The organism is Inquilinus ginsengisoli (assembly GCF_050434925.1).
Classification (GTDB): Bacteria; Pseudomonadota; Alphaproteobacteria; order DSM-16000; family Inquilinaceae; genus Inquilinus; species Inquilinus ginsengisoli_B.
The window spans coordinates 2,501-56,883 of record NZ_JBNDJK010000001.1 but is presented as its reverse complement, the minus strand read 5'-3'; the positions used below and the strand labels follow the sequence as shown (position 1 = coordinate 56,883).

At 69.3% G+C, this 54,383-nt stretch carries 55 protein-coding genes, 2 tRNA genes, 2 rRNA genes and 1 pseudogene (1 of these 60 cut by a window edge); 42 read left to right on the top strand and 18 right to left on the bottom strand.

Annotation, left to right across the window (positions count from 1 at the left end; genetic code table 11):
* Positions 1-202: 202 nt before the first annotated feature.
* The 3 genes from QFZ27_RS00310 (at position 203) to sdhA (ending at position 4,219) form a co-directional block, all read left to right on the top strand.
* Positions 203-1,114 carry a LysR family transcriptional regulator gene (locus tag QFZ27_RS00310; RefSeq protein ID WP_429224085.1) on the top strand — a complete coding sequence of 304 codons (912 nt, stop codon included), beginning with the start codon at positions 203-205 and terminating at the stop codon, positions 1,112-1,114.
* A gap of 64 nt (positions 1,115-1,178) precedes the next feature.
* A complete protein-coding gene (locus QFZ27_RS00305) occupies positions 1,179-2,426 on the top strand; it encodes a YbfB/YjiJ family MFS transporter (RefSeq protein ID WP_429224084.1) in 1,248 nt (415 codons plus the stop codon).
* Positions 2,423-4,219 (top strand): succinate dehydrogenase flavoprotein subunit, encoded by a 1,797-nt coding sequence (sdhA, locus tag QFZ27_RS00300; RefSeq protein WP_429224083.1) that lies wholly within the window; start codon positions 2,423-2,425, stop codon positions 4,217-4,219. The genes QFZ27_RS00305 and sdhA overlap by 4 nt, the downstream gene beginning before the upstream one ends.
* 49 nt (positions 4,220-4,268) lie before the next feature.
* On the opposite strand, the gene choX is transcribed toward sdhA, so the two are convergent.
* From choX to QFZ27_RS00285, 3 genes are all read right to left on the bottom strand, one after another.
* Positions 4,269-5,213: a choline ABC transporter substrate-binding protein gene (gene choX / locus QFZ27_RS00295; RefSeq protein ID WP_429224082.1), complete on the bottom strand. Its 945-nt coding sequence runs from the start codon at positions 5,211-5,213 to the stop codon at positions 4,269-4,271.
* 40 nt (positions 5,214-5,253) lie between these two features.
* Positions 5,254-5,748 (bottom strand): thioesterase family protein, encoded by a 495-nt coding sequence (locus QFZ27_RS00290; protein ID WP_429224081.1) that lies wholly within the window; start codon positions 5,746-5,748, stop codon positions 5,254-5,256.
* A gap of 140 nt (positions 5,749-5,888) precedes the next feature.
* A complete protein-coding gene (locus tag QFZ27_RS00285) occupies positions 5,889-7,016 on the bottom strand; it encodes a D-alanyl-D-alanine carboxypeptidase family protein (protein WP_429224080.1) in 1,128 nt (375 codons plus the stop codon).
* 391 nt (positions 7,017-7,407) lie between these two features.
* Between QFZ27_RS00285 and QFZ27_RS00280 the strand changes: the two genes are divergently transcribed.
* The 6 genes from QFZ27_RS00280 to QFZ27_RS00255 all read left to right on the top strand — a co-directional run bounded on the left by QFZ27_RS00280 (position 7,408) and on the right by QFZ27_RS00255 (position 12,009).
* Positions 7,408-8,037, top strand: a complete 630-nt coding sequence (locus QFZ27_RS00280) for a S24 family peptidase (protein ID WP_429224079.1) — start codon at positions 7,408-7,410, stop codon at positions 8,035-8,037.
* Between the two features lie 109 nt (positions 8,038-8,146).
* Positions 8,147-8,989: a branched-chain amino acid aminotransferase gene (locus QFZ27_RS00275; RefSeq protein WP_429224078.1), complete on the top strand. Its 843-nt coding sequence runs from the start codon at positions 8,147-8,149 to the stop codon at positions 8,987-8,989.
* A 15-nt stretch (positions 8,990-9,004) separates the two neighbouring features.
* On the top strand, positions 9,005-9,688 hold the full coding sequence (locus QFZ27_RS00270; RefSeq protein ID WP_429224077.1) for an FkbM family methyltransferase: 684 nt from the start codon (positions 9,005-9,007) through the stop codon (positions 9,686-9,688).
* 10 nt (positions 9,689-9,698) lie between these two features.
* Positions 9,699-10,652, top strand: coding sequence for an acetyltransferase domain-containing protein (locus tag QFZ27_RS00265; protein WP_429224076.1), 954 nt, complete (start codon positions 9,699-9,701; stop codon positions 10,650-10,652).
* Between the two features lie 95 nt (positions 10,653-10,747).
* Positions 10,748-11,326 carry a sigma-70 family RNA polymerase sigma factor gene (locus QFZ27_RS00260; RefSeq protein WP_429224075.1) on the top strand — a complete coding sequence of 193 codons (579 nt, stop codon included), beginning with the start codon at positions 10,748-10,750 and terminating at the stop codon, positions 11,324-11,326.
* A complete protein-coding gene (locus tag QFZ27_RS00255) occupies positions 11,323-12,009 on the top strand; it encodes an NrsF family protein (RefSeq protein WP_429224074.1) in 687 nt (228 codons plus the stop codon). Before QFZ27_RS00260 ends, QFZ27_RS00255 begins: the two co-directional genes overlap by 4 nt.
* A 13-nt stretch (positions 12,010-12,022) precedes the next feature.
* On the opposite strand, the gene QFZ27_RS00250 is transcribed toward QFZ27_RS00255, so the two are convergent.
* The gene (locus QFZ27_RS00250) at positions 12,023-12,703 is read right to left on the bottom strand and encodes a DUF1223 domain-containing protein (protein WP_429224073.1); all 681 of its coding nucleotides are present in this window, start codon (positions 12,701-12,703) and stop codon (positions 12,023-12,025) included.
* A gap of 136 nt (positions 12,704-12,839) precedes the next feature.
* Here QFZ27_RS00250 and QFZ27_RS00245 point away from each other — a divergent pair, with 136 nt between their 5' ends.
* The 4 genes from QFZ27_RS00245 to QFZ27_RS00230 all read left to right on the top strand — a co-directional run bounded on the left by QFZ27_RS00245 (position 12,840) and on the right by QFZ27_RS00230 (position 14,806).
* Positions 12,840-13,337, top strand: a complete 498-nt coding sequence (locus QFZ27_RS00245) for a hypothetical protein (RefSeq protein ID WP_429224072.1) — start codon at positions 12,840-12,842, stop codon at positions 13,335-13,337.
* Positions 13,334-13,831: a hypothetical protein gene (locus tag QFZ27_RS00240; RefSeq protein WP_429224071.1), complete on the top strand. Its 498-nt coding sequence runs from the start codon at positions 13,334-13,336 to the stop codon at positions 13,829-13,831. The genes QFZ27_RS00245 and QFZ27_RS00240 overlap by 4 nt, the downstream gene beginning before the upstream one ends.
* Before the next feature lie 83 nt (positions 13,832-13,914).
* A complete protein-coding gene (locus tag QFZ27_RS00235; RefSeq protein ID WP_429224070.1) occupies positions 13,915-14,271 on the top strand; it encodes a response regulator in 357 nt (118 codons plus the stop codon).
* A gap of 97 nt (positions 14,272-14,368) precedes the next feature.
* Positions 14,369-14,806, top strand: coding sequence for a nuclear transport factor 2 family protein (locus tag QFZ27_RS00230; protein ID WP_429224069.1), 438 nt, complete (start codon positions 14,369-14,371; stop codon positions 14,804-14,806).
* A 12-nt stretch (positions 14,807-14,818) separates the two neighbouring features.
* On the opposite strand, the gene QFZ27_RS00225 is transcribed toward QFZ27_RS00230, so the two are convergent.
* A complete protein-coding gene (locus QFZ27_RS00225) occupies positions 14,819-15,346 on the bottom strand; it encodes an RNA methyltransferase (protein ID WP_429224068.1) in 528 nt (175 codons plus the stop codon).
* 116 nt (positions 15,347-15,462) lie between these two features.
* Between QFZ27_RS00225 and QFZ27_RS00220 the strand changes: the two genes are divergently transcribed.
* A complete protein-coding gene (locus QFZ27_RS00220; protein WP_429224067.1) occupies positions 15,463-16,542 on the top strand; it encodes an asparaginase in 1,080 nt (359 codons plus the stop codon).
* Here the strand turns inward: QFZ27_RS00220 and QFZ27_RS00215 are convergent.
* From QFZ27_RS00215 to QFZ27_RS00190, 6 genes are all read right to left on the bottom strand, one after another.
* A complete protein-coding gene (locus tag QFZ27_RS00215; RefSeq protein ID WP_429224066.1) occupies positions 16,539-17,165 on the bottom strand; it encodes a LysE family translocator in 627 nt (208 codons plus the stop codon). The two genes, QFZ27_RS00220 and QFZ27_RS00215, sit on opposite strands and share 4 nt — an antisense overlap.
* Before the next feature lie 183 nt (positions 17,166-17,348).
* Positions 17,349-17,711: a hypothetical protein gene (locus tag QFZ27_RS00210; protein ID WP_429224065.1), complete on the bottom strand. Its 363-nt coding sequence runs from the start codon at positions 17,709-17,711 to the stop codon at positions 17,349-17,351.
* Positions 17,708-18,475, bottom strand: coding sequence for a GNAT family N-acetyltransferase (locus QFZ27_RS00205; RefSeq protein WP_429224064.1), 768 nt, complete (start codon positions 18,473-18,475; stop codon positions 17,708-17,710). Before QFZ27_RS00205 ends, QFZ27_RS00210 begins: the two co-directional genes overlap by 4 nt.
* Before the next feature lie 361 nt (positions 18,476-18,836).
* Complete coding sequence (locus QFZ27_RS00200) at positions 18,837-20,015, bottom strand: pyridoxal phosphate-dependent aminotransferase (RefSeq protein WP_429224063.1); 1,179 nt, start codon at positions 20,013-20,015, stop codon at positions 18,837-18,839.
* A 335-nt stretch (positions 20,016-20,350) separates the two neighbouring features.
* Complete coding sequence (locus QFZ27_RS00195) at positions 20,351-20,614, bottom strand: usg protein (RefSeq protein WP_429224062.1); 264 nt, start codon at positions 20,612-20,614, stop codon at positions 20,351-20,353.
* A 151-nt stretch (positions 20,615-20,765) separates the two neighbouring features.
* Complete coding sequence (locus tag QFZ27_RS00190; protein WP_429224061.1) at positions 20,766-21,446, bottom strand: GntR family transcriptional regulator; 681 nt, start codon at positions 21,444-21,446, stop codon at positions 20,766-20,768.
* Between the two features lie 111 nt (positions 21,447-21,557).
* On the opposite strand from QFZ27_RS00190, the gene QFZ27_RS00185 reads away from it, so the two are divergent.
* From QFZ27_RS00185 to QFZ27_RS00160, 6 genes are all read left to right on the top strand, one after another.
* Complete coding sequence (locus QFZ27_RS00185; protein WP_429224060.1) at positions 21,558-22,526, top strand: TRAP transporter substrate-binding protein; 969 nt, start codon at positions 21,558-21,560, stop codon at positions 22,524-22,526.
* A gap of 64 nt (positions 22,527-22,590) precedes the next feature.
* The gene (locus QFZ27_RS00180; RefSeq protein ID WP_429224059.1) at positions 22,591-23,115 is read left to right on the top strand and encodes a TRAP transporter small permease; all 525 of its coding nucleotides are present in this window, start codon (positions 22,591-22,593) and stop codon (positions 23,113-23,115) included.
* The gene (locus QFZ27_RS00175) at positions 23,115-24,395 is read left to right on the top strand and encodes a TRAP transporter large permease (protein ID WP_429224058.1); all 1,281 of its coding nucleotides are present in this window, start codon (positions 23,115-23,117) and stop codon (positions 24,393-24,395) included. Before QFZ27_RS00180 ends, QFZ27_RS00175 begins: the two co-directional genes overlap by 1 nt.
* Before the next feature lie 133 nt (positions 24,396-24,528).
* Positions 24,529-24,840: a co-chaperone GroES gene (gene groES, locus QFZ27_RS00170; protein WP_034840379.1), complete on the top strand. Its 312-nt coding sequence runs from the start codon at positions 24,529-24,531 to the stop codon at positions 24,838-24,840.
* A 48-nt stretch (positions 24,841-24,888) separates the two neighbouring features.
* On the top strand, positions 24,889-26,541 hold the full coding sequence (gene groL, locus QFZ27_RS00165) for a chaperonin GroEL (protein ID WP_429224057.1): 1,653 nt from the start codon (positions 24,889-24,891) through the stop codon (positions 26,539-26,541).
* 200 nt (positions 26,542-26,741) lie between these two features.
* Complete coding sequence (locus QFZ27_RS00160; protein ID WP_429224056.1) at positions 26,742-27,926, top strand: L,D-transpeptidase family protein; 1,185 nt, start codon at positions 26,742-26,744, stop codon at positions 27,924-27,926.
* A gap of 43 nt (positions 27,927-27,969) precedes the next feature.
* Here the strand turns inward: QFZ27_RS00160 and QFZ27_RS00155 are convergent, their stop codons facing one another.
* Positions 27,970-28,620 carry a class I SAM-dependent methyltransferase gene (locus tag QFZ27_RS00155; RefSeq protein ID WP_429224055.1) on the bottom strand — a complete coding sequence of 217 codons (651 nt, stop codon included), beginning with the start codon at positions 28,618-28,620 and terminating at the stop codon, positions 27,970-27,972.
* Between the two features lie 124 nt (positions 28,621-28,744).
* On the opposite strand from QFZ27_RS00155, the gene QFZ27_RS00150 reads away from it, so the two are divergent.
* Both QFZ27_RS00150 and QFZ27_RS00145 read left to right on the top strand, forming a co-directional pair.
* Complete coding sequence (locus QFZ27_RS00150; RefSeq protein WP_429224054.1) at positions 28,745-28,936, top strand: hypothetical protein; 192 nt, start codon at positions 28,745-28,747, stop codon at positions 28,934-28,936.
* Positions 28,933-29,274: a DUF488 domain-containing protein gene (locus QFZ27_RS00145; protein WP_429224053.1), complete on the top strand. Its 342-nt coding sequence runs from the start codon at positions 28,933-28,935 to the stop codon at positions 29,272-29,274. The genes QFZ27_RS00150 and QFZ27_RS00145 overlap by 4 nt, the downstream gene beginning before the upstream one ends.
* On the opposite strand, the gene ubiA is transcribed toward QFZ27_RS00145, so the two are convergent.
* Entirely contained in the window at positions 29,275-30,198 is a 924-nt protein-coding gene (ubiA, locus tag QFZ27_RS00140) for a 4-hydroxybenzoate octaprenyltransferase (protein WP_429224052.1), read from the bottom strand.
* Positions 30,199-30,279: 81 nt separating this feature from the next.
* On the bottom strand, positions 30,280-31,245 hold the full coding sequence (locus QFZ27_RS00135) for a GlxA family transcriptional regulator (protein WP_429224051.1): 966 nt from the start codon (positions 31,243-31,245) through the stop codon (positions 30,280-30,282).
* A gap of 85 nt (positions 31,246-31,330) precedes the next feature.
* Here QFZ27_RS00135 and QFZ27_RS00130 point away from each other — a divergent pair, with 85 nt between their 5' ends.
* Positions 31,331-32,017 carry a DJ-1/PfpI family protein gene (locus tag QFZ27_RS00130; protein ID WP_429224050.1) on the top strand — a complete coding sequence of 229 codons (687 nt, stop codon included), beginning with the start codon at positions 31,331-31,333 and terminating at the stop codon, positions 32,015-32,017.
* Here the strand turns inward: QFZ27_RS00130 and QFZ27_RS00125 are convergent.
* Positions 32,014-32,355, bottom strand: a complete 342-nt coding sequence (locus QFZ27_RS00125) for a hypothetical protein (RefSeq protein ID WP_429224049.1) — start codon at positions 32,353-32,355, stop codon at positions 32,014-32,016. The two genes, QFZ27_RS00130 and QFZ27_RS00125, sit on opposite strands and share 4 nt — an antisense overlap.
* A gap of 147 nt (positions 32,356-32,502) precedes the next feature.
* Here QFZ27_RS00125 and QFZ27_RS00120 point away from each other — a divergent pair, with 147 nt between their 5' ends.
* The 10 genes and pseudogenes from QFZ27_RS00120 to QFZ27_RS00075 all read left to right on the top strand — a co-directional run bounded on the left by QFZ27_RS00120 (position 32,503) and on the right by QFZ27_RS00075 (position 42,015).
* Complete coding sequence (locus tag QFZ27_RS00120; RefSeq protein ID WP_429224048.1) at positions 32,503-33,261, top strand: 16S rRNA (uracil(1498)-N(3))-methyltransferase; 759 nt, start codon at positions 32,503-32,505, stop codon at positions 33,259-33,261.
* 33 nt (positions 33,262-33,294) lie between these two features.
* The gene (locus QFZ27_RS00115) at positions 33,295-34,659 is read left to right on the top strand and encodes a glutamate--cysteine ligase (RefSeq protein ID WP_429224047.1); all 1,365 of its coding nucleotides are present in this window, start codon (positions 33,295-33,297) and stop codon (positions 34,657-34,659) included.
* Positions 34,660-34,797: 138 nt separating this feature from the next.
* Positions 34,798-36,189 (top strand): circularly permuted type 2 ATP-grasp protein, encoded by a 1,392-nt coding sequence (locus tag QFZ27_RS00110; RefSeq protein ID WP_429232404.1) that lies wholly within the window; start codon positions 34,798-34,800, stop codon positions 36,187-36,189.
* Between the two features lie 31 nt (positions 36,190-36,220).
* Complete coding sequence (locus tag QFZ27_RS00105) at positions 36,221-37,159, top strand: alpha-E domain-containing protein (RefSeq protein ID WP_429224046.1); 939 nt, start codon at positions 36,221-36,223, stop codon at positions 37,157-37,159.
* Between the two features lie 12 nt (positions 37,160-37,171).
* Positions 37,172-37,999 carry a transglutaminase family protein gene (locus QFZ27_RS00100; protein WP_429224045.1) on the top strand — a complete coding sequence of 276 codons (828 nt, stop codon included), beginning with the start codon at positions 37,172-37,174 and terminating at the stop codon, positions 37,997-37,999.
* Between the two features lie 29 nt (positions 38,000-38,028).
* A complete protein-coding gene (locus tag QFZ27_RS00095) occupies positions 38,029-38,760 on the top strand; it encodes a proteasome-type protease (RefSeq protein WP_429224044.1) in 732 nt (243 codons plus the stop codon).
* 138 nt (positions 38,761-38,898) lie between these two features.
* A complete protein-coding gene (locus QFZ27_RS00090) occupies positions 38,899-39,168 on the top strand; it encodes a hypothetical protein (protein WP_429224043.1) in 270 nt (89 codons plus the stop codon).
* A 166-nt stretch (positions 39,169-39,334) separates the two neighbouring features.
* Positions 39,335-40,943 (top strand): annotated as a pseudogene (locus QFZ27_RS00085) (carboxyl transferase domain-containing protein).
* Between the two features lie 5 nt (positions 40,944-40,948).
* The gene (locus QFZ27_RS00080) at positions 40,949-41,242 is read left to right on the top strand and encodes a hypothetical protein (protein ID WP_429224042.1); all 294 of its coding nucleotides are present in this window, start codon (positions 40,949-40,951) and stop codon (positions 41,240-41,242) included.
* Positions 41,239-42,015 (top strand): enoyl-CoA hydratase-related protein, encoded by a 777-nt coding sequence (locus QFZ27_RS00075; RefSeq protein WP_429224041.1) that lies wholly within the window; start codon positions 41,239-41,241, stop codon positions 42,013-42,015. The genes QFZ27_RS00080 and QFZ27_RS00075 overlap by 4 nt, the downstream gene beginning before the upstream one ends.
* Here QFZ27_RS00075 and QFZ27_RS00070 read toward each other — a convergent pair whose 3' ends face one another.
* The 3 genes from QFZ27_RS00070 to QFZ27_RS00060 form a co-directional block, all read right to left on the bottom strand.
* A complete protein-coding gene (locus QFZ27_RS00070; protein WP_429224040.1) occupies positions 42,016-42,390 on the bottom strand; it encodes a hypothetical protein in 375 nt (124 codons plus the stop codon).
* 208 nt (positions 42,391-42,598) lie between these two features.
* Positions 42,599-43,342, bottom strand: a complete 744-nt coding sequence (locus QFZ27_RS00065) for an oxygen-binding di-iron domain-containing protein (protein WP_429224039.1) — start codon at positions 43,340-43,342, stop codon at positions 42,599-42,601.
* Positions 43,343-43,415: 73 nt separating this feature from the next.
* Entirely contained in the window at positions 43,416-45,452 is a 2,037-nt protein-coding gene (locus QFZ27_RS00060) for a beta-N-acetylhexosaminidase (protein ID WP_429224038.1), read from the bottom strand.
* A gap of 254 nt (positions 45,453-45,706) precedes the next feature.
* Here QFZ27_RS00060 and QFZ27_RS00055 point away from each other — a divergent pair, with 254 nt between their 5' ends.
* The 9 genes from QFZ27_RS00055 to QFZ27_RS00015 form a co-directional block, all read left to right on the top strand.
* A complete protein-coding gene (locus tag QFZ27_RS00055; RefSeq protein WP_429224037.1) occupies positions 45,707-46,948 on the top strand; it encodes an NAD(P)/FAD-dependent oxidoreductase in 1,242 nt (413 codons plus the stop codon).
* Positions 46,949-47,030: 82 nt separating this feature from the next.
* Complete coding sequence (locus QFZ27_RS00050; protein WP_429224036.1) at positions 47,031-47,666, top strand: LysE family translocator; 636 nt, start codon at positions 47,031-47,033, stop codon at positions 47,664-47,666.
* 78 nt (positions 47,667-47,744) lie between these two features.
* Complete coding sequence (locus QFZ27_RS00045) at positions 47,745-49,712, top strand: acetyl/propionyl/methylcrotonyl-CoA carboxylase subunit alpha (protein WP_429224035.1); 1,968 nt, start codon at positions 47,745-47,747, stop codon at positions 49,710-49,712.
* A gap of 1 nt (position 49,713) precedes the next feature.
* The gene (locus QFZ27_RS00040) at positions 49,714-50,616 is read left to right on the top strand and encodes a hydroxymethylglutaryl-CoA lyase (protein ID WP_429224034.1); all 903 of its coding nucleotides are present in this window, start codon (positions 49,714-49,716) and stop codon (positions 50,614-50,616) included.
* A 44-nt stretch (positions 50,617-50,660) separates the two neighbouring features.
* Positions 50,661-51,083, top strand: a complete 423-nt coding sequence (locus QFZ27_RS00035) for a DUF1489 family protein (protein WP_429224033.1) — start codon at positions 50,661-50,663, stop codon at positions 51,081-51,083.
* A gap of 516 nt (positions 51,084-51,599) precedes the next feature.
* Positions 51,600-53,085: ribosomal RNA gene (locus QFZ27_RS00030) — 16S ribosomal RNA — on the top strand.
* A gap of 183 nt (positions 53,086-53,268) precedes the next feature.
* Positions 53,269-53,345: transfer RNA gene (locus tag QFZ27_RS00025), tRNA-Ile, on the top strand.
* Positions 53,346-53,350: 5 nt separating this feature from the next.
* Positions 53,351-53,426, top strand: a tRNA-Ala gene (locus QFZ27_RS00020).
* Between the two features lie 335 nt (positions 53,427-53,761).
* Positions 53,762-54,383, top strand: a 23S ribosomal RNA gene (locus tag QFZ27_RS00015); it runs 2,118 nt beyond the window's last position.
* The 16S and 23S rRNA genes sit together here with 2 tRNA genes alongside, the layout of an rRNA operon.

Sequence of the window (54,383 nt, the reverse complement as noted above, 5' to 3'; positions counted from 1 at the left end):
GACCACGCCGAGAGAGCTTTGCTCCCGCCGGACCGTTGCACGCCGAGACGGTGCCGCGGGCGTTTGACCCGGCCGGGAGAGTAGGGGCAAGGCCGATGGCTGCGTACTTACGTTTTGGTAATTCCGAGTCCATGTCGCCGGATGGCGGCCTCCTCCGCTACAATCGCGGCGTTTTCTTCGGACGCGGCTCGCGGGGCGCATCGTGAACGATCGGGATCTCAGGGTGTTCGAGGCGGTGGCCCGCACCGGCGGCATCGGCCGGGCGGCGGCCGAGCTCAACACCGTCCAGTCCAACGTCACCGCCCGGATCCGGGCGCTGGAGGAGGAGCTGGGCCTGACGCTGTTCGAGCGGCACAGCCGCGGCGTCGTCCTGACCGCGGCCGGCCAGCGCCTGCGGCCCTTCGCGGTCCAGATCGCGGACCTGATCCGCCAGGCCAAGCGGGCGGCGCAGGACGACGGCACGCCGCGCGGGCCGCTCTCGATCGGCAGCATGGAGACCACGGCCGGGCTGCGGCTGCCGGACGTGCTGGCCGCCTTCACCCAGGCCCATCCCGATGTCGACCTGTCGCTGACCACCGGCACCACGCCCTGGCTGACCCGGGCGGTGATCGCGCGCGAGCTGGACGGTGCCTTCGTCGCGGGCCCGGTCGACCACCCCGAGCTGGAGGCCGAGATCATCTTCGCCGAGGAAATGGCGATCATCGCAGGGCCGACGGTGACGGGGCTCGACGATTTCGGGTCGCTCGCCGGGCTGAAGATCGTCGCCTTCCGCTCCGACTGCGCCTACCGGCAGCGGCTGGAAAGCGTCCTGGCGGCGCAGGGCATCGTCAAGGTCAGGGTGATCGAGATCGGCACGCTGGACGGCATCATCGGCTGCGTCGCCGCCGACATGGGGATCTCGCTGCTGCCGAAGGGCGTGGTCACCCAGGCCCTGCGAGACCGGCGGATCAAGGCCTTCCGCCCGCCGGCCTGGACCGAGCGGGTCGACACGGTGTTCGTCCGGCGCATCGATGCACATCCTTCCAGCGCGCTGTCCGCGTTCCTGCGGATCGCGCGGCCGTCTCCCACGGTGAGGACGGCGGAGCCGCTGGCGCTGGTACAAAGTCATCGCTGATCGTGATGGCTTCCATCTGAACTAATCGCTACTCCGGGTGGTCGCGCGCGCCTAACTCTCGCTCATGAGCGCGACGCCCCGAAGGTCCGGCTCCCGAGACCACGCCCACCATTCTCCAGGAGAGGCCGGGCAGGCCTGGCGCTTCGCCGTCGCGGGGCTCTGCGCCTCGCTGGTCGGGCTCGGCCTGGCCCGCTTCGCCTACACCCCGCTGATCCCGGCGTTGATCGCGGGGCAATGGTTCAGCCCGTCGGACGTGATCTATCTCGGCGCTGCCAACCTGGCCGGCTATCTGGCCGGCGCCCTGGCGGCACGGCCGCTGGCCGCCCGCACCGGCGCGATCCGGGCGCTGCGCGGCACCATGCTGCTGGCCACCCTGTCCTGCCTCGCGTGCTCCATGCCGGTCGCTTTCGCTTGGTTCTTCGCCTGGCGGTTCCTGGCCGGGCTCAGCGGCGGCGTCATCATGGTGCTCGCCGCCTCGGCCATCCTGCCGCACACGACGCCGGGCAAGCGCGGCCTCGTCGGCGGCGTGATCTTCGCCGGCGTCGGCCTCGGCATCGCCGCCTCGGGTACGCTGGTGCCGCTGCTGCTGCAGCAGGGCCTGCGCGAGAGCTGGCTCGGCCTGGCGGCTCTGTCCGGCGTGCTGACCCTGGTTGCATGGCCGAACTGGCCGAAGGGCGATCCCGCCGCTGCGTCCCACTCGGGAGCGGCCACCGCACGGCAGCGGCAGTCCGCCGCCGTTCCGGCGCTGATGCTGCAATACGGCCTCAATGCCGTGGCCCTGGTGCCGCACATGGTCTTCGTCGTCGATTTCGTGGCGCGCGGCCTGGGCCAGGGCATCGCTGCCGGGTCGCAATACTGGGTGCTGTACGGGCTGGGCGCGGTGGTCGGGCCGCTGCTGACCGGCCATCTGGCCGACCGGGCCGGCTTCGGGCCGGCGCTGCGCGTGGCCTTCCTGGTCCAGGCGGTGGCGGCGGTCCTGCCGGCCGTCAGCGCGGATCCGGCGGTGCTGATCGTTTCCTGCGTCGTCATCGGCGGCTTCACCCCCGGCATCGTGCCGCTGGTGCTGGGCCGCATCCACGAGCTGATCCCGCACGGCGCCGAGGTGCAGCGCGCCGCCTGGGGGCGGGCGACTACGATGTTCGCCTTGTTCCAGGCCGGGGCAGCCTATGGCATGGCCGCCCTGTTCGACCGTACCGGCGGCGACTATCGCATCCTGTTCGTCGTCGGCGGCACTGCCGCGGCCCTGGCGCTCGCCATCGACCTCGCTTTGGCGCTGACGGTCAGGGCCAGATCCTCCGGAGCATCGTCATGACCGAGTCCTACACCATCATCGACCACAGCTACGACGTGGTGATCGTCGGGGCCGGCGGCGCCGGGCTGCGCGCGGCGCTCGGCATGGCCGCGTCCGGGCTGAAGACGGCCTGCGTCACCAAGGTGTTCCCGACCCGCAGCCACACGGTGGCGGCCCAGGGCGGCATGGCGGCGTCGCTCGGCAATATGGGCGACGGCGACAACTGGCGCTTCCACATGTACGACACCGTCAAGGGCTCCGACTGGCTCGGCGATCAGGACGCGATCGAATACATGTGCCGCGAGGCCGGTCCGGCGGTGCTGGAGCTGGAGCGGTTCGGCGTGCCGTTCTCGCGCACCGCCGACGGCCTGATCTACCAGCGCGCCTTCGGCGGCCAGACCCTGAACTACGGCAAGCAGATGGCGCGGCGGACCTGCGCCGCGGCCGACCGCACCGGCCACGCTATCCTGCACACCCTGTACCAGCAGTGCCTGGAGCACCGGACCGAGTTCTTCGTCGAGTATGTCGCGCTCGACCTGCTGATGGATGAGGACGGCGCCTGCCGCGGCCTGCTGGCCTGGAACGTCGAGGACGGGACGCTGCACCGCTTCCGCGCCCACCGCACGGTGCTGGCGACCGGCGGCTACGGCCGGGTCTACTTCTCCTGCACCGCCGCGCACAGCTGCACCGGCGACGGCAATGCCATGGCGCTGCGCGCCGGGCTGCCGCTGGCCGACATGGAGTTCACCCAGTTCCACCCGACCGGCATCTACGGTTCCGGCTGCCTGATCACCGAGGGTTCGCGGGGCGAGGGCGGCTTCCTGACCAATTCCGAAGGCGAGCGCTTCATGGAGCGCTACGCCCCGACGGCGCGGGACCTGGCCGGGCGCGACGTGGTCTGCCGTTCGATGACGATCGAGATCAACGAAGGGCGTGGCTGCGGCCCGCAGAAGGACCACATCCTGCTGCATCTCGAGCATCTCGGCGCCGAGGTGCTGCATGAGCGGCTGCCGGGCATCAGCGAGACGGCGAAGATTTTCGCCGGGGTCGACGTGACCAAGGAGCCGATCCCGGTGCTGCCGACCGTGCACTACAACATGGGCGGCGTGCCGACCAACCTGCATGGCGAGGCGACGACGCTGCGCGGCGGCGATCCGGAGACGGTCGTGCCGGGGCTGATGGCGATCGGCGAGGCCGCCTGTGTGTCGGTGCACGGCGCCAACCGGCTGGGCTCGAACTCGCTGCTCGACATCATCGTGTTCGGCCGGGCGGTGGCGCAGCGGGCCGTGGCGACGCTGCGGCCGGGCGAGTCGCACGCGCCGCTGCCGGCCGCGGCGACCGACAAGGCCATCGCGCGGCTGGACCGCGTGCGCCACGCCAAGGGCGGCACCGGCGCCGGCGAGATCCGGCTGGCGATGCAGCGCATCATGCAGCGGCACTGCGCGGTGTTCCGCGACGGGCCGCTGATGCAGGAAGGACTCGGCAAGCTGGAAGAGACAGCGGGCCCGATGCGGGCCGATCTCGGCCTGGGCGACCGGTCGATGGTGTTCAACACCGATCTGGCCGAGGCGCTGGAGCTGGACAACATGCTGCAGCAGGCGGTGGTCAGCCTGCATTCGGCGATCAGCCGGACCGAGAGCCGCGGTGCACATGCCCGCGAGGACTATCCGAAGCGGGACGACGCGGCTTGGCTGAAGCACAGCCTGGCATGGCTGGATGAGGCGGGCGAGGTCCGGCTGGACTATCGGCCGGTCCATATGCAGCCGCTGTCCAACGAGGTTGCGCCGATCCCGCCGAAAGAGCGAGTGTACTGATCGGTGGCCGGACGGAGCCGCCGAGGCGGCCCCGCCCGGTCCGCGGGTCTCAGCTGCTCTTCAGCGAGGCCTTGACCGCATCCAGCCCCGGCTTGCCGTCGATGGTGGTGACCCCGTCGAGCCACTTGGTCAGCAGCTCGGGGTGCTCGGTCAGCCACTTCCGGGCGGCGGCGTTCTGGTCCATGCCGTCGTCCAGGATCATCAACATCATCTGGTTCTCGGTGTTCAGGTCGAACACCAGCTGCTTGGCGAATTTCTGCAGGTTCGGGCAGCCCGCGATCCATTTCTGGTTGGCCAAAGTGCGCACCGTGGCGCCGCCGTAGTTCGGGCCAAAATAGGCGTCGCCGCCGCTCAGATAGTCGATCTTGTACTTGATGTTCATCGGGTGCGGCGCCCAGCCCAGGAACACCACCCATTCGCCGCGCCGTGCGGCGCGGTCGACCTGGGCCAGCATCGCCTGCTCGCTGGCCTCGACCAGGTTCCAGTCGCCGAGGCCGAACTCGTTCTTCCCGATGATGGTCGACAGGTTCTTGTTGGCGGAGGAGCCCGGCTCGATCGAGTAGATCGACTTGCCGAACTTGTCGGCGAATTTCTGCAGGTCGGCGAAGTCCTTGACCCCGGCCTCATAGGCCTCGCGGTTGACCGCCAGCGTCACCTTGGCGTCGTCGAGATTGGTGCCGATCAGCTCGACGCCCTGCTTCAGATAGGGATCGACCATCTCGGTCTGCGACGGCATCCAATTGCCGAGGAACAGGTTCACCTGGTTGTTCTTGAGCGATTCGAAGGTGACCGCGACCGACAGCATGTCGACCTTCGGCTCGTAACCCAGGCCGGTCAGTACGGTCTGGGCGAGGGCGGTGGTCGAGGTGATGTCGGTCCAGCCGACATCCGACAGCTTGATGGTCTTGCAGGCCGCGTCGTCGGCCCGGGCGGCCCCGGCGGGCACCAGCGCGGCGATCGCCGCGGCGGCGAAAAGAAAACGTCTCGCGTTCATCACTGCCTCCTGTCTGTCCTCATGGGAACGGCGGGCGTTGTCAGCCCTTCTCGTCCTCCGCACCGGCCTCATGGGCGGCGCGGATCTCGCTCAAGCGGTCGTGGATCTCGGCCTCGAACGGCGCGACCTTCGGGACGGTCGCGTCGATCGACAGGTTCAGCACCTCGCTCTCGGCCAGCACGGTGCCGTCCGCGGCGAGGCGCATGATGTGGTGCAGGGTGAAGCGCTTGGCATCCATCGCGCCCAGCCGGGTCTCGACTGCCACCTCGTCGCCGGCGTGCGCCTCGCGCCGGTAGCGAATCTTCATCTCGCCGGTGAAGACGGTGCGCCGGCTGCGCGTCCGATAGGCGGCGTCGATGCCGGCGAATTCCAGGAAGGCGTCGGTGGCGTGGCTGAAGATGACGGCGTAATAGCCGTCATTGAGATGGCCGTTGTAATCGGTCCACTCCGGCCGCACCGCCTTGCGGTGCAGCCGCAGCGGCGTCGCGATCGTCCGGTCGGACGGGGATGTCGGGTTGGCCGCGATCGCTGGCATCCGCCGGTTGGTCCTCACCTGCGGCCCGTCTCTGTTCGGACGGGCTCGGATGCAGGCGATGCTACGCGGCGACCGCGCGCCTCATTGACCGAAGGCGACGCCGACCTGATCGAAAGCGGCGCACCGCCAGGGTCGCTGGCTCAGAAGCCCAGCAGCAGGCCGAGCTTCATGCCGAGGGTCCGGAAGATCGACGCCTCCGGCATGTCCTGGGCGGCGACCAGCGGCACCTTGCGCACCGGCCCCTCCGGCGGCGCGATGTCCAACTCGCCCAGCACCTGGCCCTTGGCGATCGGCGCCTCGATCGGCTCCTGGAACCGGGCAGTGACCGTCATCTTGTCGAAATCGGCCGGTTGCAGAGTCATGGCCAAGTCCTGCGCCACGGTCACCGGCACCTTGTCCTCGGTGCCGAGCCAGACCGTCGCCTCGTCGACCGTGGCGCCGGCCTTGAACAGCGGGTACAGGCGGAACTGGCTCCAGCCCCATTCCAGCAGGCGGGCGCCCTCGTCGGCGCGCGACTGCATGCTGGGCAGGCCGTTGACCACCAGGATCAGCCGGCGGTCGTCGCGAATGCCCGAGGCGGTCAGGCCGTAGCCGCCGGAATCGGTGTGGCCGGTCTTGATCCCGTCCACCCCCATGTCGCGATACAGCAGCGGGTTGCGGTTGCCCTGCTTGATCTTGTTCCAGGTGAACTCCCGCTCGCCGTCGTAGCGGTAGTATTGCGGGAAGTCCGAGATCATCCGCTCGGCCAGGATCGCCAGGTCGCGCGCGGTCGAATAATGCTCTGGATCCGGCAGGCCGTTGGACGTGACGAAGTGGCTGGCGTTCATGCCCAGCTTTTTTGCCATCTCGTTCATGCGATCGGCAAAGGCGGTCTCCGACCCCGCCAGGCCCTCGGCCAGCACCACCGCTGCATCGTTGCCGGACTGGATCAGCAGGCCGCGCAGCAGGTCCTCGACCCGGATGGTGTCGTTGATCTGGACGAACATCTTCGACCCGCCGGTCTGCCAGGCTTTCTTGCTGACCGGGAACTTGGTGTCGAGCGTGATCCGGCCGTCCCGCAGCGCGTCGTAGACCAGATAGGCCGTCATCATCTTGCTCATCGACGATGTCGGCATGCGCTCGTCCGCGGCCTTCTCCATCAGCACCGTGTCGGTGGTGGTGTCGATCAGGATCGCCTGCTTGGCGATGGTGTCGACCGTGGCCGCGTGGGCGGGCAGCGCGGCAAGGACGGCGAGAAGAACGGTGGCACGGAGGAGGAGGGCCGGCATCGCGATCTTGATCATGGGACGGGGCATGGACCGCAGGGATAGCGTCAACTGAGGCCGCTGCCAACCAAAGCCTGTCACGACTGCCCCGCGGCGAAGCGCGCAGGTGCCTCGCGGCGAAGTGCGTAACGCAAGGACGCGCCGGTGAGAGGGCATGCATAGGAAACCTGAACCTATCGCCTTACTCGCTCTCCTATCCCTTTCGGGTCATAGCGCAAAGGTCGCGTCGCTTGTACAATGCCAGGTGTGGTGGGGGCCACGTTTGTCGAATAAGCGAGATGCAACATGGGGGATCTCAGGGTACTAGGAAAAGAAACATATTCATTTTTAGGTAAGTTTTATGAATAATTACGCTCTTACACGTGGCGCAACGCCCCCGGGAGACATTGGTCCCATGCTGAAGCACGCCGACATCTGGGCGGCGATCGATCGTCTCGCCAAGCTCAACGGGTTGTCCGCCTCCGGCCTCGCGCGCCGCTCGGGACTCGACCCCACGACCTTCAACCCCAGCAAGCGCCAGTCCAGCGACGGCAAGCTGCGCTGGCCATCGACCGAAAGCATCTCGAAGATCCTGGATGCGACCGGCAGCTCGATCGCCGCCTTCGTGCGGCTGATCGACGACGGTTCGGGGCTGCCGGCCCGCCGCATCCCGGTCGTCGGCCATGCCCAGGCCGCCGCCAACGGGCTGTTCGACGATGCGGGCCGCCCGGCTGGCAAGGGATGGGACGAGGTGGACTTCCCCAACCTGTCCGACCCCACCGCCTATGCGCTGGAGATCGCCGGCAACGACATGGCGCCGATCTACCGGGACGGCGACGTCGTCGTCGTCTCGCCGGCGGCCGGGCTACGGCGCGGCGACCGGGTGGTGGCCAGGACGGTCGGCGGCGAGCTCCTGGTCGGCGAGCTGGTGCGGATCAGCGCCAACCGGATCGATCTCAAGTTGCTGTCGGGCGATCAGGCGCAGCAGTCGCTGAAGCTGTCCGACGTGGCCTGGAAGGCCCGCATCGTCTGGTCGAGCCAATAGCCTGAGGCCCTGCACTGGGCGCAGGCTGGGCCATCCGCCGGGCGGTGTTGGCGCCGCCCGGCCGCTCGCCTATGCTCCGCCGGTAAACGATGCGGGATCGGACGGACACATGGCGAGACGAGCGTGGACCTTCCTCGACGGCTCCTGGCAGGAGGGCAATCCGCCGATCATGGGGCCGCTGACGCATGCCGCCTGGATGGCCTCGATCATCTTCGACGGCGCCCGCGGCTTCGAAGGCGTGGCGCCGGACCTTGACCGCCACTGCGTCCGGGCCGTGGCCTCGGCCAAGGCCATGGGGCTGGAGGCGACCTTGCCCGCCGAGGAGATCGAGGCGCTGGCCCGCGAGGGGCTGCGCCGCTTCCCGGCCGACGCCGCGGTCTATATCCGGCCGATGTTCTGGGCCGAGGACGGCTGGATCGAGCCCGACCCGGCGGCGACGCGCTTCTGCCTGTCGATCTATGATTCGCCGCTGCCGCAGCCGGGCGAGGACAGCGCCTGCTTCGCCCAGGGGCTGCGCCGGCCGTCGCCGGAGATGGCGCCGACCCTGGCCAAGGCCGCCTGCCTGTACCCGCAATCCGGCTTCGCCATGCGCCAGGCCAAGCAGCGCGGCTTCACCAATGCGGTGATGCTGGACCCGATCGGCAATGTCGCCGAATTCGCCACCGCCAACATCTTCATGGCCAAGGGCGGCGCCGTTCACACTCCGGCGGCGAACGGCACCTTCCTGGCCGGCATCACCCGCCGCCGGGTGATCGAGCTGCTGCGCCATGACGGAGTCGAGGTGGTCGAGCGCGCGATCCGGCCGGGTGATCTGGCGGATGCCGACGAGATCTTCCAGACCGGCAACTTCGCCAAGGTGCTGCCCTGCACCCGGCTGGAGGACCGGCACCTGCAGCCCGGGCCGCTCTACGCCAAGGCCCGCAAGCTGTATTGGGAGTGGGCTCACTCCTGAGCCCGAGCAGGCCCGATGAGCGACACCGTTCCGCCCGAGCCGGTCTCCAAGGACACGCGCAACCTGGTCCGGGTGCTCGAGCACCAGGGCATCACCCTGGTGTTCGACGTCGGCGCCAATGTCGGCCAATACGCGCAACGGCTGCGGCGCGGCGGCTATGCCGGGCGGATCGTCTCGATCGAGCCGCTGTCGGCCGCCCATGCCGCGCTGACCGCGGCGGCCGCCGGCGATCCGGACTGGGCGGTCGAGTCGCGGCTCGCGCTGGGCGACGGTGACTCCCCGGTGACGCTGCAGGTCTCGGGCGAGAGTGACATGAGCTCGGTGCTCGATTTCACTGCCGAGATGGCGGACCTGCTCGACGGGTCGGCCTATGTCGGCACCGAGGTGGCGTCGCAGGCGCGCTTGGAGCGCATCTTCCCCCGCCACGCCCGGCCGGACGACCGGGTGCTGCTGAAGATCGACACCCAGGGCACCGAGCGCCGGGTGCTGGACGGCGCGCGCGGCGTGCTGCCGCGCATCGCCGCGGTGCAGATGGAGCTGTCGATCGTGCCGGTCTATGACGGCGAGCCATCCTATCGCGACACTATCCAGCACATGGCCGAACTGGGCTTCGTGCCGGCGCTGTTCATCCCCGGCTACTTCAACCGCCGCACCGCCCGGCTGATCGGCATGGACGGCGTGTTCGTGCGGCCGGGCTGACCCGAACCCGATGCCAACCTCCCCGCGTCCCGGCCGCCTGCCGGTCGTCGACCTGCTCCGCGGCCTGGCGCTGCTGGCGATGGCGCTCTACCACTTCTCCTGGGACCTGAGGTTCCTCGGCTTCGTCGACTGGGATCTGGTGGGTGACGCCGGTTGGGTCGCGGCGCGCTACCTGATCGCCGGCAGCTTCCTGGCCCTGGTCGGCGTCGGCCTGGTGCTGTGGCATGTGCAGGGGCGCGACTGGCGGCGCTGGGCCATCCGGCTCGGCAAGGTGGTGGCCGGTGCCATCGCGGTCACGGTCGCGACCTGGTACGTGATCCCCGGCGAATTCATCTTCTTCGGCATCCTGCATTGCATCGCCGTCGCCAGCATCCTCGGCCTGCTGTTCCTGCGCTTGCGCCCTGCCGTGAACCTCGTCCTCGGCCTGGCCGTGATCGCGCTGCCGATCCTGTGGCGTTCGCCCCTGTTCGATCATGCTTGGCTGCTTTGGACCGGGCTGGGCACCCAGCCGCCGCGCAGCAACGACTACGAGCCGCTGTTCCCCTGGTTCGGGCCGGTGCTGCTGGGCATTGCCGCGGGCCGATGGTGGCTGCGGGCCCATGCCCCGGGCGGCAGCGTCGACGGCGGCATCCTGGGCCGGCCGCTGCGCTGGGTGGGCCGGCACAGCCTGGCCGTGTATCTGATCCATCAGCCGGCGCTGATCGGTCTCCTGCTGCTGGTCGGCATGGCGGTCGGCCGCGACCCGCAGGCGATGCTGTCGCCGCCGCCGGATCCGGCGCCGCTGCTGATCGACTGTCAGGTGCAATGCGAGCAGCGGGGCGGGAGCGCCGAGGGGTGCCACGGCTATTGCGGCTGCATGGTCGATGGGCTCAAGGCCCAGACTCTGTGGCCGGCGCTGCGGCCGGATGCGGCGCCCGAACTGAAGGATCGCCTGCGCGACCTGGCCGCCGTCTGCAGCCGGTAGCGCAGCCTCAAATATGACGGAAAATTAGCTCGCCTGGCATCGGCCGGGGCCCTAGTCTCGGCGCCGATGTCCGGATTGCCCCGCCGATCGCTGCCATGAGCCCACCCGATGCGGACAGCCGGTCCGGCGTGGTGCGGGATGTCGGCTGGTCGGCGCTGATGGTCCAGGCGCAGGCGGGCGACCGGGCCGCCTATCACCGGCTGCTGATCGAGATCACGCCCTATCTGCGGGCGCTGGCCCGCCGGTCGCTGCATCGCCCGGCCGATGCCGAGGACGCGGTGCAGGACGTGCTGCTGACCCTGCACAGCATCCGCCGGACCTATGACCCGACCCGGCCGTTCCAGCCCTGGCTGGTGGCGATCGCCCGGCGGCGGATCGTCGACCGGGTGCGCATCCAGATCCGCACCACCGGCCGCGAGACGACGATCGAACCGTTCCAGGAAACCTTTGCCGCCCCCGAAACGAATGAGATGGGGATGGAAGCCGATTCGATCACGCTGCGGCGCGCGATCGCGGAACTGCCGCCGGGCCAGCGCCAGGCGGTGGAGCTTCTGAAGCTGAAGGACATGTCGCTGAAGGAGGCATCGGCGGCCAGCGGCGCGTCGGTGCCGGCGCTGAAGGTCGCGATGCATCGCGCGCTGAAGGCGCTGAAGGGGGCGTTGGGACCGAAATGACGGAGACGGGGCAGACTCGCACCGAGGACCTGATCGCGCAGCTCGCTGCCGATGCACAGCCGGTGCGCCCGCTGCGGCCGCCGATGCTGCGGGCCCTGTTCTGGCTGGCCGTCGCCGCTCTGGTGATCGGAACCGTCGTCGCGGCCTTCGGCATACGGCCCGATTTCATGGCGGAGATGGGCGAGACCCACTACCAGCTGGAATGGGCGGGCTCGCTGCTGACCGGCATCCTTTCGGCCGTTGCCGCCTTCCATGTCAGCCTGCCGGACCGCTCGCGCGCCTGGGCGCTGCTGCCGCTTCCCGGCCTCGCGTTATGGCTGTTCTCGATCGGCTATGGCTGCCTGACGGACTGGGTGCGCCACGGGGCGGAGGGTTTCGCTCTCGGCGTGAGCTTCTTCTGCTTCCGGTCGATCCTGCTGATCAGCATCCCGCTGTCGGTGCTGCTGCTGGCGATGCTGCGTCTTGCCGGGCCGGTGCGCCCGATTCCCACGATCGCCAGCGGGATGCTGGCCGCGGCGGCGCTGTCGGCCTGTGGCGTCTCGATGTTTCATGGCGACGAGGCGACGCTGATGGTGCTGATCTGGCATGGCGGCGCCGTGGCGCTGCTGGTCGGTCTGGGTACCCTGCTGAACCGCCGCCTGTTCGGCCTGTTCGCGCCACGCCCGGCCAACCAGGCCGGCTGAGCAGAGGGCCCGGCTACAGCCGGGCCGCTCCCAGTATCCGGCCGTCCGCGGCCTGCAGCAGCACGGCCGTCCGATCGCCTTCCGGCCGGGCCGCGGCGATCGTGCCGCCAGGCGACCAGCCGTCCAGCCGGGTCAGGCTGCGGACGACGTTGCGGTCGACCAGAGTGCGGCCGGCATTCTCGCCCCGCCGCACCGGCGTGTCGTGCCGGTCGTCGAAGCCGACCAGCCACAGCACCGCATCCGCCGGCGCTTCTGGGCCTACCGCCACCTGCAGCGCCGCATCCGACGCGGTCAACGTCAGCGGCACCGACGGGTCGGATCGGGCATCAGCGATCGCCGAGTCCAGCGCCGCGCGGTCGGAGCCGACGACGTCGCGGCCGCCATCGACCACCGCCTGCGGCGTGTAGACTTGGCTCGACCCCATCTGCGCGGCATAGGCGCCCTGCCGCGCCGTGGCCCAGGCGCTCGAGAACGGGTCCACCCAGCCCAGCCGGTTCCAATAGTCGACATGGAAGGCCAGCGGCAGCACCTCCGGCCGGTCGGCCAGCGTCGCCAGCAGCGCATCGGCGGGCGGGCAGGAGGAGCAGCCCTGCGAGGTGAACAGCTCCACCACCACCGGCCTCTCTGCGGCGACGGCGGCAGGAGCGGACAGCGTAGCCAGCGCGAGCAGGCCGGTGAGAAGCGGTCGGGTCATGTCCTGTCCCTGAAGCGAAACCTGCCCCCGGTTCGGCTCGGTCCGGCACCTGGTTACGACCGGAAACACGAGAGGGCTTGATTCGCGATTGATAATCGTTCTCAAATAGGTCGACCGTTCACACGGAGAGTCCAGAATGGACGAGGACCAGATCACCGAGCCGAGCGACCGCCGCGCCCTGCCCTTTGCCGAGCAGCTGGTGCTGTGGGCGCTGCGGCTCAGCGTCGTCGGGCTGAAGACCGGGGCGCCGACCGACCATCCGGTGCTGCTGGCGTTTCGCAAGGTCGGCGCCGAGGCGGCGGCCGAGCGGGTCGGCCTGCTGACCCGCATCATCGGCTTCGGTGCCGAGCGGCGGGTGCAGATCGGCGTGCCCTGCGCCTTCACCGTCACCGAGGATGAGCGCCGGATCCTGGACCTGGTCGCGATCGGCCAGTCGGGCGTGTCGGGCACGCTGATGCTGCGCGGCATGCTGTCGCCGGCCGCCTGCCGCGCGGCGGCCGGACTATGCGCCGAGCTCGGCGATCTGCTGGCGGAGGCGGGGATGATCCTGCAGCGGCCGGCCGCACCGCCCCGGCCGCTTCCGATCCCGGCCAACCTGCCGTCCTTCGGCTTGGTCCGGGCGGCGCTGTCATGAGCGACGAGGCGCATGACTGCGACGATGCCGGCGCACCGCCGCTGACCCGGGCCGAGACGCTGGTGCTGTGGGCGATGCGCGCCTGGGTCGCCGGCCATCGCCACGGCATTCCCGTGCTCGCCAACCTGCGCACCGCCTTCCGCAACGAGGGCGCGCCGGCGGCGGCCGAGGCGGTGGACGACCTGATGGGCTTCATCGCCAATGGCGCCGGCCGCACCATCCAGGTGAACTGCCCGCGCTGCCGCCAGGTGACGGAGGATGAGCGGCTGCTGCTCGACGTTGTGGCGCTGCACCAGCAGGGCGAGACGCTGTGGGTGCCGTTCCTGGCCCGCGCCATCCTGACGCCGGCCGCCACCCGGCTGTGCGGCCAGCCTTTCGCCGCGGTGGCGGACGCCCTGCAGGATGGCGGCATCGTGCTGCCGGCGGTGGCCGGCCAGGTGCCCCCGCCGGAGGCCGCTGCCCACACCATCCCGGCCGCAGCCACGATCCACTGACGAACCCGGTCAAGGAGGGTTGCCCCCGGCCCGGTTTGTCGCCATGAATCGGGTCGGGATTGCAGGAAGCGAACAACCAACTGATGTGTGGCGGACGTGTGTTGCTGGTCGAGGACGACGTGCTGGTGCGTCTCCTCGCCGTGGAGGCCCTGATCGATGGCGGCTTCGACGTGGCGGAGGCGGCGGACGGGCCGGAAGCGCTGCGCCTGCTCGACGGTAGCGAGTTCGACCTGCTGATCACCGATGTCGGCCTGCCGGGCATGTCGGGCGCCGAGCTGGTCGTCCAGGTGCGGCGCGAGCGGCCGGCGCTGAAGGTGCTGTTCACCACCGGCTACGGCATCGAGGACGGGGTGCCGGCCGACCTGCCCACCCTGCGCAAGCCCTACGCCGCCGACGCCCTGGCATCGACCGTGCGGTCGCTGCTGGCGGCAGGCGCGTAGCACGCAGCAAGAAACGGGCAGGCGACTGCCGATCCGAACCCCAGGCTGACGATCAAGGCCGTTCCGCGGCCGATCGGACCAGCCATAGGGGAAGTGGATGACTCATCAATCCGGCGACCAGCACTCCGCCATGCAGCTCCTGGAGCGGATGTTCGCGGTGGAGATGGCGTTCCTGAACGCGGAGACCGAGGATCTCGGGGCTCTCGCGGGGGCCTTCCACCCGGATGTCGTGGTGCATGAGCCGTCGTCGCTGCCCTATGCCGGCGACTGGACCGGGCTTGCAGGAGTCGGTGCCCTGTTCCGCCGGATGCGCGAGGTCTGGAGCGACATCGGCGTGGATGGCCTGGAGGCCGTTCGCACCGGCGACACCGTCTTCATGACCTGCACGCTGCACGTGACGGCGCGGCGCAGCGGCGAGGCCGTCAGCCAACCATTCGCCGAGGTCCTGCGGTTCCGCGACGGGCGGCTGGTCGACGGCCTGCCATTCTACTACGACACGGGCGCGCTGGCGGCGGCGCTCGCGTCTGGCCGCTGAGAGCAGACTCTCTCAGCCCTGTCCCACGATCGGGCCGCCATGAACGTGCGGCGGCACCTCCTCGGTCGGGCCGCCCGGCATGATCGGCCGCGGCGCGAAGCGGCCGAGCGAGACCAGCCGGTCATACATCACCAGCGCACCCGCCAGGGACAGGTTCAGCGAGAAGCGGGTCGGGATCTGCACGATGTGGTCGCAGCGCGCCACCATCTCCGGCGACAGGCCGCCGCGCTCCGACCCCAGCACATAGACCGCCCGGCGCGGATGGCGGAAGCTCGGCAGGGCGACGGACTCGGCCATCAGCTCGATCCCGACCAGCGCGCAGCCCTGCGGCAGCGTCAGGGAGGCGACGTCGGGATAGGTGTAGAGCGGCACTGTGCCGGCGGCGCTGGAGGTGTCGCTCCAGCCGAAATCGACCGTCTCGGTCACCGGAGCCACGGTGAAGCAGAAGGCCGCGCCGAAGGCATGGCCGGTGCGTAGCAGGGCGCCGATGTTCATCGGCTTGCTGATGCCCTCGCAGCCGATCGCGAAATAGCCTTTCATCCGATCCCGTCCGTGTCGTCCGGCCCTATATTCTATCCCGGCGAACTTGCCCCGCGAATGGCAGGAGGGCAAGGTGCGCGCCGGAGGCGGCCCCGCTTCATCCTGCCGAGACGACCATGACCGACCATCACGATCACACTCACGGGCACGACCACAGCCATGCCGCTGGCACCGCCGATCTTGCCGGCGGCGGCGCGCCGATCCTGGTCGAGGTCACCCGCGGCTCGGTGGTGGAGAGCCGGCATCGCGGCAGCGCTCTGATCGTCGACCGCAGCGGCGGGGTGCACGGCCATTGGGGCGATATCGGCCGGCCGGTCTATGCCCGCTCGGCGATCAAGTCGCTGCAGGCGATCCCGCTGGTCGAGAGCGGCGCCGCCGACGCCTTCGGTCTGGGCGACGAGGAGCTTGCGCTGGCCTGCGCCTCGCATGGCGGCGAGCCCGGCCATGTCGAGCGGGTGGCCGCCTGGCTGGCGAAGATCGGCCTGTCCGAATCCGACCTGGAATGCGGCACGCACCTGCCGTTTCATGAGGGCTCCGCCCATGCGCTGGTGTGCCGCCACGAGCATCCCTCGACCCTGCACAACAACTGCTCCGGCAAGCACACCGGCTTCCTGACCGCCGCGGTCCATCTCGGCGAGAAGACCAAGGGCTACATCCGCTACGACCACCCAGTGCAGCAGCGCATTCTCGGCGTGCTCGAGCAGATGACCGGCTGCGGCCTCGGCGACGCGGCCTGGGCGGCCGACGGCTGCTCGATCCCGACCATCGCCGTCCCGCTGGAAGGCCTGGCCTTCGCCATGGCCCGGATCGCCGATCCGGCCGACCTGCCGGAAAAGCGCCGCGACGCGGTGCTGCGGATCCGCAAGGCGTGGGCGGCGCAGCCCTTTCTGGTGGCCGGCACCGGCCGCTTCGACACCGAGATCATGCAGGCCTGCCGCGGCCGGGTGATGACCAAGGTCGGGGCCGAGGGCGTGTTCTGCGCCGCCCTGCCGGAATACGGGCTCGGCGTCGCGCTGAAGATCGAGGACGGGGCCGAGCGGGCGGCGAATGTCGCCATGGCCGCGATCCTGAAGCGGATCGGCGCGCTGGACGACGCCGACCCGGAGATCGCCGGCCGCTGGCTGGCGCCGGAGATCAAGACCCGGCGGGGTGTGACCGTCGGCGCGGTCCGCGGCGCCGACGGCCTGGCCGGCTAGTTCGCCCGGTTCCAGGCGGCGGTGGCGAAGCCGGCGGCGACCAGCACGCCGGCGCCGGCCCGGTTGATCAGGCGCAGCACCGACGGCTTGCCGATGGTGTCGCGCAGCCGGGCGCCGATCCAGGCATAGGTGGCGGCGTTCAGCGCGGCGAGGGTGACGAACGTGCCCTCCAGCACCACCATCTGCGGCAGCAGCGGCGCTTCCGGATGCACGAACTGCGGCAGGAAGGCGACGAAGAAGACGATGCTCTTCGGGTTCAGCGCGGTCACCGCGAAGGCGTGCAGCAGCATGGCGCGGGGCGACCGGCCGGCATCCGGCGCCACCAGTCCGTCCGCCTTGGGCGCGGCGCGCCACAGCTTGACGCCGAGATAGACCAGATAGGCGGCGCCGATCCATTTCAGCACGGTGAAGGCGCCGGCCGAGGCCGCCAGCAGGGCGCCCAGCCCCAGCATCGACAGGGTCATCGCCGTCAGGTCGCCCAGCGCCACGCCGGCCACGATCCACCAGGCATGCGACCGGCCGCGGCCGAGCGCGTAGGACAGCACCAGGGTGACGGTCGGGCCCGGGATGATCAGGACCACGAAGGCGGCGAGCAGGAAGGCGAACCACAGGTCGAGCGACATGGCGACGGCTCCTTATGCGAGGGGCCAGCAATCCATGGCGCCAAAGATTTGTCCAGCGGCGACCGGTGCCGCCGGTGAAGGATCCATGCTACCGCTTCTTCCGTCCCAGCCGCTTGGCATTGGCCGAGGCGACGCGATGGGCCGGGGCCAGGCCGGCATCGGCCAGGGCGGCGGCATCCGCCATCAGCCGCTGGCCATCTCCGCGGCCTGGCCCGTGCTCGCCGTCAGCCAATGCTGCCACGTGGTCGCCGGACTGGCCGCCAGCGCGGCGGCGCCGAGCTGCGCCTGGGCGCCGAACCAGCCGGCCCAGCCCCATTGCGCCGCCGCCAGCCGGCTCGCCACCTGGACCCCGGTCTCGGCCGCCACCGCCATCTTCTCGGTCACCATGCGGGTAAATTCGGGACGGCCCAGCGCCGCCGGATCGCCGGCGGCCAGCGCCAGCATCAGGCTGCGGTGGCCGATCGTCTGCCCGGCCGCGACGGACATCTCGACCATCAGCGTCAGGGGATCGGTCGGCCGGCGGCGTGTCGCTCTCGTCTTGCTCATTTTGTCCGTGTGTTGCCGAAATTCAGCTGGGTGCCGACCGGACGGAAGCCCAGCCTGGCGTAGAGCGGCTCTGCCCCCGCCGCGGCGGACAGCCAGGCCATCTCGCCGCCGTCGAAATAGGCGTCGAGCAGCCGGCGGCACACCGCCTCGGCCAGACCGCGGCGGCGGAAGGCCGGCCGGGTCCCAACCGCCGCCAGCTCGGCCGTGTCGCCGCCGATCAGCAACAGCCCGCTCGCCGCGGGAATTCCATCGAGCCGGACGAGGGCGGCCCGCCGGCTGCCGCGGGCCAGGCCTTGGCGCAGCCGGGCGCGGAAATCCGCCGCCCCGGCGGCGTCCAGCGGCTGGTCGAAGGCCTCATGCTGGACCAGCATCAGCCCGTCGAGCGCCGTCTCGTCCTCCGCCGTCAGCAGATGGGCCGGGCTGTTCGCGGCGGGCCTGTAGGCGTCGCGATGCAGGATCATCAGCGGCGCCTCCATCTCGCGCTCATAGCCCATGGCATAGAGCGTCGGGGACAAGGCGGGATGCAACTCGCGAAAGAACTCGACGCGGAAGCGCCGGCCGGCGGCGTCGAAGGCCTGTTGCAGCTCGGCCACCGCCGGCCGCCAGTCGGGGGCCGGGGCGACCGGCACGGCGAAGCTCTGGATCGGGTCGTCGCTGGCCTCGGAGACGAACAGCGCGAAGGGGCCGACATCGGCGCGCTGCCGGCCCTCGGTCGCGGCCGCCAGGGTGTTGGGGACCAGGCGCTGCAGCAGCACCCGGTTCACGGCCGACCTCCAGCCACGACGGCTGCGGCGGGTTTGCGAGGCCTTTTCAGAATTCGATCACTTGGACCGACGCGTGCTTTCCATTCTCCCCCTCCCCTCGCGGGAGGGGGTAGGGGGAGGGGGTGTCGATGACGGGAGCCGGTGTGAAATCGGTCAGGATTCCTGCGGGGCCGGTGGTGACGCCCACCGTCAATTCCAGCGGCGCCAAACCCCTCTCCCTTCCCCCCTCCCGCAAGGGGAGGGGGAGGATGAAAAGGGATAGGTCGGCCCGAACGGTGGCGTTCTGAAAAGGCCCCACAAGCGGGAGAGGCAACGAACAATGCCCGACGGGTGTGCAGATGAAATGTATGAATGCCGCAGGTCACGACAGCGCGGGCAGCAGGCGGTCCATCGCGGTCTGCAGCCGCTCGACCGATCCGGCGAAGCACAGCCGCAGATGGCCCTCGCCGCCAGGCCCGAAGGCCGAACCGGGGGCGAGGCCGACATTGGCTTCGTGCAGCAGGCGCAGCGCCAGGGCCCGGCTGTCCGGTTCGCCCTCGACCCGGAAGAACAGGTAGAAGGCGCCGTCCGGGCGGGTCAGCCGGACCCGCGGCGCTTCGGACAGCCGGCCGATCACCAGGTCGCGCGCGGTGCGGCAGCGGTCGACCTGGCTCTGGATGAAGTCCTCGCCCTGCTCGATCGCGGCGACCGCGCCATGCTGCAGGAAGGTCGGCACGCCCGAGGTGTTGAACTGCTGCAGGTTCTCATAGACCTGCCCCAGCTCCTCCGACGCCACCACCCAGCCGATGCGCCAGCCGGTCATCGCCCAGTTCTTGGAGAAGGTGTTGACCACCACCAGCCGGTCCTGCGGCGCGGCGATCGACAGGAAGGACGGCGCGACGGGCCGGTCGTAGACGAAGCGGGCATAGACCTCGTCGGCGACGATCCAGATGCCGCGGGCGCGGCAGAAATCGAGGATCGCCTTCTGCTCCTCCGCCGTCAGCGTCCAGCCGGTCGGGTTGCCGGGGCTGTTCAGGAACAGGGCGCGGGTGCGCGGGCCGCAGGCGGCGAACAGCCGATCCAGGTCCAGCCGCCAATGGCCGTTCTCGACCCCGATCGGCACCGGCACGGTGCGGCCGCCGGCGATCTCGACGGCGCTGAAGATGTTCGGCCAGACCGGGGCGGGCAGGACCACCTCGTCGCCCGGCCCGACCAGCGCCTGCATGGTCATCATGATCGCCTGCATGCCGCCGATCGTGACGTAGATCCGGCTCGGCGACACCGTAGTCCCGGCGATCCGGCCGACATAGCCGGCCAGGGCCTCGCGCAGCGGCGGGATGCCGCGCTGCCAGGTGTAGAAGGTCTGGCCCTCGAGCAGGGCCCGGTTGGCCGCCTCGGCGATGAAGGCCGGCGTCGGCTGGTCGCCCTCGCCGACCCATAGCGGGATCAGACCGGGCTTGCCGCGCCCGGCATTGACCACCTCGACGATGCCGCTTTCCGGCAGCCGCGCGATGTCGGGGCGGATGCCGCCCAGAAGACCCGCCGCTATATGTCCGTCCACGCTGACCTCTCCCTGACTTCGCGGCGGAGGGTAGCAAGACGGGGCGGCGGGCGTCATCCGCGGCCGGCGCATGGGCGTCGCGCGGCCGAAGCGGGGAGCGATATTTCCCGGGAACCGATCGCGGAGCGCATTGTTAGGAGGGGTGAGGCCCCAACGGCGCTGGGTTGCGAGCGGCTTCGGTCGCCCACCAGCGGCGGGCCTCGGCGGCCCGGCGGATCCCTCCCCGTCGCAGCCGTGTGATGCAGGACCCCGTGACCGGATCCCCCCTCCAGGTCACGGGCGGCGGCGGGGCATTTTAACGGCCCCGCCGCCGACCTGCCTCTTCAATCCTGATCTCAGTGCAGCCGGAACTCGGCGTCGCAGAGCCGCAGATCGGCCGGTTTGACCACGCTGGCGGCGGCAACCCGGACCGAGTGCAGCCTGCCTTCGATATTGTGGCTCCAGAAGTCGAGGAACCGATGCAGCTCCGGGAAGCGCGGGGCGAGGTCGAGCTTCTGCCACACGAAGGTCTGCAGCAGCCCCGGATGATCGGGCAGATGATACAGGATCTCCGCGGTGGTCAGACGGTAGCCCTGCAGCTGACGTTCCAGATCGGTCATTCCTTCACCATCCCTTTCCGCAGGCCCGCCTTGACGGGCGGGTCTATGAAAGAAATGTGATGTGGATTTCCGATGCGGGCAAGGGTATATGTAATAATATCAATATATTAGCAGCAACCCGGCAGGAGTGCTGCCAAATCTGCTGCGGCCATTAGGCGAACAGGTCGCGATGGTCGCGCTGCACCGTCGGCAGGGCCCGCAGGATCTCCGACAGATGCGCCCGCAGCGCCGCCTCGGCGCCATCCGGATCGCGACGGTCGATCGCCGCGAGGATCACCCGGTGCTGTTCGATCAGCCCCGGCAGGGATGAGGCCGAAGGCAGCGTCAGGTGGCAGACGCGGTCCATATGCGCCTTCAGGTCCTCGATCACGGTCCAGGCCGATGGACAGCCGGCGCCCTCGGCGATCGCCGCATGGAAGGCCTCGTCGGCGCGCTGGAACTCGTAATGCTCGCCCGCCGACGCCGCCAGCTCCTGCGCCTCGAGGTGGAAATCGATGCGGGTGCGGACCCGGGCATCGAAGCGCTCGCAGGCGCGCCGCACCACCGCGCTCTCCAGCGATTCGCGGACGAAGCGCGCCTCCAGCATCCGTTCGACCGAGATCTTGACCACGAAGGTGCCGCGCCGCGGCAGAATCTCGACCAGGCCGGACCGGGCGAGGGCGATGAAGGCCTCCCGCACCGGCTGCCGCGACACGCCGTAGCGCAGCGCGATCTCCTGCTCCGACAGCGGCGCACCGGGCTGCATGGCCAGGGTGACGATGGCCTTGCGGATCTCCAGCTCGATCAGCCGGGCGATGCTGGTGGTCTGGTCGAGCAGATCGAGTGGCGCCATGCGGTCAGGCTCGCGACGGATATTGCATCAGGTCAAGTACCATACTAGGCTCACTCTTACCATACTAGACGGCGGCCTGATTATACCAGGCGATCAAAGGGGAGGCGTTTCGTGAGATCCATTGCGGCATTGGTCCTGGGGGCGGCGCTGTCGCTGGCCGCCCTTCCGGCTTCGGCGCAGACGCTGCGTTCGGCCGATATCCACCCCGACGGTTATCCGACGGTGGTGGCGGTGCAATATCTCGGCGAGCTGATGGAGCAGCGCACCGGCGGGCGGATCAAGATCCAGGTGTTCAACAACGCCCAGCTCGGCGCCGAGAAGGACACGATCGAGCAGACCCGGTTCGGCGTGATCGACATGAACCGGGTGAACACGGCGCCGTTCAACAACCTGGTGCCGGAGACGCAGGTGCTGGGGCTGCCCTTCCTGTTCCGCTCGGTCGACCACATGCACAAGGTGGTGGACGGCCCGATCGGCGACGAGATCCTGAAGGCGTTCGAGCCGCACGGGCTGGTCGGCCTGGCCTTCTACGATTCCGGCGCCCGCTCCTTCTACACCACCAAGAAGGCGATCCACTCGATCGAGGACATGAAGGGCCTGAAGCTGCGGGTCCAGCAATCCGACCTGTGGATCGCGATGATGCAGGCCTTCGGTGCCAACCCGACGCCGATGGCGTTCGGCGAGGTCTATTCGTCGCTGGAGACCGGGGTCGTCGACGGGGCGGAGAACAACTGGCCGTCCTACGAGTCCTCGCGCCACTTCGAAGTGGCGAAGCACTACACCCTGACCGAGCATTCGCTGACCCCCGAGGTGCTGGTGATCTCGAAGATCGCCTGGGACAAGCTGTCGCCCGACGACCAGGCAACGCTGCGCCAGGCGGCCAAGGAATCAGTGGCCAAGATGCGCGAGCTGTGGACCGCGCGGGAAAAGGAGTCGGAGGCGAAGGTGCGGGCCGGCGGCGGCGAGATCATCACCGTCGACAAGGCGGCGTTCTCGGCCGCGATGGGGCCGGTCTACGACAAATTCGTCACCACCGACGCGATGAAGTCGCTGGTGGAGCGCATCCGCGCGGTGCAGTGACGTTGTGCCATCCGGCCGGCCCCGTGCGCGGGGCCGGCCTTTTTGTCATGGGAGATCGGTCGGAATGGCTTCCGTCCTGGCTCTGACCCGCCGGACCCTCGGCGTCCTGTCCACCGGCGCCCTTTGGGTGGCCGGCTTCGGCATGCTGGCGATGACCGTCACCGTCGGCTGGCAGGTCTTCGCCCGCTACGTGCTGAACGACACGCCGAGCTGGGCCGAGCCGGTGACCCTGCAACTGATGGGCTGGTTCATCCTGCTCGGCGCCGCGGTCGGGGTGCGCGAGAGCTTCCACCTCGGCCTCGACCTGCTGCAGCAGGTGCTGCCGGCGGGGGTCAACCGGGTGCTGGAGGCGGTCAACCTGCTGCTGATCCTCGGCTTCGGCGTCGCCATGGTCTGGTATTCGGTCCAGTTGGCGATCGGCACCTGGACCGCGACCATCCCGGTGCTCGACCTGCCGGGCGGCTTCGACTTCATCCCCCTGGTCATCGGTGGCGCGCTGATTGCGCTGTTCGCCGCCGAGCGGTTGTTCGAACAGATTGCCGGCGTCGAGCACGAGGCGGCGGTCGAAGGCGTGCAGGAGCTGGCGTGATGGAGCTGTGGGTCCTGTTCGGCGGTTTCACGCTGCTGATCTTCATGGGCATGCCGATCGCCTTCTGCCTCGGCATCTCTGCGCTGGCGACGGTGCTCTATATGGGCCTGCCGCCGGTGGTGGTGTTCCAGCAGATCAATTCCGGCATGAACGCCTTCGCCATGATGGCGATCCCGTTCTTCATCTTCGCCGGCGACCTGATGATCCGCGGCGGCATCGCGGCGCGGCTGATCCGCTTCGCTGCCAGCCTGGTCGGCCATATGCGCGGCGGCCTGGGCCAGGTCAATGTCGTCGCCTCGACCCTGTTCGGCGGCATCTCCGGCTCGGCGGTGGCCGACGCCTCGGCGATCGGCGGGCTGATGATCCCGCAGATGGCCGCGCGGGGCTACGCCCGGGACTACGCGGTCAACGTCACCGCCAACTCCGCGATCATCGCGCTGATGATCCCGCCGTCGAACAACATGATCCTCTATTCGATCGCGGCGGGCGGCAACGTCTCGATCGCCGACCTGTTCACCGCCGGAATCATCCCCGGCCTGCTGCTGGCGGCCGCGCTGATGGTCACCGCCTATGTCGTCGCCCGCCGGCGCGGCTATCCATCCGACCCGTTCCCGGGGCTGCGCGCCGTCGGCCGCTACCTGGTCCTGGCGCTGCCCGGCATCCTTCTGATCGGCATCATCTTCGGCGGCGTCCGCTCCGGCGTCTTTACCGCGACCGAAAGCTCCTGCATCGCGGTGATCTACGCCTTTCTGGTCGCGCTGCTGGTCTATCGCGAGCTCGACTGGCACGGCTTCGTCGAGGCGGTGCAGGGGGCGGTGCGGACCACTGCCATGGTGCTGCTGGTGATCGGCACCGCCGGCGCCTTCGGCTGGCTGATGGCGCTGCTGCAGGTCCAGACGGCGACGGTCCAGGCGATCCATGCCATCTCCAGCGACCCGCTGACGGTGCTGCTGCTGATCAATGTCGCGCTGCTGATTCTCGGCACCTTCATGGACATGGCGCCGATGATCATCATCTGCACCCCGGTGCTGCTGCCGGTGGTCAAGGCCTTCGGCATCGACCCGGTGCATTTCGGCGTGATCCTGATCCTCAACGCCGGCATCGGCCTGAACACGCCGCCGGTCGGCTCGGTGCTGTTCGTCAGCTGCGCCGTCGGCAAGATCACGATTCGCGAGGCGATGCGCACGATCTGGCCGTTCTTCGGCGCCTCGATCGCGGTGCTGCTGGCCGTGACCTATATTCCCGCGCTCTCGCTGTGGCTGCCCGCGGTCTTCCGCTGAGAGAATCTGCGCACGGGCCTTGACCCGTTTCCACCGTTCTCTTAAATGCGTAGCACTCACCAGCCGAGAGTGCTAACACCGGCTGGAACAAGTCCTGTACGCAAGTCTCTGAACGAGAGAGTGGGAGAAAACGATGCAATTCCGTCCCCTGCACGACCGAGTGCTGGTGCGTCGCATCGAGCAGAACGAGAAGACCGCTGGCGGGATCATCATCCCGGACACCGCCAAGGAAAAGCCCCAGGAGGGCGAGGTCATCTCGGTCGGCGCCGGCATCCGCGACGAAGCCGGCAAGCTGCAGCCGCTGGACGTCAAGGCCGGTGACCGCATTCTGTTCGGCAAGTGGTCCGGCACCGAGGTCAAGCTCGACGGTCAGGATCTCCTGATCATGAAGGAGAGCGACATCCTCGGCATCATCACCGTGAAGAAGTCGGCCAAGGCGGCCTGATCCGCCCCGTCGCCTTCACCGAATCCCAATAGATTGAGGAATAACAATATGGCAGCGAAGGACGTCAAGTTCTCGCTCGACGCGCGCTCCCGCATGCTGCGCGGCGTCGACATCCTGGCCGATGCGGTCAAGGTCACGCTCGGCCCCAAGGGCCGCAACGTCGTGCTCGACAAGTCGTTCGGCGCGCCGCGGATCACCAAGGACGGCGTCACCGTCGCCAAGGAGATCGAGCTCGCCGACAAGTTCGAGAACATGGGCGCGCAGATGGTGCGCGAGGTCGCGTCGAAGACCAACGACCTGGCCGGTGACGGCACCACCACCGCGACCGTGCTGGCCCAGTCGATCGTCCGCGAGGGCGTCAAGGCGGTGGCCGCCGGGCTGAACCCGATGGACCTGAAGCGCGGCATCGACAAGGCCGTCGAGGCCGTCGTTGCGGACCTCAAGACCCGGTCGAAGGTCATCAAGACCAACGCCGAAGTCGCCCAGGTCGGCACCATCTCCGCCAATGGCGAGCGCGACATCGGTGAGATGATCGCCAAGGCCATGGAGCGGGTCGGCAACGAGGGCGTGATCACGGTGGAAGAGGCCAAGAGCCTCGACACCGAGCTCGAAGTCGTCGAAGGCATGCAGTTCGACCGCGGCTACCTGTCGCCGTACTTCATCACCAATGCCGAGAAGATGATCGCGGACCTCGAGGCTCCGTACATCCTCCTGCATGAGAAGAAGCTGTCGAACCTGCAGGCCATGCTGCCGGTGCTCGAGGCGGTGGTGCAGTCGGGCAAGCCGCTGCTGATCATCGCCGAGGACGTCGAGGGCGAGGCGCTGGCCACCCTGGTGGTCAACAAGCTGCGCGGCGGCCTGAAGGTCGCGGCGGTCAAGGCCCCGGGCTTCGGCGATCGCCGCAAGGCGATGCTCGAGGACATGGCCATCCTGACCGGCGGCCAGGTGATCTCCGAGGATCTCGGCATCAAGCTCGAGAGCGTCACGCTCGACATGCTGGGCCGGGCCAAGAAGGTCCTGATCGCCAAGGAAGAGACCACGATCGTCGACGGCGCCGGCGCCAAGAAGGACATCGAGGGCCGCTGCAACCAGATCCGGGCGCAGATCGAGGAGACCTCCTCGGACTACGACCGCGAGAAGCTGCAGGAGCGTCTGGCCAAGCTGGCGGGCGGCGTCGCGGTGATCCGCGTCGGCGGCGCCACCGAGATCGAGGTGAAGGAGCGCAAGGATCGCGTCGACGACGCGATGCACGCCACCCGCGCCGCGGTTGAGGAAGGCGTGGTCCCGGGCGGCGGCACGGCCCTGCTCTACGCCTCCAAGGCGCTGGACAAGGTCAAGCATGACAACGACGACGAGCGGGTCGGCATCGACATCGTCCGTCGCGCGCTGCAGGCGCCGGTCCGTCAGATCGTCACCAACGCGGGCGGCGACGCCTCGATCGTTGTCGGCAAGCTGCAGGACAAGAACGACAAGAACTGGGGCTACAACGCCCAGACCAGCGAGTACGGCGACCTGATCAAGGCCGGCGTCATCGACCCGACCAAGGTCGTGCGCGCCGCGCTGCAGAACGCCGCGTCGGTGGCCAGCCTGCTGATCACCACCGAGGCCATGGTGGCCGAGCATGTCGAGAAGAAGCCGGCCGCTTCGGCGCCGGGCGGCGGCATGGGCGGCATGGGTGGCATGGGCGACATGGACTTCTGATCTGCCGATCGGATCATCCAAACGTCGAATTGTGGAGGGGCGCTCTTCGGAGCGCCCCTTTTTTGCCATATCGACCGGCGATGCAAGACTCCTGGGGCCGCTGCAGTCTTTCGATTGCCGGGCCGAATACCGGCAACTAAATGAATGCAACGGCCCCGGGTTCGACCACCCGGCCGTCCGAGACGGAAGGGAAAATCGCGATGACCGCCTGTTCCAAGAGCGCGCCGTACCACCGCGGGCCGATCGCCCGCGCCGCCCTGGCGGTCGCCTCGATCCTGGTGCTGGCCGCCTGCGTGCCGGCCGGGACGCAGCAGACCGCCAGCCTGCCGGCGCCGGAGCAGCCGGCGCCGCCGCCCGTGTCGCCCTTCGTCCAGGCGATGCGCGACGCCGGCGTCAATGTCGCGATCCCGGCGCGCGGCAAGTTCATCCTGGTCAACATCCCGTCCTACGAGCTGATCGCCTTCCAGGACGGCGCTCCGGTGCTGCGCAGCAAGGTCGTGGTCGGGGCCGCGGGAACATCGACGCCCGAGCTGATGTCGAACATGTACGCGATCAAGTACAACCCCGACTGGACGCCCACGCCGTCGATCGTCCGCAACGAGGCCAGCGAGTACATCCCGTCGGGTCCGCGCAGCCCGCTCGGCCGGATCAAGCTCGAGCTCGACAACGACCAGTCGATCTATCTGCACGACACGCCGCAGAAGAGCTATTTCGGCCGCGAGAAGCGGGCGCTGAGCCATGGCTGCGTCCGGGTCGAGCAGGTCCGGCAGCTGGCGGCCTGGGCCGATGGCGTCAGCGTCGACGAGATCGACCGCAAGATCCGCACCGGCCGCATGTACAGCGAGCGCCTGCCGGAGGAGATCCCGGTCTATATCGGCTACTATACCCGCTTCCCGGACGAGTTCGGCCAGCCGGTGGACCACCCGGACGTCTATGCCAACAAGGACGCGGCGCGGCAGGCCTATCTGGCCCGCTCCGCCAGCCGCCGCGCCGCCGCGGCGAAGAAGGCGGCCGCGCCGCCGGCCCAGCCCCCGGCCGAGATCATTCCAGGCCAGACAGCGCCGGGCCAGACCGTCCCGGGCCAGACCGTGCCCGCGGCGCCGGGCGGCGAGACCACCGTGCCGCCGGCCGCGGCCCCGGGCGAGATGCCGCCGGCAATCCCGGCCCAGCCCGCAGGCCCGACGACCACCGCTCCGGTAGCGCCGGTTGTCCCCGCCGCGCCGGCGGAGACCCCCGCGGTTCCCACCGCCCCCGCGGCCCCGGCCGTGACCGAGCCTGCCGCTCCGGCCACCACCGCTCCGGCGGCTCCCGCCGTCGCGCCGCCCCCGGCAACCGTCCCGGCCGCCCCTGCGACCACCACGCCGCCGGCGCCGCCCACCAACTGATCGTTCGGGCCGGGTTCGCGGATGCGAGCCCGGCCATCGGGCCTCAGCCCGGCAGCACGCGCCAGACCACGGCCTCGCGCACGGCGCGGTCCTCGATCTCGACGCTGGTCGGCACCTGGTGGCGGGCGATCTCCTCCAGCCCGTCCTGGGGCCGGTAGGCGCGGCCGGGGTCGCCCAGCAGCACGGTCTTGCCTGCCCCGGCCAGGGCCCGCAGCCAGGGCATCACCCGGTCCGACATCGGCTTTTCGTAGCAGACGTCGCCGGCGCAGACGATGTCGATGCCATCCAGCGCCTCGCCGATGCGGTCGCCGCCGTCGGCCTCGACCGTGCAGCCATTGGCTGCTGCGTTCAGCCGGATCGCCGCCACCGCGATCGGGTCGATCTCCGCCGCCATCACCGCCGCGGCGCCGGCCCGGGCCGCGGCCAGGGCGACGATGCCGGAGCCGGAGGCGAAGTCGAACACCCGCTTGCCGGCGACGCTGTCCGGATGGTCCAGGATGTACCGCGCCACCGCCTGGCCGCCGACCCAGGCGAAGGCCCAATAGGGCGGCGGCAGCCCGGTGCGGCGCAGCGACTCCTCGGTCGCCTGCCATAGCGGCGTCACCTCGGTGGCGAGGTGCAGCACCAGCTCGGGCAAGAGCGGCGGTCGGGTCGGCGCCGTGTTGGCGCGGATGAAGGCATCGATGTCGTCCATGGCGCCCTTCCTATCCTGCAGGGCGGCGTTGAGCCATGGAGTCTTGATGTCCGGTGCCGGAATGCGGAAGATTCGGGCAACGGCGACGGCGCAGACTGTCGCCGCAGAGCGAGGAAACGACGAGATGGCGAGCCGCCATGTGCCGGCCCGGCCGAAGGACGGTCCGGCCGAAGACGAGATCGGGGAATGTAGCTCCCCGCCCTGTTACCTGCATGAGATCGACCCGGCCTATGCCGGCCTGGACCCGAAGCCGAAGGCCAAGCCCAAGGCGGAGCCTTCGCCCAAGGCCCGGAAACGCGACGAGGCCGGCTCATGATCCGGGTCAAGCGCGTCTACGACCCGCCCGAGGAGGGCGACGGCTATCGCATCCTGGTCGACCGGCTGTGGCCGCGCGGCCTGACCAAGGAGCAGGCGGCGCTCGACCTCTGGCTCAAGACCGTGGCGCCGAGCGACGAGCTGCGCCAATGGGTGCATCAGGGGCCGGAGAAGTGGCCGGAATTCTGCCGCCGCTACCATGCCGAGCTCGACACGCACCCGAACGCGGTGGCCTTCCTGCGGCAGAAGAGCAAGGACGGGTGGGTCACGCTGCTCTATGCCAGCCGTGACGAGCGCCAGAACAACGCCGTCGTTCTGGCCAAGTATCTCGGCGGCTGATCAGGCGAGAGCGCGTCCGGCCACGAGGCCGGCCAGGACCATGAGGCCGAACCAGCGGTTCGAGTTGAATTTGGCCAGGCAGTCGGCCGGCCGGTCTGGGACCAGCGCCGCCACCTGCCAAGCCAGCTGCGCCGCGCCGACGGCCAGCGGCAGGAGGAAGGGCAGGGGTGCCAGCCCGGCCAGGAGACCGGCGGTGCCGATGCCGAGGACGGTCAGCGCGTAGAAGCCGGCGACCCAGCGCCGGGTGGCGCCGCCGAACAGCCGGGCGGTCGATTTGAGGCCGATGCGGGCGTCGTCCTCGATGTCCTGCAGCGCGTAGATCGTGTCGTAGCCCAGCGTCCAGCAGACGCCGGCGGCGAACAGGATCAGCGAGGGCAGGGCCAGTTCGCCGGTCACCGCGGTCCAGCCGACCAGCGCGCCCCAGTTGAAGGCCAGGCCCAGGAAGAATTGCGGCCACCAGGTGATCCGCTTCATCAGCGGATAGGTGAAGACCACCAGCAGCGAGGCGATGCCGAGCCCGACGGTCGTGCTGTTGAACTGGATCAGCACCAGGAAGCCCAGCAGCAGCTGGGCGATCAGGAACAGAACCGCCTGGGTCGGGCTGATCGCGCCGCTCGGGATCGGCCGCGTGCGGGTGCGCGCCACCCGGCCGTCGAAGTCGCGGTCCAGGATGTCGTTCACCGTACAGCCGGCGCCGCGCATCACCAGCGCGCCGATGGCGAACAGGACGACGTACCACAGGTCGATCCAGCCGAACCCGGCCGGCCTGGGGGCCATCGCCAGCCCCCACCAGCAGGGATAGAGCAGCAGCATGACCGGCTTCGGCCGATCCAGCCGGGCGAGCGTCAGGTAGGGCCGGACGCCGGGCGGCGCCCAGCGGAGCAGCCGGCTCTGGGGCCGCATGTCGGAGGCGGTGTCGGTCATGATCCTGTCGCCGATGGCGCGTGCTGGCGCATCAGTAGCGCCGTTGCGGACCGCCGGCAAAGGCCGAGATACGACGGACGGTCATGGATGCATCGCCGGGGCCGCCGCCGCCCGTCTTCCCCGCCGCATGGCCTGCGGTGGTTGCCCGAAGCAGCGCAGGAAGGCCCGGCGCATCCGTTCCGGATCGGAAAAACCGACGCCGCGCGCGATCGCCTCGATCGGTTCGGCGCCGTCCTCGATCCGCGGCCGGGCCGCCTCGGCGCGCAGCCGCTCGACCGCCTTGGCCGGCGTTTGCCCGGTCTCGGCCAGGAAGGCGCGGCCGAACTGGCGCGGGCTCAGGCATGCCGCCTCGGCCAGGCGGTCGACCGGCAGCGACTCCCGCAGATGCTCGCGCGCGAAGCTGAGGGCGGCCTGGATCCGGTCGGTGGCCGGGGCGAGGTCGAGCAGGGCGGAGAACTGCGACTGCCCGCCCGGGCGGCGGTGATAGACCACCAGGGTCCTGGCCACGGCGCGGGCGGCGTCGACGCCCAGATCCTGCTCGATCAGGGCTAGGGCCAGGTCGATGCCGGCGGTGACTCCGGCGGATGACCAGACCGGGCCGTCCTGGATGAAGATCCGGTCCATCTCGACCCACACCTGCGGGTGCAGGCGCTGCAGCGCGGCCGCCTGTAGCCAGTGGGTGGTGGCGCGCCGGCCGTCCAGCAGGCCGGCCGCAGCCAGCAGGAAGGCACCGGTGCAGACGCTGGTCACCCGCCGCGCCCTGGCCGCCTGGCGGATGAAGGCCAGCAGTGGCGCCGATTCCAGCGCCTGCGTCACCCCACGCCCGCCGGCGACCACCAGCGTGTCGAGCGGCTCGGTATCGACGGGCTCGGTCAGCACCGGCAGGCCGGCGGAACTTGCCACCGCCCCGCCCCGCTCCGAGATCACCCGCAACCGGTAGGGCGGCGGCGTCAGGTCTCGCGACGCCGTGTCGAACGCCGCCAGCGGCCCCGACAGGTCGAGGATGTTGAAGCCGGGGAAGACCAGGAAGCCGATCGTGCGGGCCATGGCGATAAATGAGGGAACAATGTCGTTTCAGACATGATCCTGCGCGCCGATACTGCGGCTGTCAATTCCCGTCCCGGAGGCCGCCATGGACACCGTCATCGTCTTTCCGATCTATCCCGGCGTCACCCATCTCGACTTCACCGGCCCGCACCAGGTGCTGGCGCGGCTGCCCGGCGCCAGGACCGTTGTCGCCTCGATCGGCGGGGAGGCGGTCAGCGTCGACGGGCTGACCTTCGCCAACCTCGCCCGGCTGGAGGTGGTGGAGCGTTCCGACGTGCTGTGCGTGCCGGGGGGCTTCGGCTGCGTCGATGCGATGCGCAGCGACGCTTATCTGGGTGAGATACGCCGGCTCGCCGCCACGGCCCGCTATGTCACTTCGGTCTGCACCGGGTCGCTGATCCTCGCCGCCGCCGGCCTGCTCGAAGGGCGGCGCGCGGCCTGCCACTGGGCCTGGCGCGACCAGCTGGCCCTGTTCGGCGCCATCCCCGATCCCGGCCGCGTGGTCCGTGACGGCAATGTCTTCACCGGCGGCGGCGTCACCGCCGGTATCGACTTCGCCCTGACCCTGGCGGCCGAGCTGGCGGACGAGACGGTGGCGCAGGCGATCCAGCTGTCGCTCGAATACGCGCCGGCGCCGCCCTTCGACTCCGGCCGGCCCGAGACCGCGGCGCCGGAGATCGTCGAGCTGGTGACGGCCCGCAACCGCGCCCGGATGCCGGACCGCCAGGCGATCATCGAACAGGTGGCGAGGGAGCGTCGCCGGGCTTCCTAGTCGCGCCGGCGTCCGGAGGCCTCCTGCGCCAAGCCGATCCTGGCCAGGCGCAGGAGTTCGGGCAGCGCCGTCCTGACCTCCGCGATCAAGGCAGCGTTCTCGTCCCATTTCTGGTCGGGAGGATCGACGTAGCGGGGTTGTTGCAGCAGGCACGCCGCCACCACCACGTCGAGTGGCCAATCGCCCTCCCGCAAGGACCCGAAATCCCCGGTCTCGGGCTCGGTGGAGACGGCGACGGCGCTCATCGCATGGTCGTCGTCGAGGTGCCGCACGAACCAAGGACCGGGCGACGCCGCCCGGTCGAGTTCCTGCAGCCTGTCCAGATCGATGCCGGTCATGGGGCTTCTCCGAAGTGCCGGGCTCCGCCCCAGCTTCGGTGATCGGACATTCGACTGCAACGGATCGTCGATGGCACGTCAAATCGTGCCGAGCGTTTCCTCCCAAGGATCCGTTGCCGCCCGACTGGGCAGCGGCTAGCGTCGCGCATGACCTCCGACGCCCTGCCGCGCACCCGCCTGCATGTCGACGCCCCTCTTGAGGAGGGGCGGGCGGTGGCGCTGTCCGAGGCCCAGGCACATCACCTGCGCGGTGTGCTGCGGCTGACGCCGGGCGCCGGCTTGCGCCTGTTCAACCCGCGCGACGGCGAATGGCTGGCGCGGCTCGATGCCCTCAGCAAGGCCGGCGGCAGCGCCCTGGCCGAACGGCAGCTGCGCGTGCCCGAGCCCCTCTCCGACCTCTGGCTCTGCTTCGCCCCGGTGAAGAAGGACGCGGTCGACGCGGTGGTGGAGAAGGGGACGGAGCTCGGCGCCGCCGTGCTGCAGCCGGTCTTCACCCGCTTCACCGACGTCCAGCGCGTCAATCTCGACCGGCTGCGCGCCCATGCCGTGGCCGCGGCCGAGCAATGCGAACGGCTGGACGTGCCGGAGGTCCGCGACCCGGTCGGGCTCGACGCCCTGCTCGCGGCCTGGCCAGCGGGTCGGACGCTGCTGGTCTGCGCCGAGGCCGGGGCGGCCCGCCCCATCGCCGAAGCGGCGGCGGCAGCCACCGGCCCCGCCGCCTTGCTGGTCGGCCCCGAGGGCGGCTTCGCGGCGGCGGAGCTCGAGACCCTGCAACGTCACGAATTTGTTCGACCCGTTGGCCTCGGCCCTCGTATTCTGCGCGCCGACACGGCGGCCATCGCCGCGCTCGCGGTCTGGCAGATGCTGGCCGGCGACGGGCGCGGCCGGCCGCCGCATCGCGTTTGACCCCAACCGATCCCGCCATCCGAGTACCCGCCCATGTCCGGTCCCCAGAGCGCCAGCGCCGCACCGATCGAAAGCAAGGCGCAGCTCGTCGACTATCTCGCCGCCGGATCCAAGCCGCCCGAGGATTGGCGCATCGGCACCGAGCACGAGAAGTTCGCCTTCCGCCTGTCGGACCTGAAGCCGCTGCCCTATGACGGGCCGGACGGCATCCGCGCCGTGCTCGAGGGCTTGGCCGGCTGCGGCTGGGAGCGGGTGGAGGAAAACGGCAACCTGATCGCGCTGATCCGCGACAAGGCGTCGGTGACGCTGGAGCCGGGCGGTCAGGTCGAGCTGTCGGGCGCGCCGCTGCGCAGCATCCATGAGACCTGCTCCGAGGTGGCCGATCATCTGGCCCTGGTGAAGAAGATCGGGGAGCAGCTCGGCATCGGCATGATCGGCCTGGGCTTCCAGCCGAAATGGCGGCGTGAGGACATCGGCTGGATGCCGAAGGGCCGCTACAAGATCATGCGCGACTACATGCCGAAGCGCGGCTCGCTCGGCCTCGACATGATGAAGCGGACCTGCACGGTGCAGGTCAATCTCGACTTCGCCTCCGAAGCCGACATGGTGAAGAAGTTCCGGGCCAGCCTGGCGCTGCAGCCGATCGCCACGGCGCTGTTCGCCAACTCGCCCTTCACCGAGGGCAAGCCGAACGGCTTCCAGAGCATGCGCAGCCATATCTGGACCGACACCGACCCCGACCGCACCGGCGATCTGCCCTTCGTGTTCGAGGACGGCTTCGGCTTCGAGCGTTATGTCGACTACCTGCTCGACGTGCCGATGTACTTCGTCTACCGCGACGGCCAGTACATCGACGCGTCCGGCCACAGCTTCCGCGCCTTCCTGAAGGGCAAGCTGCCGGTCTATCCGGGCCATCTGCCGACCCTGAACGACTGGGCCGACCATCTGACCACCGCCTTCCCCGAGGTCCGGCTGAAGAAGTTCCTGGAGATGCGCGGCGCCGATGGCGGGCCATGGTCGCGGCTGTGCGCCCTGCCGGCGCTGTGGGTCGGGTTGCTGTATGACGGCACGGCGCTCGACGCCGCCTGGGACTTGGTCAAGGACTGGACGACGGAAGAACGGGCGGCGCTGCGCCGCGACGTGCCGCGCCTCGGCCTGGCCACCCCGTTCCGCGGCGGCACCGTGCGCGACGTAGCGCTGCAGGTGCTGGCGATCGCCCGCAGCGGCTTGGCCGCCCGGGCCGCGACCGACGCCATCGGCGGTACTGAGGAGGGCTTCCTCAACGAGTTGCAGCGCATCGCCGACAGCGGCGAGACCCAGGCTTCGGAGATGCTGCGCCGTTACGAGACCGAATGGGGCGGCTCGGTCGATCCCATCTTCACCGCCTACGCCTACTGACCCGGCAGACCTTGCTGGAATTTTAGGCATCCTTCGCCGGCCGCCGCAGAATTTTGCTTGCGGTCGGTGGCACATGCCTTGCTTGATGTTTTGGTCGAGCAGGGACGTGCCGGAGGGATAGTGCAGGCATTCGACGAGATGGGCGGGGATCCGGTCCGATCCCCCTATGCGGCCCTGGCAGATTGGCTGGCGGCGACGCCGGCCTCGGTCTTCGATTTCAAGCGCCGGGAGGCGGCGGCGTTGTTCCGCCGCATCGGCATCACCTTCGCGGTCTATGGCGAGGGCGGCGATCCCGAGCGGCTGATCCCGTTCGACATCATGCCCCGCGTGCTCGACGCCGCCGAATGGCAGCATCTTGAGCGGGGGCTGGCGCAGCGGGTGAAGGCGCTGAACGCCTTCCTGCACGATGTCTATCACGACCAGGAGATCCTGCGCGCCGGCCAGGTGCCGGAGCGGCTGGTGCTGCACAATCCCGGCTATCTGCCGGAGATGAAGGGGCTGGACCCGCCCGGTGGCGTCTACACCCATATCGCCGGCATCGACATCGTCCGGGTTGGACCGAACGACTTCTACGTGCTGGAGGACAACGCCCGCACGCCGTCCGGCGTGTCCTACATGCTGGAAGGCCGCGAGATGATGATGCGGCTGTTCCCGGACCTGTTCGCCCGGCACAGCGTGGCGCCGGTCGAGCACTATCCGCAGGAGCTGCTGGCGACGCTGCGATCGGTGGCGCCGCGCAACTGCGAGGGCGAGCCGACGGTCGCCCTGCTGACCCCCGGCATCTACAACAGCGCCTATTTCGAGCACAGCTTCCTGGCCGACCGCATGGGCATCGAGCTGGTCGAGGGGCCGGACCTGTTCGTGCGCGACGCCGTGGTCTACATGCGCACCACCCGCGGGCCGAAGCGGGTCGACGTGATCTACCGCCGGATCGACGACGAGTTCCTCGATCCGCTGGTGTTCAACCCGGACTCGGTGCTGGGCGTGCCCGGCCTGTACCACGCCTATCGCGCCGGCAATGTGGCGCTGGCCAACGCCATGGGCACCGGCATCGCCGACAACAAGGCGATGTACATCCACGTCCCGGCGATGATCCGCTTCTATCTGGGTGAGGAGCCGATCCTGAAGAACGTCCCGACGTGGGACTGCTCCAAGCCCGAGGAATGCTCCCATGTCCTCGGCAAGCTCGACGAGCTGGTGGTCAAGGAGGTGGCCGGGTCGGGCGGTTACGGCATGCTGGTCGGGCCGACCGCCAGCCGGGCCGAGCGCGAGGCCTATGCCGAGCGGGTCAAGGCGCAGCCGGACCTGTTCATCGCCCAGCCGACTCTGGCGCTGTCGACCTGTCCGACCTTCGTCGACCAGGGCGTGGCGCCGCGCCATGTCGACCTGCGTCCTTTCGTGCTGACCGGCCAGGACCAGGTCCGGATCGTGCCGGGCGGGCTGACCCGGGTGGCATTGCGCGAAGGGTCGCTGGTGGTCAATTCCAGCCAGGGCGGCGGCACCAAGGACACCTGGGTGCTGACGGCATGACGGCACAGGACATCAAGACAGGGTCATCGGGATGCTGAGCCGCACCGCCGACAACCTCTACTGGCTCGGCCGCTACGTCGAGCGCGCCGAGAACCTCGCCCGTATCCTCGAGGTCGCCGACCGCATGGCGCTGACGCCGAGCAGCGGCGGCGCGCACCAGGACGAATGGCATTCCGCCGTCGTCATTTCCGGCTGCCAGGAGGGCTTCTACAAGAAGCACGACGCGGCGACCCCGGCCACGGTGGTCGACTACATCGCCCGCGACCCGGACAACCCGGCCAGCATCCGCTCCTGCCTGCAGCGGGCGCGGACCAACGGGCGGGCGGTGCGCGCGGCGCTGACGCGGCCGATGTGGGAGACGCTGAACGCCACCTGGCTCGACCTCGACGGCAAGGAGGTGCTGATCGCCAGTGGCGACCTGCGCGACTTCCTGGAATGGGTCAAGGAACGGGCGATGCTGTTCCATGGCGCCGTTGCCGTCACCATGCTGCGCGACGACGCCCACATCTTCCTGCAGCTCGGCACCATGCTGGAGCGCGCCGACAGCACCGCCCGGCTGCTCGACGTGAAGTACCACGTGCTGTTGCCGGCGAATGAGGAGGTCGGCGGCGGCCTTGACTTCTATCAGTGGGCGGCGGTGCTGCGCGGCGCCTCGGCGCTCGGCAGCTATGCCTATCTCTATCGCGACGGCATCAAGCCCTCGCAGGTGGCCGAGCTCCTGATCCTGCGGCCGGAGATGCCGCGCTCGCTGGTCGGCTGCCTCGGCGAGATGATCGACCTGCTGGGCCAGCTAGCCGATCTCTACGGCCGCAAGCATGAATGCCAGCGGCTGGCCGGGGAGATGCATTCGCGCTTGCGCTACGGCCGGATCGACACGATCTTCCAGACCGGTTTGCACGAATACCTGACCGCGTTCATCCAGCAGAACAATGTCCTCGGCCTCGAGGTCAGCAAGGCCTATCTGATCTGATCCGTTCCGGCCATGCGCCTCCTGATCCGCCACGAGACCCGATACCGCTACGATGCCCCTGTCACCCGCACCCTGCAGACGCTGCGCCTGACGCCCCGGTCGCATGACGGGCAGGAGGTGCTGCGCTGGCGGGTGGTGCCGCCGGCCGGGGCCAGCCTCGCCGCCGGCGGTGAGGACGGCTTCGGCAACATCGTCGCGATGCTGTCGCTGGAACGGCCGCACGACGCCCTGACCCTTCTGGTCGAAGGCGAGGTCGTGACCCGCGACACCGGGGGCGTCGTCACCGGGGCCGAGGAGCGGTTCCCGCCCGCCTTCTATCTGCGCCCGTCGCCGCTAGCCGGCACGGATGCCGCACTGATCGCGCTGGCGGAAGAGGCTGCCGCCGGCGGGCGCGAGCCGCTGGCCCTGGCCCATGCGCTGATGCTGGCGGTGCACGGCCGCATCGCCTTCCGGCCCGGCCTGACCCATGCCGCCACCACCGCGGCCGAGGCGCTGGCCGCCGGCGTCGGCGTGTGCCAGGACCACACCCATGTCTTCCTGGCCTGCGCCCGCCACCTCGGCCTGCCGGCCCGCTATGTGTCAGGCTACCTGCTGATGGCCGACGGCAGCGTCGAGCAGGCGGCCGGCCATGCCTGGGCCGAGGCCTTCGTCGACGGGCTCGGCTGGGTCGGCTTCGACGCCGCCAACGGTATTTGCCCGACCGAGCACTATGTCCGAATCGCCGTCGGGCTCGACTACCGCGACACCATGCCGATCCGCGGCCTGCGCCAGGGCGGCGGGGCCGAGGCGCTGGAGGTTCTGGTCCGCGTCGGCCAGTCCCAGACCCAGGCGCAGGCCTGATCCTTCACCATGACCCCGGACCCTTTCGCATGACCTACTGCCTCGGCCTGCTGCTCGAAGACGGGCTGGTGATGATCGCCGACACCCGCACCAACGCCGGCGTCGACAACATCTCGACCTTCCGCAAGATGCATATCTGGGAACGGCCGGGCGACCGGGTGATGGTGCTGCTCACTGCCGGCAACCTCGCCATCACCCAATCCGTGGTCGCCCTACTGTCGGAGGCGGTCGACGCCGGCGACGGGCGCGAGAGCCTGACCACCGCGCCGTCGATGTTCCGCTGCGCCGAGCTGGTGGGCGAGGCGGTGCGCGCGGTCTGGAACCGCGACGGCCCGGCGATGGAGCAGCATGCCGGCGGCTTCAACGCCTCCTTCCTGCTCGGCGGCCAGATCGCCGGGCGCCGCTGCCGGCTGTTCGAGGTCTACCAGGCCGGCAACTTCATCGAGGCGACGGCCGACACGCCCTATCTGCAGATCGGCGAGCACAAATACGGCAAGCCGATCCTCGACCGTGCCGCGCGATTCGAGACGCCGCTGATCGACGGGCTCAAGCTCGGCCTGGTGTCGATGGATTCGACCCTGCGCAGCAATCTCTCGGTCGGGCTGCCGATCGACATTGCGCTGTACCGCCGCGACGCGCTGAAGCTGGCCCTGCGCAAGCGGGTCGGCGAGGACGATCCCTACTTCTCCGGCCTGCGTCAGCGCTGGTCGGACGCGCTGCGCCAAGCCTATCAGGCCATCCCCAATCCGGATTGGTCATGACCGAACGAATCGAAGCGGGAACTATTTAGCAGGTTTCAAGGTTGAAATTGATGGGAGCCTGAACCACCCTTCCGGTGTTGTATCGGCGTAAAGCCGTGTCCACGGCCCGACCGATAATGATAATGAGGAGATTGTGCCATGAGCATCGCGCTTCGTAGAACCGTCCTGCTGTCCGGTTTCGCTGCGCTCCTGGCGCTTGGTGCCTGCGCCCAGCCGCAGGATACGGTGGTGGACGCCCGAGCCCCGGCCGCGCTGCCTGCCAACGTGCCGGCGGGGTCGACGCTCGAAAGCTCGACCACCGTGGTCGGACCGGACGGACAGGTCGTGAACCGCCACGTCTACCGGGCGCCGAACCAGCTCATCACCAATGGGCCGCAGTGCACCAAGGGCGATCCGCAGTGCCCGTGATCGGCCCGGCGCTCTGAAAGCGACGGAAACGGGAAAAAAGGGGGCTTCGGCCCCCTTTCTTGTCGGACATGAATCGGTGCTCGCCGGAAACAATCTTTCTGCCCTTGCCCGGACTCCTTCGGCCCGGCATGGTGCGCGGCACTATTGGCTTGAGCTGGAGCCGCCCATGCCCGTGCTGAACAGCGCGGTCGACCCCCGGTCCGCCGCCTTCCGCGGACAACGAAGCGGCCATGCGCGCGGCCGTCGACGACCTGCAGGCGACCGTCGCCCGGATCAAGCTGGGCGGCGGCCAGGTGGCCCGCGACCGGCACGTCGCCCGCGGCAAGCTGCTGCCGCGCGAGCGGGTTCGCGGGCTGCTCGATCCCGGCGCGCCCTTCCTCGAGCTGTCGCAGCTCGCCGGCCACGGCGTCTATAATGAGGACGTTCCCGCGGCCGGCATCATCACCGGCATCGGCCCGGTCTCCGGCCAGGAATGCGTCATCGTCGCCAATGACGCGACGGTGAAGGGCGGCACCTACTACCCGCTGACGGTGAAGAAGCACCTGCGGGCGCAGGAGATCGCGCGCGAGAACAACCTGCCCTGTCTCTATCTGGTCGATTCCGGCGGCGCCTTCCTGCCGCTGCAGGACCAGGTCTTCCCCGATCGGGACCATTTCGGCCGGATCTTCTACAACCAAGCGACGATGTCGGCTGCGGGCATCCCGCAGATCGCGGCGGTGATGGGCTCGTGCACCGCCGGCGGCGCCTATGTCCCGGCGATGTCCGACGAATCGATCATCGTCAAGGGCCAGGGCACGATCTTCCTCGGCGGCCCGCCGCTGGTGAAGGCGGCGACCGGCGAGGAGGTCTCGGCCGAGGATCTCGGCGGCGCCGATGTGCACAGCCGCATCTCCGGCGTCACCGACCACTACGCCCAGGACGACCACCACGCGCTGGCGATCGCCCGCCGCATCGTCGGCGACCTGAACCGGGTCAAGCGCCCGGCCGTGGCCCTGCGCGACCCGGCGGAGCCGCTGTACCCGGCCACCGACCTCTACGGCATCGTCGGCACAGACCTGCGGAAGCCCTTCGACGTGCGCGAGGTGATCGCGCGGCTGGTCGACGGATCGGAGTTCGACGAGTTCAAGGCGCTGTACGGCACCACCCTGGTCTGCGGCTTTGCCCATCTCTGGGGCATCCCGGTCGGCATCGTCGCCAACAACGGCATCCTGTTCTCGGAAAGCGCGCTGAAGGGCGCGCATTTCGTCGAGCTGTGCTGCCAGCGCGGCATTCCGCTGCTGTTCCTGCAGAACATCACCGGGTTCATGGTCGGCTCGAAATACGAACGCGGCGGCATCGCCAAGGACGGCGCCAAGCTGGTCACCGCCGTGGCCTCGGCACAGGTGCCGAAGCTGACCCTGCTGATCGGCGGCAGCTTCGGCGCCGGCAATTACGGCATGTGCGGCCGCGCCTACGGGCCGCGCTTCCTGTTCATGTGGCCGAATGCCCGGATCTCGGTGATGGGCGGCGAGCAGGCGGCGAACGTCCTGGGCCAGGTGCGGCGCGACGGCATCGAGGCCAAGGGCGAGACTTGGCCGGAGGCGGAGGAGGAGGCGTTCAAGGCGCCGATCCGCGACCAGTACGAGAAGCAGGGCCACCCCTACTACGCTTCGGCCCGGCTGTGGGACGACGGGGTGATCGACCCGGCCGACAGCCGGCGGGTGCTGGCCCTGGCGCTGTCGGCGGCGCTGAACGCGCCGATCGAGCCGACCCGATTCGGCGTGTTCCGGATGTGAGTGGAATGATTCAGAGCAACTTCTTCGAATGGCTCGGCGAGGCGCTGGGCGGGCTGATCGGCTTCATCATTCGCGCGATCCGTGGGGTGGTGGACGGCCTCGGCGGCGCGGTGAACGATTTCCTCGGCGGCATGGCCCGCTCGATCGGGATGAACGCCTCCATCTTCTCCTTCGCGCTGCTGATCCTCGGCCTGTTCCTGCTGTACTGTTCCGTCCGCGCCTTCATCGCCCGGTCGATCGTGGCTGGCATCGTCTGGGCGCTGCTGGGTCTGCTGGTGCTGAGCTGGGTGGTGCGATGAGCGCGGTCCGGATCGAGATCGAGAACGGCATCGGCACGGTCCTCATGGACCGGCCGGACCGCCACAACGCCTTCGACGAGCATGTCATCGCCGAGCTGACGGCGGGCTTCGCCGGGCTGGGCGCCGACGAGTCCGTCCGTGCGGTGGTGCTGCGCGGCGCCGGCAAAAGCTTCTCGGCCGGCGCCGATCTCGACTGGATGCGCCGGATGGCCGCCTATGACGAGGCCGCGAACCTGGCCGATGCCCGGGCGCTGGCGGCGCTGATGCGCACCATCGACACGCTGCCGAAGCCGACAGTCGCCCTGGTCCATGGCGCGGCCTATGGCGGCGGGGTCGGGCTGGTCGCCTGCTGCGACATCGCCATCGCCACCGAGGCGGCTGCCTTCTCGCTGTCCGAGGTCAAGCTCGGCCTGATCCCGGCGGTGATCAGCCCCTATGTCGTGCGCGCCATCGGCGCCCGCGCCGCCCGCCGCTATTTCCTGACCGCCGAGCGCTTCGACGCGGTCGAGGCTCGGCGCCTCGGCCTGGTGCATGAGCTGGCGGCAGGCGACGGGCTGGATGAGGCGGCGCGGCAGGTCCTGGCGGCGCTGCGCGGCAACGGCCCGGCGGCGGTCCGGGCGGCCAAGGACCTGGTCGGCGCGGTGGCCGGCAAGGCGCCGGCCGAGGTCGAGGAGGATTGCGCCCGCCGCATCGCCGCGATCCGCGCCGGCGACGAGGGCAAGGAAGGCGTCGCCGCCTTCCTGGAGAAGCGCAAGCCGTCCTGGCTGGAGTGATCAGCCGGCCGGCGTGGACCAGGCCCGAACGACGTTGACCAGGAACAGCAGCATCGAGGCGACGGTCAGCAGCGAGCCGATGATGACCACGGCCTCCTGCTGCCGGGTCGTGGCCAGGTAGATGCCGAGCGGCAGCAGAAAGGCGCCGGCGGCGGCAACCCAGAAATGCAGCACGCCCAGCCCGCCGGACTTGGCGAAGCCCAGCCGGTAGCCGATCCCGAACAGGGCGAGCGAGACCCAGCCGACGAGATTGATGTGGGCATGCACCGGCACCAGCTGGAAGTCATGGGCCATGCCCATCTGGATCCCCAGCAGCATGCCGGCCAGCCCCATCAGAACGGCCAGGATGAAGAACGCTCTGTCGATGCTGCGCATCATATCCCTCGTTGATCGACGACGGCCGCCGGAACGCCGGCGCCTGTTCTGCCGCGCCGGAGGATGCGCCGCGCCGCTCGTGCCGGCCTGTTACCGGCGGCACAGGCAGCGCCGGCGCATCCCCGCCCCCCAGGCGCGACCGCAGTGTCGTCGGATCGCGGCGCCGCCGCACTCCCCCAAGATTAGGGGATGGCGGCGCGTTCGGGGATCAGCCTGCCAGGCGATCCAACTGTTCCCGCAGCCGGAGCGCGCAGTCGTCGGCCAGCGCGTTCAGGGCGGCCGCACCGTCGCCGTGGAAGGATGATCCGTGCATGATGGCGAGCGTGCGCGGCGACAGCCCGGCGAGCCGGCGGATCGTCGGCGCCGTCATCGGCGTCAGGGCGCTGGCGCCGAACATGTCCTCCGCGGCGCGGGCCGGCCCCACGACGTCGCTCTCGGTCAAAGCGGGGCCGTCGCCGACATGGGTGAACAGGTCGCCGCACAGCAGCGTCCCTGTGGTCTCCTCGTACAGCAGCCCGGCGTCCCAGCCATGCGGGATCTGCGGCGTATCGAGGTGGCGCAGCCGCTTGCCGCCGAGGTCGATCACCTCACCGTCGGCCAGGGCCCGCGGCGGCCGGTCGGCCATGTCGTTGATCGACACCATGCAGCCGATCCCGCCCTGCACGAGCTGCGCCTGCGGCGCCGCCGCCAGCCATTCGTTCATGGCGCCGCATTCATCGGCCTCGACATGGCCGAAGCCGATCCAGCGCAGCCGGTCCGCCGCTATCACCTTGGCGATGGCGACGACGACGGACGGAAACATCCGCCGCGGCCCGCAATGGAACAGCAGCGGCTCCTCGGCCCTGATCAGGAACTGGTTGAAGGTGAAGCCGTCCGGCGGCGCGATCTCCGGCACATAGGTCGACAGCCGATAGATGCCGTCGGCGATCTCATCGATCCTGGTCTCTCCCATCCCTGTTCTCCCCCGGGCTTCGCCTGGCCGATGGGTCGGGTCGAGCTGCCCGTGGGGTCATCTTATCAGGAGATCAGTCCGACCAGTGTCCGTACAGATTCGGCATCAGCCCGGCCAGGGCGCTGAAGCGGGCCCAGGACTTCGCCTTCCGCCGGGTCCAGCCGGCCTCGGCGATGGCCGACAGCCGGGGGAACACCAGCCGGTCGAACACGGCGCGGTCGGTCATCGGCTCGGACCAGATGCAGGCCTGCACGCCCATCAGATGCTTCAACTGGTCCTCGGTCCAGCCCCGGGTGGGCTCGAACTCATAGGTCTCCCGCGGGCCCGACCAGCCGGCCCAGCCGGCGCCCGGCTCGGACCAGGCGGTGCCCTGCGACATGTCGAGGTAGTAGCGCTGCCCCGGGGCGACGACGACGCCGTAGCCGCGGCCGGCCAGCTCGGCGCTGGCCTCGACCGACCGCCAGCCGACCAGGTAGCTCTTGTCCTTCTCGATCACGTCGCCATGCGCCGCCTCCTCCCAGCCGCCGGTAACGACGCCGCGCGAGGCCAGGAAGCGCTGGACCCGCTGCAGGAACCCGGCCTGCAGCACGGCCGTCGCCGAGCCTTCGATGGCGTCGGCGCCGTGCTTGTTGCCGATCGTGTTCACCAGCGTGGCGTGCTGCGCGGCCAGCGCCTCGCCGCCGGCCTCCTTCAGGCGGTCGAGCGCGAGCGGCGAGCCCGACCAGGCGGCCAGCGGCACCTCGTCCGCGCCGACATGCAGGATCTTCGACGGAAACAGCGCGATCAGCTCGTCGAACAGGGTCTCGAGGAAGCCGTAGACCGGCTCATGCGCCGGGTTCAGGCAGTTGTTGGGGAAGCCCTGCACCGACTGGTACTCGCCATGTTCGCCTGGATCGCGCAGATGAGGCAGGGCGTGCAGCACGGCGTAGCAGTGGCCGGGGATGTCGATCTCCGGCACCACGACGATGCCCAGCCGGTCGGCCAGGGCGACCAGGTCGCGGATCGCCTGCTTGCTGTAATAGCCGCCCTGCGGCTCCGGGCCGGAGCCGAGCAGCGGCGGCAGCGCCAGCCCGTGGCCGCGCCAGGCACCGACCCGGGTCAGCTCCGGATAGGCCTCGATCTCGACGCGCCAGGCCTCGTCGTCCGACAGGTGCCAATGGAAGCGGTTCATCTTGCTCCAGGCCAGCAGCTGCACGAACCGCGCGACCTCGGCCGAGGAATAGAACTGCCGGGCGACGTCGAGATGCGACCCGCGCCAGCCATGGGCGGGGGAATCCTCGATCTCGCCGCCCGCGGGGAACAGGAAGGTCTCGGGATGGCGCCTGGCGCCGCGCCAGATCTGGCCGAGCGTGATCAGCCCGTAGAGCAGGCCGGTGCGGGTGGAGGCTCGCAGCACGACGCGATCCTCGGCAAAGGCGATGCGATAGGCCTCGGGGCCGAATCCCGGCTCGATCACGAGATCGACGGCCAGGCCGCCCTCCGCCTCGGGGCGCGTGATGCCCTCGGCCGGGAACAGCGCGGCGGTCAGCTCGGCGAAGGCGGCGGTGGCCTGCACGGCTTCGGCACCTTCGCCCTTCGGCGCCAGCCCGGCGGGAACGGCGCGGCGGCCGCTGACGGCGACCTTTTCCGGCCAGGGAATCACCGAGACCGGCACCGGGAGGGTCGTGCCCGAGATCGACATCGTCACCGAGGCCGGGACGGGGAAGCGCTGGGTGCCCCGCTTCAGCGGCGCGTTGTCGGCGGCCGAATGCGTCGGCGCGGTGGCGACCGGCGCGGTCGAGCCATCGGCCAGCGCGACATAGGCGGTGGTGGCGCCGTCGGTCCAATGGCGCAGCGGATAGCTCAGGCCCCGTGCCGTGATCGTCCAACTGGTGCCGGGGGCCAGCTCCAGATCCGGCGCGGGCGTGAATTCGGAATGGTTGGACAGCCGGGCGGTCAGCGTGCCGCCCTCGATCACCGCGGCGGGGTCGATCCGGGCGGGCCCGCTGACACAGAGCTTGAAGCCCGAGACCGTGCGGTCCGACTGGTTGGTCAGCCGCAGCGCGTAGCTCAGCGAGTCGCCGCCCTCGGCGGGCCGCCAGAAGGTTTCGAGTCGGAACGGGGACGTCATCGGTCGGGCCTTCGCGGTTGTCGGGAATGGGACCGTCCGGTCCCCGCAGCCCGGCTGCCGGGTCGTTGCGATCGACGACGCGCCGTCTGCTGCAGGCCATGCTGCCCATGGCTGCCGGGTGAAGGCAATGGTCTATACCACGCCAGGACGCAGATTTTGCTCGGGCCGCTCCGGGCGCTCGCCTCCCAACCTTTCCGGGATGTGCTATGCGGGCATCGGCAGGCCGGACGGCATGCTCAGAAAGGCAAGTCACCGTGATCAGAAGCGATGTCGCCGTGCTCGGGGCCGGAATCGTCGGGGTCTCGACCGCCCTGCATCTGCAGGCGCGCGGCCGATCGGTGGTGCTGGTCGACCGCCGCGGCCCCGGCGAGGAGACCAGCCACGGCAATGCCGGGCTGATCGAGCGCGCCAGCGTCGTGCCCTACGCCTTCCCGCGGTCGCTGACCGAGCTGCTGCGCTATGCCTCGAACCGGCGGATCGACGCCCGCTACCATTGGGCCTTCCTGCCGCGGATCGCGCCCTGGCTGTTCCAGTACTGGCGCCATTCGTCCCCGGCGCGCCTGGCCGAGGCGGCGCGGGCGATGCTGCCGTTGATCGAGCGCTGCCTGGACGAGCACCGGCCGCTGCTGCAGCAGGCCGGCATCGCCCATCTGGCGCGCGACACCGGTTGGCTCTCGGTGTACCGCAGCGCCCGCAGCCTGGAGGCCGGCGAGGCGGGGAGGGCGGTCGCGGCCGCCCACAGCCTGAATTTCGGGGTGCTGGACCCGGGCCAGATCCGGGCGCTGGAGCCGCATCTGGCGGACGGTCTGGCCGGCGGCGTGCACTGGCAGGACCCCGTGTCCGTGTCCGATCCCGGCGCCGTGACCAAGGGCTATGCCGAGCTGTTCCTGCGCCGCGGCGGCCGCCTGGTGCAGGCCGATGCCCGGTCGCTGCAGCCGGCCGAAGGCGGCTGGAGCCTGCAGGGGCCGGACGGCCCGGTGCTGGCACGCGACGCGGTGGTGGCGCTCGGCCCCTGGTCGCTCGACCTGCTGCGGCCGCTCGGCTACCGGCTGCCGCTGGCGGTCAAGCGCGGCTACCACATGCATTACCGGCCACGCGGCAACGCCGTGCTGAACCGGCCGGTGCTGGACGACGACCAGGGCTTTCTCCTGACGCCGATGGTGCGCGGCGTGCGCCTGACCACCGGCGTCGAGATGGGCCCGCGTGACGCGCCGCCGACGCCGGTGCAACTGCAGGCCGCCGAGGCCGCGGCGCGGTTGCTGTTCCCGCTGGAGGCCCGGGTCGACGAGCAGCCCTGGCTCGGCGCGCGGCCCTGCCTGCCCGACATGCGGCCGGTGATCGGCCCGGCGCCGCGGCACCAGGGGCTATGGCTTGCCTTCGGCCACGCCCATCACGGCTTCACCCTGGGACCGGTCACCGGCCGGCTGCTTTCCGAGATGATCATCGGCGGCGAGACCGTGGTCGACCCGTCGCCCTACCGCGCCGACCGGTTCTAGGGCGGGACGGCCATGCGTCCGCCGGAGCTGGCGGGCGCCGGCGGAGAGCCTAGGATCCTTCGTCCGCAGATCCGAGGCTCCGATGTTCGATCCGGCAACGCTCGCGCTGTACATGGCCGCCGCCCTGGCGCTGAACCTCACGCCGGGACCCGACATGCTGTTCTGCTTCGCCAACGGCGTTTCCCGCGGCCGGCGCTCCGGCTTGGCCGCGGCGCTCGGCATCGGCGGCGGCGCGGCGGTGCACACTGTGGCGGCGGCGCTGGGCCTCGCCGGGCTGTTCGCCGCCTCGCCGACCGCCTTCGAGATCCTGCGCTGGGGCGGCGCCGCCTATCTGCTGTGGCTGGGCGTGAAGGCGCTGCGTAGCACCGCCTCCGGCCTCCGCGCGGCCGGGCCGCTGCCGCCACGGCCGGCGGGCCGGATCTTCTTCGACGGCATGGTCACCAACGTGCTGAACCCGAAGGTGGCGCTGTTCTTCATCGCCTTCCTGCCGCAATTCGTCGACCCGGCGCACAGCGCGGTGCTGCAGATCCTGGTGCTGGGCACGCTGGGCAACATCTCCGGCACCACCATCAACGCCCTGGTCGGCATGTCCTCGGGCGGGCTCGGCCGGCTGCTGTCGCGGCGGCCGATCGTGGCGCGGCTGCTGAACGGCTTCACCGGCATCGTCTTCCTCGGCCTGGCCGCGCGGCTGGTGCTGGCCGACGGGCGGCCGAAATAGCGTTTCGATTTCCCGCGTGCGCCGCGGACCGGCCCTGTTAGATTGTTGCCCGAACCCAGCAGCAGTTTCGGGGCCGGAATGTTCGACACGCTCCTGATCGCCAATCGCGGTGAGATCGCCTGCCGGGTGATCCGGACGGCGCGGCGCCTCGGCCTGCGCACCGTCGCGGTCCATTCCGACGCCGATGCCGGGGCGCGTCACGTCGCCGAGGCGGACGCCGCGATCCGCATCGGCCCGGCTCCGGCCCGCGACAGCTATCTGAAGATCGACACCATCCTGGCCGCGGCCAAGGCGACCGGCGCGCAGGCGATCCATCCCGGCTACGGCTTCCTGTCGGAGAATGCGGAATTCGCCGAGGCCTGTGCCCAAGCCGGCATCACCTTCGTCGGCCCGCCGCCGGCCGCGATCCGGGCCATGGGCGGCAAGAGCGAGGCCAAGGCGCTGATGGCGGCGGCCGGCGTGCCGCTGGTGCCGGGCTATCACGAGGCCGACCAGGACCCCGCCCGGCTGGCGGCGGAGGCGGCGACGATCGGGTTCCCGGTGCTGATCAAGGCTTCGGCCGGCGGCGGCGGCAAGGGCATGCGGGTGGTCGAGCGGGCCGAGGATTTTGCCGCCCAGCTCGCCGGCGCCCAGCGCGAGGCCGCGTCCTCCTTCGGCAATGACCGGGTGCTGGTCGAGCGCTACCTGGCCCGGCCGCGCCATGTCGAGATCCAGGTCTTCGCCGACGGCCACGGCAATTGCGTCTACCTGTTCGAGCGCGATTGCTCGATCCAGCGCCGCCACCAGAAGGTGGTGGAGGAGGCGCCGGCCCCCGGCCTCGACCCCGCCATCCGCAAGGCGATGGGCGAGGCGGCGGTCGCCGCGGCCCAGGCCATCGGCTATGTCGGCGCCGGCACGGTCGAGTTCCTGCTCGACACCGACGGGCGCTTCTACTTCATGGAGATGAACACCCGGCTGCAGGTCGAGCATCCGGTGACCGAGGCGATCACCGGGCTCGACCTGGTGGAATGGCAACTGCTGGTCGCGGCCGGCGGCACGCTGCCGCTGGGCCAGGACGATCTTGCCATCAACGGTGCGGCGATCGAGGTCCGGCTCTATGCCGAGGATCCGCAGGCCGGCTTCCTGCCGCAGACCGGGCGGCTGGCGCATCTGGCGCTGCCCGAGGCGCCGCCGCGTGTCCGCATCGATTCGGGCGTGCGCCAGGGTGATTCGATCTCGATCCATTACGACCCGATGATCGCCAAGCTGATCGTCTGGGACATCGACCGGCCGGCGGCGGTGCGGCGGCTGGCCCGGGCGCTGGACCAGGCGCGGATCGCCGGCCTCGCCACCAATCTCGACTTCCTCCGCGCGATCGCGCGCCACCCGGCCTTCGCCGCGGCCGAGCTCGACACCGGCTTCATCGGCCGCCACGCGGCGGAGCTGCTGCCGCCGCCTGCTCCGGCCGCCTCGGAGGACATCGCGCTCGCAGCCCTCGGGCTCGTGCTCGGCCGGGCCCGCGACCGCGCCAGCCCCTGGGGCCTGGCCGATGGCTGGCGGATGAATGACGAGGCGGAGGAGGTTCTGCGCCTGGCCGACCGTGACGCCGAGATCCCGGTGGCGGTGCGCTACCGCCGCCATGGCGGGCTGTCGATCGGCGCGCCAGACGGGCCGGTCGAGGCCGGCGGCACGCTGGCGGGGCGGGATCTGACCGCCCGGCTTGGCGACCGCACCGTGCGGGCGACGATCGTGGCGGCCGGCGAACGCGTCGCGGTGCTCCGCGACGGTGCCGACCGGGTGTTCGGCATCATCGACCCGCTGGCCCATGCGGGCGAGGAGGCGGGCGCCGCCAACCGGCTGACCGCGCCGATGCCCGGCCGGGTGATCGCGGTGCTGGTCGAGGCCGGCGCCAAGGTCACCAAGGGCCAGCCGCTGATCGTGCTGGAGGCGATGAAGATGGAGCACACCGTGGCCGCGCCGGCGGACGGCACCGTCACCAGCCTGCCCTTCGCCGCCGGCGACCAGGTCGACGAAGGCGTGGCCCTGATCGGCTTCGAGGCCGCCTGACATGCTCCCGGCCAAGGTCCGAATCGTCGAGGTCGGCCCGCGCGACGGGCTGCAGAACGAGAAGGCGGTGGTGCCGCTCGAGGCCAAGGTCGGGCTGATCGATCGTCTGTCGGCCACCGGACTGACGGTGATCGAGGCCGGTGCCTTCGTCAGCCCGAAATGGGTGCCGCAGATGGCCGATTCGGCGGAGGTGATGGCCCGGATCGCGCGCGCGCCCGGCATCTCCTATCCGGTGCTGGTGCCGAACGAGACCGGCCTCGACGCTGCGCTCGCCGCCGGGGCGGCCGAGATCGCGGTGTTCGGCGCCGCCTCGGAGAGCTTCAGCCGCCGCAACATCAACTGTTCGATCGCCGAGAGCCTGGCCCGATTCGCCCCGGTCGTGGCGCGTGCCCGGGCGTCGGGGCTCAAGGTGCGCGGCTACGTCTCCTGCGTGCTCGGCTGTCCTTATGAAGGCGAGGTGCCGGCGGCGAAGGTGGCCGAGGTCTCGGCCGCCCTGTTCGATCTCGGCTGCTATGAGATCAGCCTTGGCGACACCATCGGGGTCGGCACGCCGGGCAAGGCGGTGGCGATGGTCGAGGCCGTGGCGGCGCGGATTCCGCGCGAGTCGCTGGCGGTCCATTTCCACGACACCTATGGCATGGCCGTCGCCAACATCCACGCGGCGCTGCAGCGGGGCGTCGCCGTGGTCGATTCGGCGGTGGCGGGGCTGGGCGGCTGCCCCTATGCCAAGGGCGCCACGGGCAATGTCGCGACCGAGGATGTGGTCTATCTTCTCGACGGCCTCGGCATCGCCAGCGGCGTCGCCCTGGACCGGCTGCTCGATGCCACCCGATTCATCTCGGGCGTGCTCGACCGGCCGCCGGCCTCCAGGACGGCCCGCGCGCTGATCGCCCGCGACGCCTGATTCATCCCGAAACGTGGCCGCGACGGCGCGGCCATGGAGGAACTGTGCCTGTCCATCTGTTGAAGGTTGCCGTCGGCATCTCCGAGCCGGCCCAGCTCGCCACGGTCCAGCAGGGCCGGCGCCACGTCGTCGACGGGCGCGAAGTCGTATACGGCTACACCAAGCGCATGCCGACCCGGCGGGACGACCTGATCGGCGGCGGCTCGATCTTCTGGGTGATCCGCCATGTCATCCTGGTGCGCCAGCCGATCCTCGACATGTTCATGGTGACCGACGAGGACGGCGACACCTATTGCCGGCTGCTCTACGAGCCGGAGCTGACGGCGGTGGAAGCCCGGCCGCTGCGCGCCTTCCAGGGCTGGCGCTATCTCGACCCGGACGCCGCGCCGCGCGACCTCGGGACGTCGTCGGAGAGCGACCTGCCGGCCCATTTGCAGCAGGAACTCAGGGCTCTCGGGCTGCTCTGAGAGGGCCTCCGGGGGCTCCGACAAGAAATTCACGGAAGTGCAAAAAAGCTCTTGCGTGGTCCGGATCACCCCCCTATAAACCGCTCCACCGACGGCGACGCCGCGGCGACGAACTCGAAAGAGAGAGACGCAGCGGAGAGCAGCCAGACAAGGTTGCAAAAGCCGGGTCGGGACACTACATCGACGTTTCGCCCTGGCGGGCCGGCCCTGGAAGGGGAAGGCGCGACGGGCGGATGCGGCTCTGGAGCCAGGAAGCTGGTGGTAAGGGCGACGGATCTTGGACAAGTGAGAAGCATTGGAGAAGGGATACGCGGCCGGCGGTTTGGTCTTCGGTTGGAGGGCACAAACAAGCGGGCGCGGTATCTCGGACGCTAGTAGAGTCATGAGCGTCGGGCGGGTGCAAGCCGGTTCGACGTGGATGGCTCAGGTGTGTGAGGTGCAGCCTCGGTCTTCGGACTGGGGTGGAGCGCTCCACTAGTAGGGTTTGGTTGGCGCAAGCTGGCTGGATCTGAAGTCGAACCTGAGAGTTTGATCCTGGCTCAGAACGAACGCTGGCGGCAGGCCTAACACATGCAAGTCGAACGCTCCGCAAGGGGAGTGGCGCACGGGTGAGTAACACGTGGGAACCTACCTTCTGGTACGGAACAACCAAGGGAAACTTTGGCTAATACCGTATACGACCTCCGGGTGAAAGATTTATCGCCGGAAGAGGGGCCCGCGTCCGATTAGGTAGTTGGTGAGGTAACGGCTCACCAAGCCGACGATCGGTAGCTGGTCTGAGAGGATGACCAGCCACACTGGGACTGAGACACGGCCCAGACTCCTACGGGAGGCAGCAGTGGGGAATATTGGACAATGGGCGCAAGCCTGATCCAGCCATGCCGCGTGAGTGATGAAGGCCTTCGGGTTGTAAAGCTCTTTCACCCACGACGATGATGACGGTAGTGGGAGAAGAAGCCCCGGCTAACTTCGTGCCAGCAGCCGCGGTAATACGAAGGGGGCAAGCGTTGTTCGGAATGACTGGGCGTAAAGGGCGCGTAGGCGGTTCGTTGCGTCAGATGTGAAAGCCCCGGGCTCAACCTGGGAACTGCATTTGATACGGGCGAGCTTGAATCCAAGAGAGGGTGGTGGAATTCCCAGTGTAGAGGTGAAATTCGTAGATATTGGGAAGAACACCAGTGGCGAAGGCGGCCACCTGGCTTGGTATTGACGCTGAGGCGCGAAAGCGTGGGGAGCAAACAGGATTAGATACCCTGGTAGTCCACGCCGTAAACGATGTGTGCTAGCCGTCGGGCAGCTTGCTGTTCGGTGGCGCAGCTAACGCGATAAGCACACCGCCTGGGGAGTACGGTCGCAAGATTAAAACTCAAAGGAATTGACGGGGGCCCGCACAAGCGGTGGAGCATGTGGTTTAATTCGAAGCAACGCGCAGAACCTTACCAACCCTTGACATGGGAAGTATGGGCCTGGGAGACCGGGTTCTTCAGTTCGGCTGGCTTCCACACAGGTGCTGCATGGCTGTCGTCAGCTCGTGTCGTGAGATGTTGGGTTAAGTCCCGCAACGAGCGCAACCCTCCTCTTCAGTTGCCATCATTCAGTTGGGCACTCTGGAGATACTGCCGGTGACAAGCCGGAGGAAGGCGGGGATGACGTCAAGTCCTCATGGCCCTTACGGGTTGGGCTACACACGTGCTACAATGGCGGTGACAGTGGGCAGCGAAGGGGCGACCTGGAGCTAATCCCCAAAAGCCGTCTCAGTTCGGATTGCACTCTGCAACTCGGGTGCATGAAGTTGGAATCGCTAGTAATCGCGGATCAGCACGCCGCGGTGAATACGTTCCCGGGCCTTGTACACACCGCCCGTCACACCATGGGAGTTGGTTTTACCCGAAGACGGTGCGCTAACCAGCAATGGGGGCAGCCGGCCACGGTGAGATCAGCGACTGGGGTGAAGTCGTAACAAGGTAGCCGTAGGGGAACCTGCGGCTGGATCACCTCCTTTCTAAGGATGCCCGACAGTTGGAGCCTAGGTCTCGATCATGAGGCTGAAGGCCGCCGGCCACGTATCCCTTCTCCGTTCCAGCCGATGAACCGGCTGGCCTCGAGCGACGCTGCGGCGCTGATCCTTCGGGATTGGTCTCCGGCAGCGAAGCGATAGGCCAGACGCCGGTTCATCAAGCTTTTAGGGCTAGTAGCTCAGCTGGTTAGAGCGCGCGCTTGATAAGCGTGAGGTCGGAGGTTCAAATCCTCCCTGGCCCACCACCCTTGGGGGCGTAGCTCAGTTGGGAGAGCGCGTGCTTTGCAAGCATGAGGTCGTCGGTTCGATCCCGTCCGCCTCCACCAAATGGTGTGAGAAGACGAGGGGCTGACGATGAGGCCTCAAGTAGCGCGAAGCGCGATAGGCCACGCTAAAGGTTAAGCTGGAACGAGAGAAGACGACGGATCGCAGCTCCGGATGGAGCTGTGGCAGATCGCGCAAGTGATCGCGGATATTGGACATTGTGAAGAGAATGCGAAGACGGAACGATCGCCGTCTTGGACCTGAGGGGCTTGCCCTGACTGGTCACAAGGCGAGGATTGTTCCGGCTGCGGGGAGAGGCGTCGATGTATGGTGCCGAGAGTCCTGGGTTCAGGGCGCTTGCCACTGTGCGCGGTGCTTCTCTAGTAGAAGAAGCTGAGATCAAGCGTTTAAGGGCATCTGGTGGATGCCTTGGCACTGAGAGGCGATGAAGGACGTGGCACGCTGCGATAAGCTGCGGGGAGGGGCGAGCACCCTTTGATCCGCAGATTTCCGAATGGGGAAACCCACCGCTTATGCGGTATCCGGCACTGAATCCATAGGTGACGGAAGCGAACCCGGGGAACTGAAACATCTCAGTACCCGGAGGAAAGGACATCAACCGAGACTCCGTTAGTAGTGGCGAGCGAACGCGGACCAGGCCAGTGATCACATCTACATAACCGGAACCGTCTGGAAAGTCGGGCCATAGCGGGTGATAGCCCCGTACGGGTAAACCGGGTGTGATCCATGAGTAGGGCGGGACACGTGAAATCCTGTCTGAACATGGGGGGACCACCCTCCAAGCCTAAGTACTCCTCAGTGACCGATAGTGCACCAGTACCGTGAGGGAAAGGTGAAAAGCACCCCGACGAGGGGAGTGAAAGAGACCTGAAACCGGATGCCTACAAGCAGTCGGAGCGGACTTGTTCCGTGACGGCGTACCTTTTGTATAATGGGTCAGCGACTTAGCGTGTGCAGCAAGCTTAAGCCGAGAGGTGTAGGCGCAGCGAAAGCGAGTC

Bases quoted from the DNA above. Each gene is read 5' to 3' on its own strand.
- QFZ27_RS00270 (WP_429224077.1), top strand. From the start codon at position 9,005: ATGAGCGACACCGTTCCGCCCGAGCCGGTCTCCAAGGACACGCGCAAC.
- QFZ27_RS00180 (WP_429224059.1), top strand. From the start codon at position 22,591: ATGGCTTCCGTCCTGGCTCTGACCCGCCGGACCCTCGGCGTCCTGTCC.
- QFZ27_RS00195 (WP_429224062.1), bottom strand. From the start codon at position 20,614: ATGACCGATCTGGAACGTCAGCTGCAGGGCTACCGTCTGACCACCGCG.
- QFZ27_RS00305 (WP_429224084.1), top strand. From the start codon at position 1,179: ATGAGCGCGACGCCCCGAAGGTCCGGCTCCCGAGACCACGCCCACCAT.
- QFZ27_RS00105 (WP_429224046.1), top strand. From the start codon at position 36,221: ATGCTGAGCCGCACCGCCGACAACCTCTACTGGCTCGGCCGCTACGTC.
- QFZ27_RS00290 (WP_429224081.1), bottom strand. From the start codon at position 5,748: ATGCCAGCGATCGCGGCCAACCCGACATCCCCGTCCGACCGGACGATC.
- QFZ27_RS00275 (WP_429224078.1), top strand. From the start codon at position 8,147: ATGGCGAGACGAGCGTGGACCTTCCTCGACGGCTCCTGGCAGGAGGGC.
- QFZ27_RS00260 (WP_429224075.1), top strand. From the start codon at position 10,748: ATGAGCCCACCCGATGCGGACAGCCGGTCCGGCGTGGTGCGGGATGTC.
- QFZ27_RS00100 (WP_429224045.1), top strand. From the start codon at position 37,172: ATGCGCCTCCTGATCCGCCACGAGACCCGATACCGCTACGATGCCCCT.
- QFZ27_RS00285 (WP_429224080.1), bottom strand. From the start codon at position 7,016: ATGCCGGCCCTCCTCCTCCGTGCCACCGTTCTTCTCGCCGTCCTTGCC.
- sdhA (WP_429224083.1), top strand. From the start codon at position 2,423: ATGACCGAGTCCTACACCATCATCGACCACAGCTACGACGTGGTGATC.
- QFZ27_RS00065 (WP_429224039.1), bottom strand. From the start codon at position 43,342: ATGGGAGAGACCAGGATCGATGAGATCGCCGACGGCATCTATCGGCTG.
- QFZ27_RS00155 (WP_429224055.1), bottom strand. From the start codon at position 28,620: ATGGACGACATCGATGCCTTCATCCGCGCCAACACGGCGCCGACCCGA.
- QFZ27_RS00150 (WP_429224054.1), top strand. From the start codon at position 28,745: ATGGCGAGCCGCCATGTGCCGGCCCGGCCGAAGGACGGTCCGGCCGAA.
- QFZ27_RS00135 (WP_429224051.1), bottom strand. From the start codon at position 31,245: ATGGCCCGCACGATCGGCTTCCTGGTCTTCCCCGGCTTCAACATCCTC.
- QFZ27_RS00235 (WP_429224070.1), top strand. From the start codon at position 13,915: ATGTGTGGCGGACGTGTGTTGCTGGTCGAGGACGACGTGCTGGTGCGT.
- QFZ27_RS00040 (WP_429224034.1), top strand. From the start codon at position 49,714: ATGCTCCCGGCCAAGGTCCGAATCGTCGAGGTCGGCCCGCGCGACGGG.
- QFZ27_RS00245 (WP_429224072.1), top strand. From the start codon at position 12,840: ATGGACGAGGACCAGATCACCGAGCCGAGCGACCGCCGCGCCCTGCCC.
- QFZ27_RS00255 (WP_429224074.1), top strand. From the start codon at position 11,323: ATGACGGAGACGGGGCAGACTCGCACCGAGGACCTGATCGCGCAGCTC.
- choX (WP_429224082.1), bottom strand. From the start codon at position 5,213: ATGAACGCGAGACGTTTTCTTTTCGCCGCCGCGGCGATCGCCGCGCTG.
- QFZ27_RS00225 (WP_429224068.1), bottom strand. From the start codon at position 15,346: ATGAAAGGCTATTTCGCGATCGGCTGCGAGGGCATCAGCAAGCCGATG.
- QFZ27_RS00280 (WP_429224079.1), top strand. From the start codon at position 7,408: ATGCTGAAGCACGCCGACATCTGGGCGGCGATCGATCGTCTCGCCAAG.
- QFZ27_RS00210 (WP_429224065.1), bottom strand. From the start codon at position 17,711: ATGAGCAAGACGAGAGCGACACGCCGCCGGCCGACCGATCCCCTGACG.
- QFZ27_RS00120 (WP_429224048.1), top strand. From the start codon at position 32,503: ATGACCTCCGACGCCCTGCCGCGCACCCGCCTGCATGTCGACGCCCCT.
- ubiA (WP_429224052.1), bottom strand. From the start codon at position 30,198: ATGACCGACACCGCCTCCGACATGCGGCCCCAGAGCCGGCTGCTCCGC.
- QFZ27_RS00045 (WP_429224035.1), top strand. From the start codon at position 47,745: ATGTTCGACACGCTCCTGATCGCCAATCGCGGTGAGATCGCCTGCCGG.
- QFZ27_RS00075 (WP_429224041.1), top strand. From the start codon at position 41,239: ATGAGCGCGGTCCGGATCGAGATCGAGAACGGCATCGGCACGGTCCTC.
- groES (WP_034840379.1), top strand. From the start codon at position 24,529: ATGCAATTCCGTCCCCTGCACGACCGAGTGCTGGTGCGTCGCATCGAG.
- QFZ27_RS00175 (WP_429224058.1), top strand. From the start codon at position 23,115: ATGGAGCTGTGGGTCCTGTTCGGCGGTTTCACGCTGCTGATCTTCATG.
- QFZ27_RS00230 (WP_429224069.1), top strand. From the start codon at position 14,369: ATGACTCATCAATCCGGCGACCAGCACTCCGCCATGCAGCTCCTGGAG.
- QFZ27_RS00115 (WP_429224047.1), top strand. From the start codon at position 33,295: ATGTCCGGTCCCCAGAGCGCCAGCGCCGCACCGATCGAAAGCAAGGCG.
- QFZ27_RS00190 (WP_429224061.1), bottom strand. From the start codon at position 21,446: ATGGCGCCACTCGATCTGCTCGACCAGACCACCAGCATCGCCCGGCTG.
- QFZ27_RS00050 (WP_429224036.1), top strand. From the start codon at position 47,031: ATGTTCGATCCGGCAACGCTCGCGCTGTACATGGCCGCCGCCCTGGCG.
- QFZ27_RS00125 (WP_429224049.1), bottom strand. From the start codon at position 32,355: ATGACCGGCATCGATCTGGACAGGCTGCAGGAACTCGACCGGGCGGCG.
- QFZ27_RS00070 (WP_429224040.1), bottom strand. From the start codon at position 42,390: ATGCGCAGCATCGACAGAGCGTTCTTCATCCTGGCCGTTCTGATGGGG.
- QFZ27_RS00080 (WP_429224042.1), top strand. From the start codon at position 40,949: ATGATTCAGAGCAACTTCTTCGAATGGCTCGGCGAGGCGCTGGGCGGG.
- QFZ27_RS00215 (WP_429224066.1), bottom strand. From the start codon at position 17,165: ATGTCGCTCGACCTGTGGTTCGCCTTCCTGCTCGCCGCCTTCGTGGTC.
- QFZ27_RS00090 (WP_429224043.1), top strand. From the start codon at position 38,899: ATGAGCATCGCGCTTCGTAGAACCGTCCTGCTGTCCGGTTTCGCTGCG.
- QFZ27_RS00250 (WP_429224073.1), bottom strand. From the start codon at position 12,703: ATGACCCGACCGCTTCTCACCGGCCTGCTCGCGCTGGCTACGCTGTCC.
- groL (WP_429224057.1), top strand. From the start codon at position 24,889: ATGGCAGCGAAGGACGTCAAGTTCTCGCTCGACGCGCGCTCCCGCATG.
- QFZ27_RS00110 (WP_429232404.1), top strand. From the start codon at position 34,798: ATGGGCGGGGATCCGGTCCGATCCCCCTATGCGGCCCTGGCAGATTGG.
- QFZ27_RS00220 (WP_429224067.1), top strand. From the start codon at position 15,463: ATGACCGACCATCACGATCACACTCACGGGCACGACCACAGCCATGCC.
- QFZ27_RS00240 (WP_429224071.1), top strand. From the start codon at position 13,334: ATGAGCGACGAGGCGCATGACTGCGACGATGCCGGCGCACCGCCGCTG.
- QFZ27_RS00265 (WP_429224076.1), top strand. From the start codon at position 9,699: ATGCCAACCTCCCCGCGTCCCGGCCGCCTGCCGGTCGTCGACCTGCTC.
- QFZ27_RS00060 (WP_429224038.1), bottom strand. From the start codon at position 45,452: ATGACGTCCCCGTTCCGACTCGAAACCTTCTGGCGGCCCGCCGAGGGC.
- QFZ27_RS00130 (WP_429224050.1), top strand. From the start codon at position 31,331: ATGGACACCGTCATCGTCTTTCCGATCTATCCCGGCGTCACCCATCTC.
- QFZ27_RS00095 (WP_429224044.1), top strand. From the start codon at position 38,029: ATGACCTACTGCCTCGGCCTGCTGCTCGAAGACGGGCTGGTGATGATC.
- QFZ27_RS00160 (WP_429224056.1), top strand. From the start codon at position 26,742: ATGACCGCCTGTTCCAAGAGCGCGCCGTACCACCGCGGGCCGATCGCC.
- QFZ27_RS00145 (WP_429224053.1), top strand. From the start codon at position 28,933: ATGATCCGGGTCAAGCGCGTCTACGACCCGCCCGAGGAGGGCGACGGC.